Consider the following 55909-nt stretch of genomic DNA (forward strand, 5'->3'; position numbering starts at 1 on the left):
CCGCCAAAGATGTAAAACCGTATTTGGATCAATTCTTGATGGATGAACGGGTCATTGACGTTCCTCCCCTTTTACGGAATTTGTTGGTTCGGGGTATCATTTTACAGACCCGACCTAAAAAATCGGCCAAGGCCTATCAAAAAATCTGGTGGGATGAAGGCTCTCCCTTGATCGTCATATCCAAACGCTTCACGAAAAAACTCCGTGAGCTTACCGAGCTGCCCGTGGCCCTGGGCATGCGTTACGGTTCGATGAGTATCAAGGAAGGCTTGCAAGAATTACAAGACCAAAATGTCGATGAGGTATTATTGGTTCCTTTGTATCCACATTACGCCATGTCGTCTTACGAAACCGTGGTCGTTAAGGCCCTCGAAGTACAACAGGCCCTTTTTCCTGAAATGAAGGTGACCACCATGCCCGCTTTTTATAAAAACAAGGATTACGTCAAGGTCCTTTCAGACAGTATCTCCGAAAGCCTTCGTGATTTCGAATACGACCACATCCTCTTTTCGTATCACGGCATTCCGGAGCGGCACATTAGAAAATCGGACCCAACCAAATTCCACTGTAAAATCGACGGCCAATGTTGTTCGACGAACTCAGTGGCACACCATAGCTGTTATCGCCATCAGTGTTATGACACCACTGAATTGGTCACCCAACAGCTTGGGCTCGATAAGGCTAAGGTGAGCACCTCTTTCCAATCCCGACTGGCTGGAGATCCGTGGTTGAAACCCTATACCGATTTTGAATTCGAGCGTTTGGCGAAAGAAGGTAAAAGCCGTTTGGCCGTCATAACCCCTGCTTTTGTGAGTGATTGCCTCGAGACCTTGGAAGAAATCGCCATGGAGGGCAAGGAACAATTCGAGGAGGCCGGCGGAACTGACTACATCCACATTCCTTGTTTGAACGATCGTCAAGAATGGGTCGAATTGATGGCCCAATGGATCGGTTCTTGGGAAAAAGAGGCCCAACTTCCGGTTTAAGCACAGCTAGGACCAACGGCAAAAAAAGGACGGTTCGGAGCAGCTATCCCATCGGGTTAAAACAGCAATCGAAATGGCCAAAACCACATCGGATCAACTTGGGGTAGAACCCATCGGAAAGCTACTGGTCAAACAGGCCGTGCCTGCATCGATCGGTATTTTGGTCATGTCGTTGAACGTGTTGGTCGATACCATCTTCGTTGGCAATTGGATCGGCTCTATGGCCATCGCTGCCATCAACGTGGTCTTGCCCGTTTCGTTTTTTATCGCCGCATTGGGTATGGCCATCGGTATCGGGGGTTCAAGCATCATTTCACGGGCCTTGGGGGCAGCGAACAAAAGCAAGGCCCTGCAAACCTTCGGCAACCAAATCAGTCTTACTTTGGTATTGACCATCGCTTTGGTGGCTTTGGGTCTGGCCTATGCCGATGATTTGATCCCTGCATTCGGGGGTAAAGGCCGAATCTTCGAACCTGCCAAGATCTATTATGTTATCGTGCTGTACGGGGTTCCTTTTCTGGCCCTTTGTATGATGGGGAATACGGTGATCCGGGCCGAAGGAAAACCGAAGTTCGCGATGACGGCCATGATCATTCCTTCAGTGGGCAACCTTTTTTTGGATTACCTCTTCATCTATGTTTTCGATTGGGGCATGCATGGGGCGGCCTGGGCCACCACCGCTGGCTATTTGTTGTGCTTTGCCTACATCCTGTATTTTTTTCTATCGAAAAATTCGGAGTTGAAAATCGGATGGTCCCATTTTCGGTTCCGCCTACCCCTTTTAAAGGAAATCGGTTCATTGGGCTTCGTTACCCTATCACGCCAAGCCGTAACCAGTGTGACCTATTTATTGCTGAACAATATCCTTTTCAATCTCGGAGGGGAATCGATGATCGCCGTCTACGCCATCATCGGCCGCATGTTGATGTTCGCCCTTTTTCCCGTTTTTGGGGTCACCCAAGGTTTCTTGCCCATCGCCGGTTACAATTATGGCGCACAACATTACGAACGGGTCAAGAAATCGATCTATACCGCGATCAAATACGCCGCCTTGGTAGCCAGTTTGGTCTTTGCGCTGCTCATGCTCTTCCCTGCCGAAATCGCCTCACTGTTTTTGAGCAGTCGTTCCGACCTGCCCATGGCCGAACTAGAGACGAACGCCTTTGTGCTATCGCATGCCCCATTGGCCATGCGTTTGGTATTCGCCGCTACACCGATCATCGCGCTTCAGCTGATCGGGGCCGCATATTTTCAAGCCATTGGAAAGGCGATTCCCGCCTTGCTCTTGACCTTGACCCGACAAGGGTTCTTCTTTATCCCGCTGATCCTCATCTTACCCGGTTTCTGGGGAGAGTTGGGGGTGTGGCTTTCTTTTCCTATTGCCGACGTATTGGCGACCCTGGTTACCGGGGCCTATTTGCGAAAAGAAATCAAAACCAACCTCATGGGCGTTTCCAAAACCTAATCGACGCGCTGGGTAGCCGCCTTGCTGATGATCTTCCACTCTCCGGCGAGTTTCTTCAACAAAAAGATATCGATGAAATAGAGCTTTCGTGACGGAATCTTGATTTCCGCCTTTGCCATGGCGATATCGTTGGCATAATCGATAGAAAGGACGGTGCCCTCACGACCGTTGAATTCGCCCTTGGCCCTATTGGCGAAAAGATCCGAATAGCTTTTCGGGTTAAGGATGTATAGCTCTTGTCCTTCTTTGGAAAGAAAAAGGTCGGCTTCGGCATAAAATGCGGATTGTATCAATTCACCATCGTTGTAGGCAGAGCCATTGATATAGGCCATTAGGGTTTTTTGTATGGCCTCGACCTCCGTTTGGGCACTACAAAGCACTGTGAACAAGAAGCAAAAAAGGGACATTGTTTTTTTCATGACTGTTTTATTTGATTGTTGTTGTTCGTTGTTTGGGTCGAATCCGAATGATCTGACCGTTCTCATTATCGGTCAGGAGATATAATTTTCCATCGGGACTCTGCACCACTTTTCGCGACCGTACCCGGCTGTCAAGAAACAGTTCCTCGGCACTTTTCAATGTGTCACCCTCCATTTGGAAACGCCACAGACTTCCCCGTGATAGACCGGGCACAAAAAGATCCCCTTTCCAATTCGGGAATTCGTCACCCGTGTAGAAACAGAGTCCGGTCGGGGCTACCGTATGCAGCCAAAACCAATGAGGGTCGGTAAAGGTGGCCCCTTCGATCGAAGGTGGTTTATAATCGGCGCTCCGCAATTTACCCGAGGTCACGTTTGGCCACCCATAGTTCGCTTTGGGGTACAGTATATTGAGCTCATCCCCTTGTATGGTGCCGTGTTCTGTAAACCAGAGCTGACCGGTTTCTGGATGCAAGGCAATTCCTTGGGTATTTCGAATGCCCACCGCATATAAGCTGGGTACGGCTTCGCTTCCAAAATCGGGGTTGTCATCCGGGATACTTCCGTCCAAATTGAAACGATGGATTTTACCCCGAGGGTCGGTTATATCTTGGGCAATGGGTATTTCCGGTTCATCATGCTCCCAAAAAAGCCGCTCGCCAACAGTTAGGTACAAGGCGTTATCGGCCCCGATCGCCATACCACCGCCATAGTGGTAGTTGCCGTCCGTATAAGGTGTGGCGATCAAGATCGTTCGTATATCGGTCAGTCGATCCCCTTGCAAGCGGGCACTGATATATTTTGTGGTCTTTCCGACCCCTGGTTTTTTGGCAGCATACGAAAGGAAAATACGTTGGTTCTCTTTGAAATCGGGATGCTTGAGCACTTCATACATTCCAGAGTTGTCACCAATATGAACCGTACCGATACTATCGGTCAAATCGGTGGGAAACCCCTCAATGACGGTTTTCGTTCCGCTTGATAGGTTTACACGAACCAAGTCACCGTTCTTTTCGGTGACCAAGGCCTCTTCTTCAGAAAGGAAGGCCATACTCCAAGGACGATTCAGGCCCTCGAAGACCAGCTGTTTTTCTGCACGTACAGCCTGCAACCCATTGCGTTGGGTGTCGTTTGGCGCACATGAATAAAGATGGAGGGACGCTAGGACTAAAACAAGACTTCGCATGATTTGGTTTTAGCACAAAAGAGCGGTGAAAAACCGGTATCGCCTTTAAGAATCACGATTCTTAAAACGATTTTATGTCATCAACCGAATTTTTGACGATAGGCCGATGGGGTCATTTTCGTATGCTCCTTAAAAGCTGTATTAAACGAAGTGACATTGTTAAAGCCCGAGTCATAAGCGATCGATGCGATCTTATCATTGCGATATGCGGGATCGACCAAACGATTCTTGGCGGTTTCGATCCGATACGTATTCAGGAAGTCTGAAAAATTCTGGCCCGTCCGTTCGTTGATAACCCGAGACAAGGTCTTGGGTGCCGTATCGATCGATCGGGCAACTTCGGCCAAGGATACCTTCTGGTTCAGATAAACAGCATCCGTTTTAAAAAGCGCATCCAATTTTCGGAGCAAGGCATCAGCGATCGAACGGTCCATTTTCCGGCCTTGGTATTTTTCCAATTGGAAACTGTGCTTCCGCAAAAGCAGAAATGAAAATACATAGACCAAAAAGGTATAGCAAATAGCCCCCCCGATATAGAATGGGATGAACCCGGAAACATTACCGATATAAAATCCCCAAATCACGGCGACACCGAGAATCAGATTACGGTACCAATTCGAAACGGTCGTTTGGGCAGTAGGTTTCGTACGATGCCAAAGACGGATCGAACCAATCAAGTAAACCAATAAATGGGCGAAAACCGCGTAGTACACAAGCATGGATACCAGGTCGAAGCGGTTCGGAATAAGGGCCGACAACAAACTGAACAGTAGGTAGGGTAAAAAATGGTAGAAGGGTCGCCAACTGGTATTATCGGTGACATGAAAGACCGCCTTGCCGTACTGCCACAATGCCGGGCCGACCATCAAGATTCCGGCGATGCCCAAGTTGCGCTCCCAAGCTTCGAGGTCAATATAGGTGTTCAGTATCGATTTGCCGATACGAACGGTCAATCCCAAAATGAGCAGCCCTAAGAACCAATGGGCCTTGCGGTTTCCTTTCTTGAGGGTGAAGAGGTAGGCGCACAAAAAGAGGGCTTGGGCGATACCCAAGCAACTCAACACCAAAATGACCGACGAAGCATCCACGATTTAAAGATAAAAATAGTAGGGATGCCCGACATCATGTATTTTTGGATAAACAAACCGTTCGCCATGAAACGACCTTTATCCCTCTTGCTCCTCCTTCTCTTGATGACCGCCTGCGGTGAAAAAACAACGACCCCTATGGAAACCCTATATATTGGAACTTACACCGATGGCACGAGCGAAGGCATCTATTCGTTGCAATTCGATCCAGAAACCGGGAGTTTGGACTCCCTAGAGCTGAAAGCCATTCTACCCAACCCTTCGTTTTTAGCGATTTCCGATGATCGAAGCATGCTATATGCCGTTCAAGAAACGGCCGATTTCGATTCACTGGGTGGCGGTGTCACTGCGTTCAGTTTGAAGGAAGGGGTCTTGAAAGAACTGAACAGTATGGGAAGCGGAGGTGCCCACCCTTGTCATGTGGCCTTAGCGAGCGACGGGCAGTTGGCCGTTTCGAACTATACCGGTGGCAATCTTTCCATTTTCGATCTCGCTGAAGATGGCCGTTTGGGTAAACGTCAACTCATCGACCATAACGTCTTGGACACGACTAAAACCGCCCATGTACATAAAGCCGAATTCAATGAAGACGGATTGTTGGTTTCGGATTTGGGCTTGGATCGACTACAACGGTATTCTTTTAACGAAGGGGAATGGCAAGCCGCAAAACAGGCTTCAATAGCGCTACCTGATGGGGCAGGACCTAGGCATTTCACTTTTAATACCGATAGGTCTATTTTATATGTGATTAACGAATTGAATGCGACCATTACCGTGTTCAAAAAGAATGACAAACAAGAATACCATTCGGTACAAACCATAGCGACTTTGGCTGAGGGCTTTGACGGCCCCAAGGCGTGCGCCGACATCCACCTTTCACCTGATGGTCGTTTTCTTTACGGCACCAATCGTGGTGAGAATACCTTGGTCATCTATTCGGTTGCCGGTGATTCGGGACTTTTGGAGTTGATCGGTAGGACCTCGGTAGAGGGGGATTGGCCAAGAAATTTCTGCATGGATCCTTCTGGAAAGTTCCTTCTGGTAGCGAATCAATTCAGTGATGCGATTACCGTCTTCCAGCGAAATCAAGAGGATGGTGGCTTGACTTTCCTACACGAATTCGTATTGTCAAAGCCGGTATGTTTGGTCTTTGCCGATTAAAGACGACCTAAGCGTTCATCAAAGCTTCGATTTCCTCAGCTTCGATCGGAATGTTCCGCATTAAATTGAAGGGTTCACCCTGTTCTTGAATAACGACATCGTCTTCTAAGCGAATGCCCATTTTTTCATCGGGTATATAAATTCCGGGTTCGACCGTAAAGACCATATTGGCCTTCATGGGGGTTTTTAGTTCACCGTAATCGTGGGTGTCCAGCCCGATATGATGGCTGGTACCGTGCATAAAGTACTTCTTATAGGCGGGCCAGTCCGGGTTTTCATTTTGTACATCCGCCTTGGTCAAAAGTCCGAGCCCAAGTAATTCCGAAGTCATGATCTTCCCTACCTCTTTGTGGTATTCGGCCCAAATCGTTCCGGGCACCAACAATTTCGTCGCTTCATTCTTCACACGTAAAACCGCATCATAAACCTGTCGTTGCCTTTCGGTGAACCGACCGTTGACCGGTATCGTCCGTGTCATATCGCTGGAGTAATTCGCGTACTCGGCCCCAACATCCATTAAGATCAAATCGCCGCTTTGGCATTGTTGGTTGTTTTCGATATAGTGGAGTACGTTCGCATTATCCCCTGATGCGATGATCGGGGTATACGCAAACCCCTTACTTCGGTTTCGGATGAATTCATGCAAATACTCCGCCTCAAGTTCATACTCCCAGACCCCAGGTCTCGTATAGGCCAAAATACGTCGAAACCCTTTATCGGTAATCGAACAGGCCTGTTGCATCAAATCGAGTTCTTGGGTTTCCTTGACCCCTCGGATGCGTTGTAAGATAGGATTGCTCTTGGCCATTTGATGGGCCGGAAATTCCTTTTTGCAATGCGCGATGAACCGATCTTCACGGGTTTCGGTCTCTACCGCCTGCCGGTAGTGTTCGTTCGTATTGAAATAAATGATTTCGGCTTCGGTCATCAAATCGAAGAACACTTTTTTGAAATCGGTCAACCAATAAATCGTAGGAATGCCGGATACTTGGGTAGCAGCTTCTTTGGTCAATTTCGCCCCTTCCCAGACAGCGATATGTTCGTTGGTCTCGCGAACGAAGAGCACCTCACGATGCTTGGGATCCATAGCTTCAGGAAACAACAACAAGATCGTTTCCTCTTGATCGGCCCCACTTAAATAAAAGATGTCGCTATGTTGCTCGAAAGGCATGGTGCTATCGGCACTGATCGGATAGATATCGTTTGAATTGAATACCGCGATGCTTTTTGGGCGCATTTGCGCCATGAACTTTTGTCGGTTCTTGATGAAAAGTGCATTATCGATCGGGTCGTATTTCATGTCGGACTATTTGTTCAAATGTAGCGAATTGAGCAACGGTCGCAAAACAAAAAAAGGCCCCGAAGGGCCTCTGAAAAAAGTTCGGTCCGTGATTATTTGGACATCGCTCCTTTGATCGCTCCGATCACGGCCATAATGACGCCGCCACCGACACCACCACCGGCGATGCTTCCCAAGATTCCGGAAACATCCATGCCGCCGTCAGTGCCAAGACCGAGCATGCCGAGCAAGTAGCCTCCAAGTCCCCCGCCTAAAATTCCCGAAATGGAATTACCAAGGGTGCCCAAGTTCAATTTCGGTAACAGTTTTCCTGCCAGATTGCCTCCGACAGCTCCTGAAACTAGTTGAATAATCAACGGCAAATACTCTTCCATGTTTATAGTTTTTATGGTTACTTGACAATAAATTAAACCTATTTTTATCAATTTCGCAAAATAGAGGGTCTATAATTAGCATTTCTTCATTTTTTTGTAGTAATTTTTCTATACTTCCACGTTTGTTCCTACACGGTGGAATTCATACCTTCCACATTCAATTCAACACCATATTTCCATGAGATCACTCCTTGTTTTCAGCCTATTGCTTTCCGCCCAAATCACATGGGCCCAGCAGGCCACCGATGCCCAATCCGTTCAAAAGGCCCTCGAGGCCAAATCGGAAATGGCGCAAAGCTCGTTGGTAAAGAACATTCCCTTGACCAACGTCGGTCCGGCCATTATGAGCGGACGGGTGGTCGATCTGGAGGTCAACCCCCAAGACCCCAACGAATTCTATGTGGCTTACGCTTCGGGTGGACTTTGGCATACCCAAAGCAATGGGATTTCATTCGAACCGGTGATGGACAATGCCGTGACCCAAAATTTAGGGGATATCGCAGTTGACTGGAAAAACGGTATTCTTTGGGCAGGAACAGGAGAAAACAATGCCTCGCGTTCCTCCTATGCGGGCATCGGATTGCTCAAGTCGACCGATAACGGCAAAACCTGGGAACATGTCGGCCTATCGGACTCCCATCATATCGGTAGGATTTTGATCAACCCCAATGATGCCAATGAAGTCGTTGTGGGCGTCACAGGGCATTTGTACTCCCCCAATTCCGAACGCGGTATTTACAAAACCACCGATGGTGGGGCAAGCTGGACCAAAACCCTTTTCGTCAACGATGCTACGGGTATCATCGACCTGGCCTGTTCGCCCGACAACTTCGACATCCAATATGCGGCTGCTTGGCAAAAAGACCGAAAAGCTTGGGATTTTATCGGTAATGGTGCGGGCTCGGGCATTTATAAAAGTACGGATGGTGGTGCGAGCTGGACTTTGGTCAGCACGGCCGATAGCGGTTTTCCGACGGGCGACGGTGTTGGCCGCATCGGCTTGGCGGTGTTCGATGACAACACCGTGTATGCCGTTCATGACAGCCAGTTCAGACGGGATAAAAAAGAAACGGAAACGAAAAAGTCGGATGCCCTGACCAAAGACGATTTTAAAACCATGGACCAAGCGACCTTCTTGGCCCTCGATGACAAAAAACTGAATACCTATTTAAAGACGAACGGGTTTCAAGAAAAATACCGCGCTGAAAATGTCAAGAACATGGTGCGTGATGGGGCGGTGAAACCGCTTGACTTGGCCAAATACCTCGAAAATGCGAACTCGGCCCTCTTCGATACCCCGGTCATCGGGGCCGAAGTCTATCGCAGCGACGATGCGGGAACAAGCTGGACCAAACAAAACGAAAATTACATCGATGACCTTTTCTATAGTTACGGATACTATTTCGCCCAAATCAGGGTCGACCCCAGTGATAAAGAGAAAATCTACTTGGCGGGGGTGCCCTTGATCATGTCAACGGATGGTGGCAACACCTATACTTCGATCAGTAAAGAAAACGTGCACTCCGACCACCATGCCCTTTGGGTCAATCCGAATCGGTCGGGCCATCTGATCAATGGAAACGACGGAGGGGTCAACATAAGCTATGATCATGGCGGTCATTGGATGAAAAACAATTCCCCGTCGGTCGGGCAGTTTTATGCGATCAACGTCGATAACCAAGAACCCTACCATATCTATGGGGGGCTTCAAGACAATGGGGTGTGGAAAGGTGCGCACACCTCCAAAGAAGACAACCGTTGGCAATCAACCGGTAAAAACCCGTGGCAGAGCATTATGGGTGGCGACGGCATGCAGGTACAGATCGACGACCGAAACCCCGATATCGTTTATACCGGATTCCAATTCGGAAACTATTACCGTTTGGATCTGGCACAAGAGAAATTCGACCCCATCCAACCCAAGCATGAACTGGGTGAGGCCCCTTATCGATTCAACTGGCAAACCCCGATTTTATTGAGTGGCCATAACCAAGATATTCTGTATCTGGGCGGGAATAAGTTACACCGATCCCTCAACCAAGGTGAAGACTGGGAGGCGATTTCAGGAGACCTGACCCAAGGACCCAAAAAAGGGAATGTCGCCTACGGCACCTTGACCACGATTTCGGAATCCCCCTTCAAATTCGGATGGCTTTATGTCGGAAGTGATGACGGACTGGTTCATGTCAGCACCAATGGTGGGGGCAACTGGACACGGATTTCGGATAGTTTCCCGAAAGACCTTTGGGTGAGCGAAGTCGCCGCATCGAAACATAAAAAAGAACGGGTCTATGTTACCTTGAACGGCTACCGCTGGGATGACTTTACCCCCTATGTTTATGTCAGTGATGATATGGGAAAAAGTTGGAAGAATATCACCAACAACATTCCTGCTTCACCGGTCAATGCCCTGGTCGAAGACCCTTCAAATGAAAACTTGTTGTTCGTAGGCACCGACAACGGATTGTACGCTTCTATGGATCGTGGGGCAAGTTGGGAGTTGATGCAAAACGGCATGCCCAATGTCGCCGTTCACGATTTGGTCATCCAACCTACGGCCAAACATTTGGTGGTCGGCACCCATGGCCGCAGTATTTACAGGGCCGATATCGCGAATTTACAAGAATTGACCGCTGGGGTCATGGGCAAGGCATTGCATCTATTCGCCCTGGAGAACATCAAACATTCAGCTCGCTGGGGAACTAGTTGGAGCAGTTGGGGCAACCCGAATACCCCTGGGGTCGACCTCAGCTTCTTCGCCGCCAAGGGCGGTACCTACACAGCCTCCGTGCAGACCGCGAATGGAGTTGAAGTCAGTGCGGTAAGCCTTGATGCCCATCGCGGAATGAACGTGCTATCGTACGATGTGGCTTTTACCAAAGCGGGCAAGAAGAACTTTTTGAAAAAGAACAAAATGCGATTGACCGAAGCCAAAAACGGCAAGACCTATTTGCCAAAAGGGGCCTATTCCATTACCATCAGTGGTAATGGGGTTTCTGAAAAAACGAACTTTGAAATCGAATAGATCATCTTATTGAGACCCTATCCTAAACCGTAGTCCCATGGTATTGAGTTTAAGCATACCGGCCTTACTGTTTCCTGCAATATCCTTGACGATGTTGGCCTATAACGCCAGGTATCTTGCCATCGCGGCTTTGATCCGACAATTGTACGCCCAGTTCGAAGAAAGTCAGGATACGCCTTTGAAGCGGCAAATCGAATCGTTACGCAAACGGCTCAATATTATCAAGAACATGCAGGCCACGGCGATCATCAGTTTTTTACTGGCTGCGGTCACCATGTTCTTGATTTATGTGGAACATGAGGTCTGGGCGAACGTTTGTTTCGGTATCAGTTTGGTGTTCTTAATGATCTCGTTGGTCTTATCGTTGATCGAAGTGCAATTGTCGACCAAGGCTTTGGGCATCCAGCTGAACAATATGGATAGCTAGCGATCTTGCAGGAATATCAGAATTTAGTAGTGGTTAGGCGTGGTATTTTCCTGCAACTTTTTTCCCATGGAATTAGTATATTTAAGGTCCAACTAAACTAAAATTCCCTACCATGAAAAGGGTGGCCGATATTCCCTTTTTTAAGAACATCCGAGAAATTCGGGAGTACGAATTTGGAAAATTCTACTTTTTCCGGGGTCTGGTGATTTCTGAAATCAAAGGTGGGATCGTTTTCGATTACGATATGGCTACCCGCGCCATCAATGCGGCCCATGAGATATTTGGGGAAGATATGCCCATTGCCTACATCTCGAACCGGGTCAATGAATATGATGTCGCTGCCAAAGACTGGGTCCGTTTCTTTTCAAACCGTAACCAACTTGACTTTTACTCGGTCGTTGGTACTACCAAGGCGAGCTTCGCCAGTTTGGTCTTGGAACGCATGTTCTTCAAAAATTCGATCAAGCAGTTCACCGACCTTGAAGAAGCCATAGCGTGGAGTGTCGATAAGATCCAGAAACGCGATAGCTCGATCAGTTACGTCTAACCTTTTTGGCCCATATGGAATAGGGCGTCGCCTTGGTTCACCACCGCTTGGTTGTTGATGCAGTAGACCCAACCATCGAAAGGGGCCTTTATTTTTTTCGTCTTTTTGGCAAAGGTATCGCTGACCATTCCTAGGCAATCCCCCTTTTTCACTTCGGCCCCATTGGCGATTTCCGGAACGAACATGCCCGCCCGTGGTGCCCGAATCCATCGGGTCGCCCCTAAACGGATGCTCGATACTGATTTGCCCTTTTTGGGTGGGGTCACCATACCAAAACCACCCAACACCTTCTTGATGCCCGAAATGGCCATTTCAATCGCCGTTTCATCAAACCGCATGCTTTCTCCGGCCTCATAGACCACAATGGGTTTCCCCATGCGAAAGGCCGCTTTACGAAACGAACCTGCGATCAATCGCGACGCAAAATAAAACGGGGCGCCGAACCGCTCGGCCAAGGCCTCGCTTTGTGTATCACCTTCGGTAAATCGGATTTGGGGGTAATTATGACGTTGCCCGCCACCTGTATGCAAATCGATCCCGAAATCGATCTGCGGCAAGATCTCTTGGGTATAATGGTAGGCGATCCGACTCGCCAATGACCCGTTCTTACGACCGGGAAAACTACGGTTGACATCTTTGCCGTCGGGCACATCTCTTGAAAAGTGGATGAACCCGAAAATGTTCAGGATGGGTACCACGATCACCGCCCCTTTCTTGATTTGGAAATCATCATTTTCCAGCATCCGCCTTAAGGTCTCTACCCCATTGATCTCATCGCCGTGCAAGCCCGCTTGCAACAACACCGTCGGGCCTTTCTTTTTGGCGTTGAACACGTGTACGGGAATATCGATCAGCGTTCCGGTAGGCAAGCGTGCGATATTGATCTTGACCAACTTCCGTTGCCCTGGCAAGACCGATTCGCCATTGATGGATATCGTTTTATTTTCTTCTTCGAAAGGCATTGCGTTCTACGAATTGAATGATATGTTTGGCCACGTTGACCCCACTGGCCGCTTCGATACCCTTGAGTCCGGGCGAAGCGTTCACCTCGATCAATACAGGGCCCTTTTTGGAGCGCATCAAGTCGACCCCGGCCACTCCCAACCCCAAATATCGGGTCGCCTTTAGGGCGATTTCCTTTTCTTTAGAGGTCGGTTCTATCGCTACCGTATCGGCCCCTCGATGCACATTGGATCGAAAATCGTCAAGATCGCTTTTGCGCTTCATACTGGCCACAACGCGATTGCCGACTACGATAATTCGGATGTCTTCACCATTGGCTTCTTCGATATACCGTTGTAGTAAAATGCTGGTATCCATCTTATAAAAGGTATCGATGATCGATTTGGCCGATTTTTTGGTCTCGGCCAAGATCACGCCCAGACCTTGGGTACCTTCTTGCAATTTGATGATGACCGGTGCCCCGCCCAGCAATTTGATCTGGGCCTCGATGTTGTTCGGATTGATCGAAAACAAGGTCTCCGGAATGGGAATGCCTTTTCGGGCCATGATCTGTAGGGTGCGTACCTTGTTTCGAGCGCGGGTGATGCCCAGCGAACGGGCCGTACTGAACACCTCGTTCATTTCGAATTGCTTGACGATGGCCGAACCATGTTTGGTGACCTTGGCGCCGATGCGCGGAATGATGGCATCGAACTCGTTGGTTACGTCTTCTTCACCTAAAAAAATTCGAGGCCTTCCTTCACCTAATTTAACCGAGCATTTCGTGTGGTCGATGAGCTCGACATAATGGCCCAATGCTTGGGCCTCCTCCACGATACGACGTGTCGAATGCACAGTAAGGCTGACGGAAAGTATGGCGATATCCATAGGATAGCAGCAAGTCGATTACGACTCAATATCGCTCAAAATAACCGAAAAGCAGGCGTATCAAGATGAAATTGCCGTTAATAATCGCTTTTTGTTGAGGGTTTCATACCGAAAATAGCGCTTAAGCCCGGTAAATTTGAAACAGTTCGCAGCTTGGTTATAACGTTTCTAAATAAGAGCGGCCAAATCAGCAAGATTTGTTAAAAACTCAGTCGTGACGTACCTTTGTTAAAATTCAAATCACATGGGTGGATTGATAAAATCTTCGCTTGCCCGAAAATATGTCATGGCGCTTTCGGGTCTTTTTTTGGTCACTTTTTTAGTCTTACACGTAACCATTAACCTCGCCTCGGTATTTTCACCGGATTTCTTTAACGAAGCGTCCCATTTTATGGGGTACAACCCGATCGTCCAATTCATCATGCAGCCGATCCTCATTGTGGGGGTCATCGTGCATTTCGTGATGGGTTTCATATTGGAAATCAAAAACAAAAAAGCGCGAACCGTGTCTTATGCGAAATTCAAAGGCAGTGCCAACGCCCCTTGGGTCTCGCGCAACATGATCTACAGCGGTTTGGTGGTCTTGGCTTTTTTAGGGTTGCATTTCTACGATTTCTGGATCCATGAAATGACCTATAAATACGTCGCTGCCAACCCCGAAGATCCCACGCGTTATTACGCCGAAACGGTAGAGAAATTCGCGCCTTTTTGGAGAACCGTGATTTATGTGGTTTCCTTTTTGCTTTTGAGTTTGCACCTATGGCACGGCTTTGCATCGTCGTTCCAGTCCATGGGTCTGAACAATAAATACACGCCGGCGATCAAGCGATTCGCCAAAGCGTTCGCCGTGGTGGTTCCGTTAGCTTTCGCCTTCATTGCACTTTACCACCACCTTAACCCGATAACACATTAATTATGGGAGTATTGGAATCCAAAGCCCCACAAGGACCCTTGGCCCAAAAATGGACCAAGCATAAGAACGAAATCAATTTGGTCAACCCGGCCAATAAGCGGAACATCGACATCATCGTGGTAGGTACGGGCCTTGCCGGTGGATCGGCCGCGGCCACACTGGCCGAGCTCGGTTATAACGTCAAGACCTTCTGCTATCAAGATTCCCCAAGAAGGGCGCACTCGATCGCGGCCCAAGGTGGGGTCAACGCCGCTAAAAACTATCAGGGTGACGGTGATAGCGTCTACCGCCTTTTTTACGATACCATCAAAGGGGGCGACTACCGTTCACGTGAAGCCAACGTACACCGATTGGCTGAAGTTTCGACCAATATCATCGACCAATGCGTCGCCCAAGGAGTGCCCTTTGCCCGTGAGTACGGGGGCTTATTGGACAACCGTTCATTCGGAGGGGTATTGGTTTCGCGTACCTTCTACGCCAAAGGACAGACCGGACAACAATTGTTGCTCGGGGCCTATGCCGCCATGAACCGGCAGATCCAAAGGGGAAAGATCAAGAGCCATACCCGTCATGAAATGCTCGACCTGGTTTTGGTCGATGGCAAGGCGCGTGGAATCATCGCCCGAAATTTGGTGACCGGTGAAATCGAACGCCACAGTGCCCATGCCGTGGTCTTGGCCACCGGCGGATACGGTAACCTGTTCTTCTTGTCGACCTATTGTATGGGGGCCAACGTAATGGCCGCCTGGAAAGCACATAAGCGTGGGGCGTATTTCGCAAATCCATGTTTTACGCAAATCCACCCAACCTGCATTCCGGTCTCTGGCGATCACCAATCGAAATTGACCTTGATGTCCGAATCGCTTCGGAACGACGGTCGAATCTGGGTGCCCAAGAAAAAAGAAGATGCCATCGCGATACGCGAAGGGCGTTTAAAGCCGACCGAGTTGGCCGAAGAAGATCGTGACTACTATTTGGAACGTCGTTATCCGGCCTTCGGAAACCTAGTACCACGAGATGTAGCGTCGCGGGCCGCGAAAGAACGTTGCGATGCAGGTTTTGGGGTGAACAAAACCGGAGAGGCCGTATACCTCGACTTTAGTTCGGCCATCATGCGGTATGGTCGTGAAAAGGCCTTGACCTCGGGTATGAAGAACCCTGATGATGCCACCGTACGGCAATTGGGTGAAGAAGTGGTCGAAGCCAAATATGGGAACCTCTTCCAGATGTATGAAAAAATCGTGGATGAAAATCCATACAAGACCCCGATGAAAATCTACCCGGCCGTACACTATACCATGGGCGGACTTTGGGTCGATTACAACCTACAAACCACGATTCCCGGTTGTTATGCCGCCGGTGAAGCGAACTTCAGCGACCACGGGGCAAACCGCCTTGGGGCCTCGGCCCTGATGCAAGGGTTGGCCGATGGGTATTTCGTTTTGCCATACACCATTGGCGATTACCTTTCACACGATATCCGTACCGGGGCCATCCCGACGGATTCAGCCGAGTTCGAAGCCGCCGAAAAGAACGTTCGCGAACGCATCGATAAATTAATGTCCGGTGCCGGCATCAACTCCGTAGACCATTACCACAAAAAGTTGGGCAAGATCATGTGGAATAAATGTGGCATGTCGCGTAACGAAAAGGACTTGAAGTCGGCCATTAAGGAAATCGCCGAATTACGTGCTGATTTTTGGGCCAATGTGAAGGTGCCCGGAAGTGCCGATGGAAAAAACCAGGAGTTGGAAAAAGCGGGTAGGGTAGCCGACTTTTTGGAATTGGGTGAGCTCTTCGCCAAAGATGCCCTTGAACGCAATGAATCTTGCGGCGGCCATTTTAGGGAAGAATACCAAACCCCTGAAGGTGAAGCCTTGCGTGATGACGAAAACTTCAAGTTCGTCTCTGCCTGGGAATACCAAGGGGATCCGAGCAAGGCCAAGTTGCACAAAGAAGACCTGGTCTATGAAAACATCGAACTCAAAACACGAAGCTATAAATAAGCCTATGAAGACCATAACCCTTACCCTTAAGAAAATCGATGCCTTGAAATGGGGCATGATCGCCGGTGCGCTTTACGCCTTATTATCGTTGATCATTATCGTTCCCATGTTTTTGTTCATTTCTTTGATCGGGGCGGCTGCCGATTTCGAAAATGCCGGTTTAGGTATTTTGGGTACTGGGGTCTTTATGCTTTTTATGCCGATCCTGTACGGTGTGATCGGGTTCATCATCGGATGGATCGGAGCCATGCTGTTCAATTTTATATTAGGAAGGACCAGTGGCCTTGACATGGTCTTTGACAAAAAAGAAGAAATATAGCTATGAAATTGTATTTGAAAATATGGCGACAGGCCAATGCCGGAGCCAAAGGAAAAATGGTCGATTATACCCTTGACGGGGTCGAGAGCGATATGTCGTTCTTGGAAATGCTCGACATTTTGAACGAAGAATTGATTTCAAAAGGGGAAGAACCCGTAGAATTCGACCACGATTGTCGTGAAGGGATATGTGGTACCTGTTCGTTGATGATCAACGGAAGGCCCCACGGACCGGATTCGCGCATCACCGTGTGCCAATTGCACATGAGAAGCTTTAACGATGGTGACGAGATCGTGATTGAACCATGGCGGGCCACGGCTTTTCCAGTCATCAAGGACCTTATCGTCGATCGTAGTTCTTTCGATCGGATCCAACAAGCCGGAGGGTACATTTCGGTGAACACCTCAGGAAGACCGGTCGATGCCAACGCCATACCGATTGAAAAGGAAATGGCCGACAAGTCTTTCAACGCTGCGACCTGCATCGGGTGCGGTGCGTGTGTGGCCGCGTGTAAAAATGCCAGTGCCATGTTGTTCACCTCAGCCAAGGTCTCACAATTCGCCCTGTTGCCACAAGGTCAGGTCGAGGCCGCCGAAAGGGTACAGAACATGGTGCGCCAAATGGACTTGGAAGGTTTCGGAAACTGCACCAATACCGGGGCTTGCGAAGTTGAATGCCCGAAAGGCATCTCCTTGGAGAACATCGCGCGTATGAACCGCGAGTTCCTATCCGCCTCCTTCAAAGGATAACCGCTTAGCGATTTAAAGTATACCAACCCGCCCATTGGCGGGTTTTTTCATTTGGGGCCATATCGAAAATTTGAACTAATTTTAAGGAAACTCCCCCACGCTATGAACTATTGGCATACCTTTTTGTGCTGTATACTTACTTCGTATTTGGCAGCCCAGATCGATTCAGGTTCCGTTATGGGACTTCCGACCGGTACCTTGGCAGAAATCACGGCCATTACCGGGGCAGCTGAGGGCGACTTGGCCTATGCGACCGACACCAATAGGATCTATGTCTTTGACGGGACGACGTGGACCGAGCAATACAACCAATCCTCTTCGGCATATTTCGGGCAATTCATCATCACCGGTACCGGTACCATCACGATTTCCGGAATTCCGTTTCAACCGTCGCAGATCAGTTTTGTGGGTCATGCCAATGTGGAGGTCTTGAACTTGAATTCTGACAATGCCGTCGGCAACAACAATTCCGGTTTGGCGAATTCTTTTGGTACGGCCAACGGTTTTGCACGCGACGATGCCGGCAGCATCGTGCAACAGACCATTTATCTTGGGGGGTCGGGAAACTCCATCAACGATATCTCACGCTATGCCTCGAGTAGTCATTGCCTGGGTATTCGCTATGGCAACCAGAACGGCAACCTGCTCGGTTTGACCACCATGGTCTTGACCTCCTTTACGGTTGACGGCTTTACCCTGAACGTCGACAACCATGCCGACGATGTGGTCGTGCTCTTCCATGCCTATGACTAAGGACCCTTTCGTTTTGATTTTCTGAACTAGGCGGGGTATCTTGTGGTTTATGGGAACGTCTTACGAACAAGAACGGATCAAAGTACCCCGCTTCAACGAAGCCGCGGGTTTTTACACCACGCCCGAACGTTCGAAGATCATGGGCAAGATCCGCGGTAAGAACACCCAGCCCGAATTGGAATTTCGCAAAGCACTATGGCAAGCCGGGTATCGCTATCGCATCGACTATAAAAAACTGATCGGACGCCCCGATATCGCCTTGAACCGCTACAAGACCGTGATCTTTATCGATGGGGAATTCTGGCACGGCCACGATTGGGAACGGCGCAAGGCCAAATTGAAACGCAATCGGGAGTTTTGGATCGCTAAGATCGAACGCAATATGCAACGCGACCGTGAGGTCAACCAAGCCTTGCAAGAACTGGGGTATACCGTTTTCCGGTTCTGGGACAAGGAAATCAAAAAAGAACTCGACCGCTGCCTACGGCAGGTACTCGACCATTTAGATACACTACAACAACATGCCGATTGAATCGAAACTGCCCCAAGTGGGTACGACCATCTTTACCGTTATGGGCCAAATGGCCCATGAACATGGGGCCGTCAATCTCTCGCAGGGGTTCCCGAATTTCGAGGTGGCCCCACAGCTGCTGCAACTGGTCGACCAGGCTCAAAAAGAAGGCTACAACCAATACGCCCCCATGCAGGGCATCTATTCGCTGCGCGAATGCATTGCCGAAAAAATGGAAGTACTATATGGAGCCGATTATGATCCCGCAACCGAGGTCACGGTGACCGCCGGAGCGACCCAAGCACTCTTTACGGCCATCTCAGCCTTCGTGCACCCGGGTGATGAGGTGATCGTCTTCAAACCGGCCTATGACAGTTACGAGCCGGCCATCGAACTCTATGGTGGGATCTGTGTATCCTTACAATTGGTCGGAAAGGAGTACCGCATCGATTGGGATGCGTTTAAGCAAGTACTCGGGCCCAAAACCCGGATGGTCATCATCAATACCCCGCACAACCCCTCAGGAAGCATCTTGACCTCCAGCGATCTGGAGACCCTGCAACGCCTTTTACGTGACACCGATGTCTTGGTGTTGAGCGATGAAGTCTATGAGCATATCGTCTTTGACGGGCAGTCGCATGAAAGTGTGGCCAAATACGACGACCTGCGGGCCCGAAGCCTGATCTGTGCCTCGTTCGGCAAGACCTTTCATGTGACCGGTTGGAAAATGGGCTACTGCCTCGCCCCCAAAGCCCTGATGCAAGAGTTTCAAAAGGTGCACCAATACAATGTGTTCTGTGTCAACCACCCGGTGCAGCGGGCGTTGGCAACCTATCTTAAGACCCCGGAACACTATTTGGGGCTGTCTGCCTTTTACCAAGAGAAACGCGATTACTTTTTACAGGCCATCGAAGGCTCCCGCTTTGGATACACCCCGGCCCAAGGCACCTATTTTCAGTTGTTGGAGTATTCGGAGGTCACCGACGAGGGCGATGTCGCCTTTGCCGAACGCCTGGTGAAAGAAAACGGGTTGGCCAGCATCCCCGTTTCGGTCTTTAATGTCGATGGGTTGGATCTTAAGCAACTCCGCTTTTGTTTTGCCAAGACCCAAGCGACCTTGGATCGGGCGGCTGAAATTTTAAATGGGATATCCTCTTAGGGCAATTCCCCATTCACATTTGAACGATTAACCTTTCGTTTAATTTAAGGCGTTTGAAAAAACGCAAAAGTGCTTCAAAATCGAAGCCGTTACCAATAAATCCAATTTCGTGATCTGTGGTGGTCAAAGTTAAGGTCGCTTCCTCTATTGCATATTGTCGTTTACTCAAACCAAAATAACGGGCACGTAAGAGCGGCACCCCAAATTTCAAAAGCAACCACATGGGGTAGAACCGAATCGGATTCACACTCTCAGTTCCACGAATTAGTTCAACTTTGGTAATAAGAATAAATGGAATTACCAGCTGCTTGGTGTTATTCGAATAATTGGCATGCACAATGATACCCTTGGGCCGATACTCAAAATTACATCTAGAATCGATTGGAAAGGATGGCGATGAATCAGATCTGCCCTGCCATTTTTTTAGAAATACTGATGGACTCCCTGTACGTTCAGGTTTATACCATACCTGTTTAATTGGCGGCCCAACAAGCTGATCAACTTCTCGTTTACTTAGGTTACCTACTTTAAAGGACATTTGTTTCAGGTGGTTTCAATGGTAAATGCCGATTGAGTATCACAGTTGCTTACGAACAAGAACGAATACTTCATTGATCTGTTCAAAAGGAATCGAAAAATCCTGATACTCGGGAGCCCTATTCAAATTGCGACACTGCACCACTTGCTTTTCCATATCGATTTGCATTAGCGCCCTGCAAATGATTCGTTCTTGTAGCACAAGAATCAAGGGCTCGGCTTGGTGATCGGCCCCGAATTGTACCCATTCCTCAAAGGAGACTTTTCTTCCCAAAACCAAGCTGCCATTGGGGATGGCGTTTTTGGTCTTATCGTCCATAGCGTCCCCTCCGATTTCAAAAGCAAGGTGCAATCCATCCCCCACAAAATCCAAAAGAAAGCCGTTTTGAAATAGCTCTTGTATGAAGGCCGTTTTGTCTATGGCCTGCAGATACCGTTGTTGCTCTTCCAACAATAATACAGGGGCCATGACCATGACCTTTCCGTTGGCAATAGGATAACCAATGGTCCCATTCTTGGCAAAGACTTTCTTACTCAAATAAGGACTCGCTTCCTCATTGACCTCATGGATATAGAGTTCAGCGATACTCATTCCAAAATAGTCGGCGATCTTCGTTAGGTTCTTGTTCGGGATATTCGCATCCTTCTTTTCATACAATTGGATGGTACGTAAACTAACTTCGATAGCCTCGGCCAAATCCGTTTGGCTGATTTGCTTTTTTTGTCGCAGTCGCTTAATAATATACACGAATATTGTATTATTATGCAAATATTTTACATATATGTACTATACCTGTTGTAATAATTAGCATATCTGTAATTCAGTTACAAGCAAATATAGAAAAAGCTACTCCCATCGAAATACTGTTGAACCACTAATTCTCAAAATCCAATGAAATCAGCAAAGAAGTATGGACTCGTCTTACAGCACGACGCCTTGTTTCAAAACGAGGCCTATGGCAAACCGATCAGTGAACGGCTTTCGAACCTGTTGCGACGCAATACCAGTAAAAATGATTTTGCCAATGTCGCCTTGCGCAGCAATGTGAGTTTCTCGACCATACGCGATGTCGTCTACCGCACCAACAGCCTGACCAAGGGCAATGCCAAGGCCATCGCCCTTTTGCTGCATGCCGCTTTCGAAAACTCGATCGCCGCACGCCTTCAGGCCGAGGCCGATGCGCTTTTTCTCGAAGATATGATGGGCCTGTAAGCGGCTTACCGTAGGGCCTGGGTCACCAGCCCCATGAATTCACCGATTTTATTGGGTTCTAACCAACGGGTGACCACCACCAACCCATTGTTGGGGTCGACCACGATGAAATTGCCCCCGAAACCGGCAGCGTAGAATAAGTTCTCGGCAAGACCGTCCCAATGGCGGGATCCCTTTTGGTTCAACCACCACATATACCCGTAATTGGCATTGGGGGTCGATGGTGTCAAAGCCTTTTCGATCCAGGCTTCGCTGAGTAGGCGTTCGCCCTTCCACACGCCCTTGTTCAAAAAAAGCAGTCCGAATCGGGCCATGTCTTCAGCACTGATAAAGATCCCTGCTCCAGAATGGCCACCGCCGGTCACCGACTTCATTTGAAGGCCGTCGATCTCGGTCCAGGCGTGGTCGTATCCGAACCAACGCCAGGTCGTCGAAGCGCCTATGGGATCCATGAGGTGTTTTTTCAAGACTTGGGGCAAAGGCTGACGCCAAAGATGTGTCAATGAATAGGCCAATACATTGACGCGTACGTCATTATACTCCATCACCGTACCTGGTTCTTTGAGCTCACGAAACTTCCAATCGTCGAGGCTGCCCTCTCGCGGTGGCCGGTCGGCCCAGTCTTTGATACCCCACAACGACCCCGACCAATCGGAATTCTGTTGGAGCAAATGCGCCCAGCTGATCTTTTCATTATGCGGCCCGCGAAAGGTACCGTCCCAAATCGTTTGGACGACCTTGGCCTCGGGGTCGGGTAACAATCGGCGATCGAAGGCCAACCCGGCCACGGTCGATAAAAAGCTCTTGGTCACACTAAAGGTCATATCGACCCGCTTGGTATCGCCCCAGCTTGCGACCACATAGCCGTTCTTCAAGATCATACCCGCCGGGCCACCCCGCTTTTTGGTGGGGCCCAATAGTTCATGAAAGGGTTCGCGTTCGAACCCCTTGATGATGGCAAGCCGCAGATCGCGACTGCCTGAATACTCATTCTCTTTTGCGAATTGTACGGCTTTCAGCAACCGATCGGCATTAAAGGCCGCTTCTTGACCGTTCGGCCAGTCGGCTCCACGTTCAGGAAAGTGCATGTCTTGGGCTTGGAGTCCGCTGGCCATTAGCAAGAGCATCCAAATGGAGGCAAGTATTCTTTTCATCTTATAGTGTTTTGCGCATGAGCCAATCGGTCTGTTCGTCAGCACCGATCAGGTAAGGGTGGGTGCCGAATTTCTCAAAGCCATGGCGCTCATAAAAACGGATCGCTTTAAGATTGCGTTCCCACACCCCTAACCAAAGATATCGCTTTGATCGGGCTTTGGCAATGTCCAACGCCTGTTGTAACAGGTACTGCCCGATCTTTCGGTTTTGGAATTCGGGCAAGACGTAAATCCGTTCGAGTTCCATGCCCTCCGGTTCCCGCAGTTCCGACTGCGCATCGAAAGCGTTCAACTTCATATACCCTACCAAGCCATCGGCCCCATGGCAGAAATAAAAATCGGTATGGGTTTGGGTGAGTTCGTCGGCCAGGGTTTCTTTTGAAAAGGCCGTGGTCAAATAGGCAGCAAAGTCATCGGCGTCATTTTGCGCTTCAAATGCCGCCTTGAAGGTGGCACGCGATACCTTGACCAAGAGGTCAACATCATTGAGGGTGCAGGCTTCGAGTCTTAAGGACATGCCTAAAAATAGCGCAAAAAAAAACGGGACCGCATTGGCAATCCCGTTTAATCTTGTTGAGTAGTTGTTGGTCTGTCTTATAACATAAAGAGCTTTTTGACCAATCTGGTGAAACCGCTGAAAAAATCAGAGCGGTAGACCTGTATTTCTTCTTCTACAGGTGCTTGGTTAAATTCGGTGACCATGGTACAAAAATTAGTAGGTTAATTTCACGAAAAATTTACACTTATCAAAACTATCAAACGATAATCTTACCGCAAAAATTGTGTTGTCAAACCCACTGATGTTGTGGCAAGTAGAACACTTGGTCTATTTTTTAACAAAATCGGGGCCCTATATCACCATTTCAGGGGTGTTCGCGCCCACTACCAAATCGCCTTCGGTGGCCGCTTCGATTTCGGCAACGGTGATCCCGGGAGCACGTTCCAAAAGGTGGAATTTTCCATCTTTGACCTCAAGAACGGCCATGTTGGTCACGATCTTTTTTACACAACCGACCCCGGTCAGCGGCAAACTACACTGCTTTAATAACTTTGACTGCCCGGCCTTGTTGGTGTGCATCATGGCTACGATGATGTTTTCGGCAGAGGCGACCAGGTCCATGGCCCCCCCCATGCCCTTGACCATTTTACCGGGTATTTTCCAATTGGCGATATCGCCGTTCTCGGCGACTTCCATCGCCCCCAATATGGTCAGGTCGACATGTCGCCCCCTGATCATCGAAAAGCTCAGGGCCGAGTCGAAAAATGAGGCCCCGGGCAAGGTAGTGATGGTCTGCTTGCCGGCATTGATGATGTCGGCATCTTCTTCACCTTCAAATGGAAAAGGCCCCATGCCGAGCACCCCGTTCTCACTTTGAAATTCGACACTGATATCATCACGGACGAAATTGGCCACCAAGGTGGGGATCCCGATACCGAGGTTGACATAATACCCGTCTTGTACTTCTTGGGCGATGCGCTTCGCGATTCCGTTTTTATCAAGCATTACTTTCTTTTTATGGTAAACGAGTTAAACTTATGGGCGCTGTCATTTTCATACCGCCAAACAAAAATCGGAATGGACAGTATCGCGGCGGCCAGCCAACCGAAAATAAAGACCATGATGGCACTGATCAACACCCCTCCTATGAAACCGGCCAACAAGATCCGATTATCGGCGACCGCTGTGATACGGTTGATGTGTTTTTTATCCATCTTGCCACAGTGATCGCAATTCACACGAACCTCATCGCTGTTCAAACGCATTTGGAGGGCCGGTCGGGTTTGCTCACGGATCTTAAGATAGTTCTGCTTCTTACAGGCCGTACAGGTATAGGTCAATCTCATTCTCTAGCGCTGCCTAACCGTTCGTTGTTCAATACGTTTTTCATAGGCCGATCCCTGGAAAATACGTTGCACGAAGATTCCGGGAATATGGATTTCATTGGGGTCCAAACTACCCGCTGGCAACAACTCCTCGACCTCAGCGACCGTGATGGTGGCAGCACCGCACATACAGGGGTTGAAATTGCGGGCCGTGCCTTTGAACATCAGGTTGCCCGCCTCATCGCCCTTCCAGGCTTTTACAAAGGAAAAATCGGCCTTGAACGCGGGTTCCAAAACATGCATTTTGCCATCGAATTCACGGGTCTCCTTGCCTTCGGCGACTTCGGTACCATAACCCGCAGGGGTATAAAATGCAGGGAAACCGGCTTGGGCGGCCCGGCACTTTTCAGCTAAGGTGCCTTGAGGGGTCAATTCGACCTCCAATTCACCGCTGAGCATCTGACGTTCGAACTCATCGTTCTCGCCTACATAAGACGAGATCATTTTTTTGATTTGACGTTGTTGTAACAACAACCCCAAGCCGAAATCGTCGACCCCCGCATTGTTCGAGATACAAGTCAGGTTGGAGACGCCCAAACGCACCAGTTCGGCAATGGCATTTTCAGGGATACCGCACAGACCGAAGCCCCCGAGCATGAGGGTCATGTTGTCTTTGACCCCATGTACGGCCGCACCGACATCGGCTACTTTTTTATTGATCATAGGTTTCTAGTGATGATGACAATCCCACTAAAGATATAACAATTCGAAAGGGCGGACAACCGCTTTAGAAGTCGAGATCATCGAGGTCGTCCTCGGTGTCGACTTCCTCTTTCTTTTCTTCCAAGATCTTGGTACAGTCGACATTGATGGAAAGTTCTTCCGGTTCTTCAAAGGCTTCTTTGGAAACCCCCAGTTCGTCGTTCGCATAGTTGGCCTTCATGTACAAGGCCCAAATCGGTAGGGCCATCGAAGCTCCCTGACCATATTTCAACGATTTGAAATGCGTCGATCGTTCTTCACCACCGACCCAAACACCGGTCACCAAATTGGGTACCATGCCCATAAACCACCCGTCACTTTGGTTTTGTGTGGTACCGGTCTTACCGGCAATGGGGTTGGTCAACTCATACGGATAGCCCGTGATGATTTCTTTATAGACGGTTTGGTCTTTGGCGAAGCTATGCCGCAAACGCCCACCCGAACCGAATTGGGTCACCCCTTCCATAAGGTTGACCATGGTATAGGCCACGTCTTTACTCAAGACATCTTTGGTCTCCGGTACGTATTCGTACAAGACGGTCCCGTTCTTATCTTCGATACGGGTGACCATGACAGGTTTGACATACACCCCTTGATTCGCGAAAGTCCCGAAAGCTCCGACCATTTCATAAACATTGAAATCATATGTCCCCAAGGCGATCGATGGTACCGGCAGCATTTCACGGTTCAATCCCATTCCGTTGGCGATATTGACTACCGCACCCGGCCCTACTTGATCGATCAATCGTGCAGTGACCGAATTCACCGAATTCGCCAAGGCTTGCTTTAAGGTCAAAAGGTCGCCCGAATACTTGCCGTCAGAGTTCTTTGGGCACCAGGCTTCCATGTTGCCGTGCTTCAGGGGTTCGATACAATATTGGGTATCTGGGAGCGAATCGCAAGGCGAATACCGCAATTGATCGATCGCCGCGGCATAGACCAACGGCTTGAACGTCGACCCGGCCTGCCGGGCACCTTGTTTGACATTGTCGTATTGAAAGTGCTTGTAATCGACGCCACCGACCCAAGCCTTGACGTGACCTGTTTGGGGTTCCATCGACATCATGGCGGCCCTTAGAAAGGTCTTATAATAGCGGATTGAATCCAACGGGGTGAAAATGGTATCCTTTTCATAGGAATCGCTCTTCCAATCGAACACCGTCATTTCGGTAGGTTCATTGAAGGAAGCCCGAATCTCTTTTTCCGATTTCCCTTGACGACTCATGGCACGCCAACGTGCTGAACTTTTCATGGCACGCTCCATAATGCCATTGATCTGCTCGCGTTCCAAATCCAAAAAGGGTGCGGTCGGGTTCCGCTCCGGCGTGTTTTGAACGAAAAACTCGGCCTGCAATCGTTGCATATGGGCTTCGACCGCATCTTCAGCATTCTTTTGCATGCGCGAGTCGATGGTGGTATAGATCTTCAATCCATCCAAATAGATATTGTACGTGTCCCCATCGGGTTTGGGGTTCGCTTTTACCCATTGGTTCATCCAACGCTGCATATACATCCGAAAATAGGTCGCCAAACCCTCGCGATGGGATTCCGGACTAAAATTAATGTCCATTTCCAAGGCCTGAAGGGAGTCTTTTTCGGTTTCGGTCAGGTAGCCATACTTGGCCATTTGTGCCAAGACCGTATTTCTACGATCGAACACCAAGGCTTCTCGACGCAACGGATTATAGTAGGAAGAATTCTTCAACATCCCCACCAACATGGCCGATTCTTCGGTGCGCAAATCGATGGGCTCTTTACCAAAATAAATACGGGCTGCAGAACGAATGCCATCGGCCGCATATCCGAAATCGTAGATATTCAGATACATGGCAATGATTTCTTCTTTGGTGTATTGGCGTTCCAGTCGGGTGGCCAAAACCCATTCCTTGGCTTTTTGCAAAATGGTATTGGCCGTGTTGGATTTGTCTCTCCTTCCGATGAACAATTGACGGGCCAACTGCTGCGAAATCGTACTCGCCCCACCCCGTTTGCCCAAAAAGGCAACGGCACGCAAGGTACCCCTGGCATCGATCCCCGCGTGATCATAATAACGGGCATCTTCAGTGGCGACCAACGCTTGCACTAAATTATCAGGAAGTTGGCGAAAGGAAACCGGGGTGCGGTTGTCATCAAGGTACAACTTGCCCAAGGTGACCCCGTCTGAAGAAATGAATTCGGTAGCCAAATTCGTTTTCGGGTTCTCTAAGTGTTCGTAGGGGGGCATTTCACCAAAGGCCCCCCAAGAGGCCAATAAAAACAACATGACGAATGCGATCAATCCGCTGCCGAAAAGGATCCAAAACCATTTGATGAACCCGAAAAAACGGGGTTTCTGTTTTTTCTTTGAAGTAGCCATGGGGGTTATTTGCTTTTTTCGATTGCGATTCCAATGTCGGTGATCCCTTCTAGATTTTCAATGCCTTCGACCTCACCGTTCTTCCGCATTGCATGGGATACCTTTAAGGTATATACGCCCGAATCGGCAAAAACGATCTTTTCTTTCAACCACAATTTGCTTTCTTTCACACTACCCATGCCTTTACCCAACCAACTGCCATCGGGTAAGGCCATTTCATATTCGAGGGTGTCGATCAAGGTTTCGCCGTTTGGAAAATCGAATTCGGTAATCAAAAACAAATTGCTGAACGCATAGCGATCGTCATTTCGAACATTGAGAAAAAGGTCGTGAGTGACCGTGGAATCTAGGCTGGGCAATTCAAACCGAACGGTATCTTTTTCGCGCCACACTCCGTTCGATAAGGCCACGTACTCCGAATGTACCACGTTTTCATTGCAAGAAGCCAAAGCAACAAGCAGCGCGATGACAAAGATTTTCTTAAGCATTCTTCGAAGTCTGTTTGTTTCGGTTCGGGCGTCTTTTTTTCTTCTTTCGACGGTTGTTTCGTTTCTTGGGTTTATCAAAACGGGTCAAACTATCTTGCCCGACCACATTTTCGAAGACGAGCTCGTCTCGAGGTTCGACATCCAACACAAAGGCTTCAAGGCTGGCGATCTTTTTGCCTTTTTTGTTGCTTTCAATAATCTCTTGGACTTGCTCTTTACCCAAGGCATGCCAACTCGCCGGGTCGTTTTTGTAGGAAAACCAGAGGGTCTCTTTGAAAATATCGGCCTTTTGGCAAAAGGCTACCCCCTTTTCGGTCTGTAATTTGGTGTCTGGGGATGGAAAGTCCTTCAAGGCCTCCAAATACATATCGAGCTCATAGTTGAGACAGCATTTCAATTTTCCGCATTGCCCCGCCAATTTCTGTGGGTTCAATGCCAGTTGTTGGTACCGGGCAGATGCCGTACTCACCGACCTAAAATCGGTCAGCCAGGTCGAACAGCAAAGTTCACGGCCACAAGAACCGATGCCTCCTAGGCGTTGGGCTTCTTGGCGGTATCCGATCTGCCGCATTTCGATCCGAATGCCGAAAGCCTTGGCCATGTCTTTGATCAATTGTCTAAAATCGACGCGTTCTTCGGCAGTATAATAAAACGTGGCCTTGGATCCATCGCCTTGAAACTCGACATCGCTCAATTTCATTTCGAGACGGAGTGAAATCGCGATCTCACGGGAGCGTTTTTTGATTTCTTCCTCCTTATCACGGCATTTTTGCCAAATATCGATATCGCGTTGGGAGGCTTTTCGGTACACCTTGGGCAAAGCCGGGTCATCACTGGCGACCTTCTTGCGTTTCATTTGCACCTTGACCAGTTCGCCCGTCAGGGTTACAATACCCACATCATGGCCTGATTTGGCCTGGGTAGCTACCACATCACCGATCGACAACGGGAGTTTTTCGGTATTTCTGAAGAATTCTTTTCGACTGTTCTTGAAGCGGACCTCGACACAGTCGAAGGCGTGTTGGCCGTTGGGGAGCGCCATATTGGAAAGCCAATCGAAAACAGTAAGTTTATTACAACCATCGGTGCCGCAAGTCCCATTGTTCTTGCACCCACGCGGTTGTCCACCAGAGCTGGTCGAACAACTGCTACATCCCATATCGTATATCTTGAATCAAGAAAAGGTCGCTTTTCTCGATAAGGGTTCATATCTTAACTTCAAGTAAAGATAGCACAATTTACCCAGTGGGCGTCGTTCCCTTTTTAAACTTTAGGACTTCGGAACGGCCTTTCTTGAATATTTTATTGCTGACCGTTTTCCCCTTACGCAAGCGTTTTTGTTCTTCATAAGGCAGGGCCACGATCTCCTTGCATTCGTTCGAACAACAGTGGTTCATTTTGGCCGCGCATTCCTCACATTGGATGAACAACAAATGGCAGGCCTCATTGGCACAATTGACATGGGTATCACAGGGTTTGCCGCATTGGTGGCAATTCGCGATGACGTCATCCGATATGCGTTCGCCCCTTCGATGGTCGAAGACGAAGTTCTTGCCCAAGAACTTGTTCTCGAGTTGGTTCGCCTTTACTTGCCGGGTATATTCGATGATGCCCCCTTCCAATTGATACACGTTCTTGAACCCTTTGTGCTTGTAATAGGCGCTGGCTTTTTCACATCGGATCCCCCCGGTACAGTACATGACCAGTTTCTTGTCTTCCTTGTGGTCGGCCAATTGTTCTTCGATCAGGTCCAACGAATCGCGAAACGTATCGACATCAGGGGTGATCGCGTTTTTGAAATGACCGATCTCACTCTCATAATGGTTGCGCATGTCGACCAAAACGGTATCAGGATCTTCAATGAGGTCGTTGAAGGTTTCGGCCCCGACATGAATGCCCTTGTTCGTGACATCGAAGGTGTCGTCATCCAAACCGTCGGCCACGATTTTCTTACGCACCTTGACCTTGAGTTTCAAAAAGGACTTGTTGTCTTGTTCGATGGCGATGTTCAGGCGCACCCCTTCAAGAAATACAATGCTATCGAGATGGTTCTTGAACGCTTCGAAATTCTCTGCGGGTACCGAAAGCTGGGCGTTGATCCCCTCGTGGGCCACATAGATCCGGCCCAAGACATCGAGCTCGTTCCAAGCAATGAATAAATGGTTCCTGAAGATTTTCGGATTGCCGATACGTGCGTATTGATAGAAAGAGATGGTCAGCCGGTCTTTACCGGCTTCCTCGATCAGTTTTTCCCTTTCTTTCGCACTTAGTGTATTGTACAGTTGCATGCTATACCGCTACTTAAGTTAGAAGAAAATTGTCGTAAAGCGCAAAAATAGGGAAACAAAAGAAAAGGCACCCTTTCGGATGCCTTCTGACCACGTTTTTCTTTTTCATAGATAAAAATCGTCGGTGGTCACAACTTGACTAAACTTATAATTATTTGAATTAGCTGTCTTTGAGATGGCAGTTGATTAAAAAGGTTGCGTACCCCTTTTTTTGTGGATAAGAAGTGGTATTTTAGTTGCCTAATTTTTGATTATGGGCAATGATAACGCGGCGAAATTAAAAGCCTTACAGCTGACACTTGACAAATTGGACAAAACCTACGGCAAAGGCGCCGTAATGAAAATGGGTGACAGCGTCATCGAAGAGGTGGAGGTTATCCCCACAGGTTCGTTGGGTCTCGATATCGCTTTAGGGGTGGGTGGTTACCCACGCGGTAGGGTAGTGGAAATCTACGGCCCTGAATCGTCAGGTAAGACCACCCTGACCTTGCATGCCATAGCCGAAGCCCAAAAAAGCGGCGGGATCGCGGCATTTATCGACGCGGAACATGCCTTTGATCGTTTTTACGCCCAAAAACTAGGGGTGGATATCGATAATCTGATCATTTCGCAACCCGACCATGGGGAACAAGCCTTGGAAATCGCCGATAACCTGATCCGTTCGGGGGCCATTGATATCGTCATTATCGATTCTGTAGCGGCCTTGACCCCGAAAAGTGAGATCGAAGGGGAAATGGGGGATTCCAAAATGGGGCTCCACGCCCGATTGATGTCACAGGCCCTTCGAAAATTGACTTCTACCATCAGCAAGACCAATTGTACGGTTATTTTCATCAACCAATTGCGGGAAAAAATCGGTGTCATGTTCGGAAATCCGGAAACGACCACCGGGGGTAACGCCTTGAAATTCTATGCCTCGGTACGGTTGGATATCCGCCGATCGACCCAAATCAAAGATACGGATGGGTCGGTCCAAGGGAACAAGACCCGGGTCAAAGTCGTCAAGAACAAAGTAGCCCCTCCATTTAAAACCGCCGAATTCGATATCATGTACGGCGAGGGCGTTTCTAAGGTCGGCGAGGTCTTAGACCTTGGTGTGGCTTACGAAATCGTCAAGAAAAGCGGTTCTTGGTTCAGTTATGGTGACACCAAATTGGGTCAAGGAAGGGATGCCGTGAAATCCTTGTTGGAAGACAATCCGGAACTGTCGGAAGAGCTTGAAGCCAAAATCAAAGAGGCGATCAACGCGATCAAAGCATAATTTCGAAGGCTTTCTAAGGGCGAAATGCCCTAAATACGCAACCTTCGCGTTGGTATATCATCTATTCGGTACTAATTTTCGCTATGAAAAGGAGATGGATATGGTCGATCATCGGTGTTTTTGCATTTACGTTCAGTGGATGTGACATCGAATCTGAGGAAAATTTCAATTTCATCACATTGGAAATCGTGGATGTCGAATTGCCCGAAACCTTCGATTTCAATGCCACCTACGATATCAAAGTTTACTATCGCAGGCCTGATGATTGCCACTTTTTTCAAGGATTCGACGTGTTTACCGCCGATGAGAGCACCCGAAATATCGTAGCCATAGGCAGGGAACTGTCAGGAGAGACCTGTACCACGACCAATGACGAAATCGAGGCTACCTTCACGTTTAGGGTATTGTTTTCGAATACCTATACCCTACGCTTCTTTTCAGGCGAAGATCAGAACGGAGATCCCATCTATCTGGAATATCAAGTTCCGGTCGTTTTGGGAAATTGATTTATAAACTGACCAACAATTTTGAGTTTAGATGAGCTCATAAACAACTGCAAAAAAGGCAGTCGCAAGGCACAGGAAGAGCTATACCGGAAATATTCCGGTATTCTTTTCGGTATGTGCCTCAAGTACTCGCGCAATAAAACCGAGGCCGAAGACAACCTGCATGACAGTTTCATGACCATCTATGACAAAATAGGCCAGTTCAACAACAAAGGTTCTTTTGAAGGTTGGATGAAGCGGATCACGGTGAACACCGTATTGCAGAAATACCGTAAGGAGCGGTATTTGGATGTGGTTACGGAAAACACCCCCGAGGTCATCGACTTTGAAACGGAAGATCAAACGGTCAGTCTTTCGACACTCTTGAAATACATCCAAGAGTTGCCGAACAAGTACAGGCTCACTTTCAACCTTTATGTGATGGACGGTTACACCCACAATGAGATCAGTGAAATGCTGGGCACCTCGCCCGGTACTTCAAAATCGAATTTGGCCAGGGCCCGAATGATATTGAAACAAAAAATTGAAGAAAAGAACATCAACATTGCTTAATTCTATTAAGAATGGAAAAGAACAATTTCGATAAACTGTTCAAGAAGAAATTCGAGAATTTCGCCCCTGAACCCGACGATCGGGTTTGGAGGGCCATCGAGAATTCGTTGGACAAGAAACAAAAACGCAGGGTCGTTCCTATTTGGTGGCGATTGGGAGGAGTCGCCGCCCTGCTCGCCTTACTGTTATACGTGATCAATCCGTTCGACGCCGAGCCCCAGCTTGAGGGCCCTTCGGTCAGCGATACGGAATTGCAAAACAAGACCGATGACCCCAATTCGGACCCCGCATCACCCTCCACCGATGCGACACCCGAAGTTTTGGACGGCAAGGCCCAAGACCCTGAAGCGAGCCAAGTGGCCGATGTCGAATCCACCATAGAGGCACAGAACGGAATTGAATCCGTAAATGCCCGGCAGACCGAAGACAAAGGGGAGTCCACTAAGCGTTTGATCCAATCCAATCGAATCGATACGGCCGTGGCACAACAAACCGAAGCAAACCAGCAAGAAGCAAGGCCGGCATCGCAGGATGCGGAATCGGTCTTGACCGAGTCTATCCAAGAAACCAATCCGGTAGCAGCGAACCGACAAGACCAGGGGCAACCCGCCATCAATGCAACCGATTCGGCTTCAAAGAACCCTCCTATTGCCCAAGGGGAGGAAGAAACAACGGAAACTGCGGTGGCCGAAACAACGATCATCGACAAACAATCGATTTATGATGCCATCGAAGCCCAAGAAGAAGATGCGGTAGCCGAAGAAAGCGATCCAACAAAACGGTGGAGTGTAGGGCCATCGATCGCCCCGGTCTATTTTGATGCCCTCGGGGAAGGGTCGCCCATCCATTCGAATTTCCAGACCAATTCGAAATCCGGGAAAATCAACTTAAGCTATGGTTTGACGGTCGCTTACAATCTGACTAAAAAGCTAAGTGTGCGTTCGGGTATCCATAAGGTAGATTACGGTTATGATACCAACGAAGTCGTCTTTTCATCTTCCTTACAGGCGTCAACGAACCAATTGATCGATAATATCAATTATTCACGGAGTTCTAGGAACCTCGTGGTACAAAGCGTCTCGAAAGGAGAGGTAGCGGCCGACGCCCAGAACCCGGAGTTCAGCGCAGCCAGTGCCTCATTGGATGGGCGAATGGTTCAGCAACTGGGCTATATCGAAGTACCGATGGAATTCAATTATGCCATTCTTGATAAAAAGTTAGGCGTCAACCTCATCGGTGGGGTGAGTTCGCTCTTTTTAGTCGACAATATGGTTTCGCTGGAGTCTGGCGGCCTGGTCACCGATATCGGGCAGGCCAATAATGTGAACGATGTTAATTTCAGTACCAATGTCGGCATCGGGATCAACTACGAATTCAGTCAAAACCTACAGCTGAATGTCGAACCGATGTTCAAATACCAGCTGAACACCTTTACGGAAACCGCTGGTGATTTCAGACCGTATGCCATTGGGGTGTACAGTGGGGTGCGCTATCGCTTCTGATCGTCTTGTAGCTGTTGCAGCAGCAGTTCACGGGTCTCTTCACGCAAGGTGGCGGTATCATCGGATGACAATATACCGGTTGGAATAAATTCATTGACCCGTACCCGTAATGCCCCGGGGCCACCGCTGAAGAACGTCCATGAAAATCGTTTCTTACAATCGAAAAAGGTCATAGGCACCACTTTGATATTATGGCCAATGGCCATTCGAAAGGCCCCGTCTTTAAATCTATCCAAAACCACATCTTCTTCAGGCACCCCGCCTTCGGGAAAAATACAGATACTCAAGCCCTGATTCAGGCGGTGTTGTACCCTCCGGTAGACCGCGGTCCTGCTTTTCGCGTCGTTGCGATCGACCAAAATACAGACCCTTTTATAAAAGAAGCCGAACACCGGGATTTTCACCAACTCTTGCTTGCCAACGAAAACAAAGGGGTTTTTGCTTACATAAAGCATCAGCATGATATCGACCATACTGGTGTGGTTGGCCACCAACATATAACTTTCAGTTCGGAGCATTCGCTCTTGCCACTGGACTTTGGGCCATAACCCCATACCGAATAAAATCGTCTTCGCCCATAGATTACGGGCCAACCAGAAAAAATACCGATAAGTTTTTTCGGAAAGCGTGGCTAAAAGCAGCAGCGGGAAAAACAAAAATATGGGCAAGGCCACCAGAAAGTAGAACCAGATCCTGTAGAGCAAGTGGCCCCCGTTTTTTAACAGCTTCAACACGGGTCTAAAATAGCCATTTGTATTGGTTTATGCCGAATTCTTTTACCTTTGCCCTTTGTTTTTCAATCAGCTATGGCACGCATACTTACAGGCATACAGAGTACGGGGGTACCCCATTTAGGCAATATCTTAGGGGCGATCATGCCCGCTATCGAAATGGCCCAGGACCCTAATAATGAATCGTTTTTGTTCATTGCCGATATGCATTCCTTGACCCAGATTAAAAACGGAGCGGAATTGCGAAACAACACCTATGCCACCGCAGCCACCTGGCTTGCTTTCGGGCTCGATGTCGATGCAACCGTCTTTTACCGGCAAAGCGATGTGCCACAAGTCACGGAATTGGCTTGGTATTTGGGTTGTTTTTTCCCATATCAGCGGTTGACCCTAGCCCATTCTTTTAAAGACAAGGCCGATCGTTTGGACGATGTCAATGCCGGTATTTTCACCTATCCGATGTTAATGGCCGCCGACATCCTCTTGTATGATGCCGATATCGTACCTGTGGGCAAAGACCAATCACAGCATTTGGAAATGACCCGCGACGTGGCTTCCCGATTCCATCATTTGTTCGGGGATACCTTCGTGCTTCCGGAAACGAAATTAAAGGAAGCGACCATGTACGTACCGGGTACCGATGGGGGCAAAATGAGCAAAAGCCGTGGAAACACCATCAACCTGTTCCAGCCCGATAAAAAATTACGCAAGCAGCTCATGGGCATCGTCACCGACAGCACCCCAATGGAGGACCCTAAAGACCCTGCCGATGATAACGTCTTCGCGCTCTACAAGCTGTTGGCATCACCAGAGCAAATCGAGGAGATGAGCGCCAACTATCTAGCTGGAAATTATGGTTATGGCCATGCGAAACAAGCCTTGTACGAATTGATCCTTCAAAAATTCGAGGAACCCCGTGAACGGTTCGAATACTACATGAATCACCTCGATGAAGTTGACGAAGCGTTGGCCATCGGGGCCGAAAAAGCGAAAAAAGTAGCCGATTCGGTCTTGGAACGTGTTCGTTCTAAGATCGGATACTAAATCCTTTACCATTGGTCGAACAAGGGCTACGTAGCCTTATCGGCGAAGAAAGGCCTTCATTTTCAAGCAAATACCAAATATTATGGCCTTAATTCCGTTGAACGGTTAAAAAGGCCCTGATAAAATGCGGTTATAAATAGACCGCCTTTTCTGTCTCATTTTGCTCGATAAACGGTGTTGCCGCTATGAGACGATTTCAAATAACTTACCGGGCAACGGACGAACCATACCTTTCATCTCAAGGTCCAACAAGGTTGCCGCAACTTCAAATATGGGCAGACTGCATCCGAAAGCCACGTTATCCAGTAATTGTTTGCCGTTGAACTGCAGGTAAGAGTAGATTGACTGTTCTGTTTCAGTCAGCTCCGGAAACAAAGTCCTTTGCGAGCTAATAGTCTTATTATCAACAAGTTTCCATCCTAAAATGTAGACTAAATCTGCAGCTGACGTCAATAGATGGGCTTTCTGTTGCTTGAGCAAGTTGTTGCAGCCCACACTAAAAGTGTCGGTCGAACGACCCGGTACCGCAAATACATCGCGGTGGTACCCATGGGCCAGATTGGCTGTGACCAGACTGCCGCCTTTTTCAGCGGATTCTACCACCACAGTGGCCTCGCTAATGCCCGCGATGATTCGGTTACGCTTCAGAAAATGCTCCCTTTCGGGCAAATCACTACTCCAAAATTCGGTCAACAACCCTCCATGTCGGCACATCCTTCGTGCATACCCACTGTGCTGCTTCGGATAAATGCGGTTTAGTCCGTGGGCAAAACAGCTTAAAGTCTGTAAGCCTTGCGCCATAGCGGCCCGTTGTATGGCAATGTCAACCCCAAAAGCCAAACCACTTACGATTACGGGTTCTAAGGGGGCGACTTCTTCGATAAAAGCCTCACAGAACGACCGGCCATAGGCCGTAATGTTCCGGGTGCCGACCACGCTGATGATACGCCTGCCCTCCAGATCGATGTTGCCTTTTCGGAAAAGCAGGATCGGCCCGTCGGCACAGTGTTTCAAACCCTTCGGATAGCAGTCGTCTTGAAACCCCAAGCATTCGATCTCGGCCTTCTTGATGAATTCCAATTCTTTATATGCCTTTTGTAACCAAAGTTTCTCATAAAGACCGGCCAAGGTTCGCGTACCGATCCCCTCGATACCTAACAATGCTGCCGGGCGTTCTTTGAAGACCTTGGCCGCACTACCACAGTGTTGGATGAGCTTTTTGGCCTTAACGTCTCCAATATTCGGAATCTTCTGTAGTCTAAGTAAGGCAATCAGTTCATTTTCAGACATGGATTTGCGGGTTGCCGTTGTTCACAGATCGGCAGCTTTAGAATGTTAATAAAAAGTTATCTCGGCTATTTTGCGCTTACCCAATTTTTGTAATATTTGCTGGAATGCGCATCGAACACTATATCTCAGAACTCCTATACCGCTACAACTGTGTGGTCGTTCCTGAGTTCGGTGCATTCTTGGCGAATACCACCTCTGCGAAGATCGATGTCGCGAACCATACGCTTTTTCCTCCGTCGAAATCCATCTCATTCAACCAACAATTGTCGAAGAACGACGGTCTTTTGGTTTCCCATATCGCCAAATCAAAGCATTTGGCCTATGATGACATTTTGGATAGTGTTCTAGAACATTCCAAAACCTGGAAAGAACGCCTGATTAATGGAGATCGTCTCGATTTGGACGATATCGGCTCGTTAACCAGTGATTCAGAGGGTCGGATCCAATTCAAGCCCACTGAAAAGGTCAACTATTTGGTTTCGTCCTTTGGGCTTTCCACTTTTTCGGCAACTCCCATCGTTCGTGAAACCCTCAAACAGGAAGTCGTCGAAATCGAGGAAAAAATCCCCTTTATCATCACTCCCGAACAACGCGAAACCACATCATTTCGGCCGTTATTGAAATATGCGGCCCTGGTTTTACTCACGTTTTCTTTAGGTGCTAGCGGCTATCAATTTTACCGGCAAAACCAAAACAGACAGGCCCTAGTGCAACAAGAAAGTGAGGTTCAGGTTGAAAAGTACATCCAAAGGGCCACTTTTTTTGACAGTGCCCCCTTGGAGCTACCGCCGATAACCATCACCTTATCGCAAAAGAAAGAGGAAACAGGCCCTCGACACCATATCATCGCCGGGGCATTTCGTGTCAAAGCGAACGCCGAGTCGAAAGTCTCCCAATTGAGCCGTCAAGGCTATGACGCAAGCTACATCGGGCAAAACCGCTATGGCTTGCATCAAGTCGCATATGCCTCGTTCACCGATTCGAAAGAAGGCCTGGTCTTTTTGCGAAAAATCAAACGCGAGGTATCGGCCGACGCCTGGATGCTTTCAGAGAAATAAAAAGCCGCGCTTCGTACTTCCCTAAAAAGTCTTGAATATCTTTGCTGCAAATTTTTCGAAATGCGCACCAAAACGCCTAAAGATTCCAGAACGGTCATGACCGATATGGTCTTGCCTAGTGAAACCAATCCGTTGAACAACCTTTTCGGAGGCGAATTATTGGCCCGTATGGACCGCGCTGCCAGTATCGCGGCCCGCCGTCATAGCCGAAGGATCACGGTCACCGCATCGGTCAATCACGTGGCTTTTAACCGCTCGGTACCCTTAGGGAGTGTGGTAACCGTAGAAGCCGCCATTTCGAGGGCTTTCAAAACTTCTATGGAAGTCTATATCGATGTTTGGATGGAAGATCGATTCAGTGGGGAGCGCACCAAGGCCAATGAGGCCATTTATACCTTCGTCGCGGTCGATGAAACAGGGAACCCTACCGAAGTGCCCGGTATCGAACCGGAAAGTGAATTGGAAAAAGAACGCTTTGAAGGGGCGCTGCGTAGAAAGCAACTCAGCTTGGTCTTAGCCGGCAAAATGAAACCGGATCAGGCCAGCGAGCTTCGTGCCTTGTTCATGGGGTCATAAAATAAAGACCCGAATGCCCAGTGAAGGTGAGAAGAATTGTGACGAATTGAAGAGGTCGTCGATTTCAGGCGCGGCTTCAATATCAAGAAACCCCCAATTCGCCTGGGCCCTTGCATAAAGTCCGAACCACTTGTTCAGCCGATACGAAACTTGGGCGTTGACCATGACCGAAAAACCCGTGTCGTGGAAACGCTGCACTCCTTTTTCATTTCGGATATCGATGAACCCTAGACCCATACCTACTTCAAAAAGCAGATCTTTCTTTCGGTCAAAGGGATTATAGCTGCCCACGGCATAGCCATGGATCACACGACTGGCATCGATTGCCCCAACCAAAGTGGGATCGATGACCCGGCCCTTAAAGGCTTCGACCTGAACCCCCAGGGCGACCTGTTCGTTCACATAGGCCTTGGCGTCAAAATGAAAGCCATTCCAGAAATCGTAGCCATCCAAATAACTTTCGCCAAAGGTAGATGGGGTTAGGAAACCTAGTTGGGCGGTTCCCAAGACATCGTAATAATAATCGGGTTTTGGTGTGGTCTCTTCTTGTCCTGTAACCCATAGGCTACAAAAAAAGACCGCCAAAACGGTGAGTCGCCTAGAATTCATATACAAAGTTTGGGGTTGTCGCGTCGATGATGATCTCGATTTGGCCCTGTCCGGTTTCGACCACGTTGCGTAAGCTGTAATCCAAAAAGACGGTGTCGCCCACTTGCACGGTCAAAGGTTCGATGGCGGAGTCGGCCGCTGGGGTCAACTGTCCGCCTGCGAATTGGTCAGGAAAATTCGAACCGAATTCCTCAGGCCCGAAATTGATTTCCTTGATAGTGGATCGATAGGTCAAGGAATAGGTCAGTGTATCGGTCAGGTTCACCGTTCGTTGCAATTCGACATTGAACGGGCGCAAGGTTTCCAATTGGACTTGCTGAAGATCGAAGGTGTTCGATTCCGAAGGTAATTGCCTCAAAAAGTTCAACACCAAGGGCGTCAATGATGGGTCAAAAGGGTCGAGTGATTCAAAATTGATCAGCGTATAGACGACCGATGCATTGACCGGACTAAGTGCAGTAACCCTGAAATCACCGTTGGTGTCGGTCTCCGCAGCACCAAGTACCACATCGTTATCAAAGCCGAAAAAGGACCCATCGAAACCGGTGAACTGCGTCGATGCATAGACGGCCACGGGATAGCCACTGAGTGGGCGACCTTCGCCGTCGACTAGCCTGCCTTTGACCAATAGCCGGGTATTTTCTTCGAAATCGATTTGTGGGTCGCACTCAAAGGCGAACAGGATCGGAAGTATCCAAAAGAGGTAGTGTTTTTTCATTGCCCTAAAGATGGCGCCTATCCAAAAAGGTTGTCATCCACAATATTAACTTTGGGTTAAGGATGTCAGAAATCGAAATTATCGGGATCAGGCCCGAATCGCTTTCCTTGGTCGAGACCGTCGAGCAATGCCATGTCTTCAGCGGCTAACTCAAAGTCGAATATAGCGGCATTCGCGATGATCCGTTCTTTTTTCGTTGATTTCGGAATGGTCACCACCCCTTTCTGGAGGTCCCATCGCAAGGCGATTTGCGCAATGGTCTTTTGGTATTTCGAGGCGAGTGCCCCAAACTCAGGCAACGTAAAGATGTGACCCTGCATCAAGGGTGACCACGCTTCATATTGGATCTTGTTTTTGGAACAAAAGTCAAGCAGTCCCTGTTGTACCAAATACGGGTGGAATTCCATTTGGTTTACCATGGGTATGATGGAGGACCCTTGCATCAAATCAACCAACTGGTGTTCCAAAAAATTACTGACCCCGATGGCCCTGACCCGTTTTTCAGCATACAAACGTTCGAGGGCTTTCCAAGTATCTTTGTATTTACCTGCCACGGGCCAATGGATCAGATACAAGTCCAAATACTCCATATCCAATCGATCCAAGCTTTTATCAAAGGCCCTTAGCGTGTTATCATAGCCCTGATCGGCATTCCAGACCTTACTGACCGTGAAGATCGATTCGCGTTCGACATCGCTTTCCTTGATGCCCCTACCGACCCCTGCTTCATTTTTATAAATGGCAGCGGTATCGATATGTCGATACCCGGCCTCCAAGGCCCATTTGACCGCGTTCACGACTTCATCACCCTCTTCCGAAAGGTATACCCCCAAACCGAAGTAAGGCATTTGTACGCCGTTATGCAATGCAAAGGACCCTTGTAAATCAGTGATGTGTGCCATAATTCAAAGTTGGTATATCCAGTGTTCGGGATTCAATCGCTTGGTATCTTCATAAAGATAAAACTTCAATTTCGTCGACCCATTGATCCTGTTGGTGTGAATTTCACCCAAGGCTTCCTTTGCGGCGACCTTATCCCCTTTTTTCACGTAAACTTTCGAAAGGTTGTAGTACATGCTGATGTAGTTGCCATGCCGTACGAAAATCCCCTTTTGGCCCATGCGATAGGTTTCGACCGACATGACCTCCCCATCGAAAATGGCCCGGGCCTCAGCTCCTGAATCGGTCGCTATGGTCACTCCATTGTTGCGATGTTGTATGCCAGGATACACCTTGTCCTTATACACCCCGAACCCTTGGCTTTTTATCCCTTTCTCAACCGGCCAGACCAGCTTGCCTTTGTTGGCGGTGAAACTGTTGGCAATCAGCTTTGCCTCAGGGGTCAATTCAAAACGCTCTCGGTTACTGCTTCCCGATTTCTTGTTCGAGCTGGCAATAGCCGACCGAATCAGACTTTTGATTTCACGATCGATCCTACGGGTTTCCTTTTTCCTATCGTCGATTGCCGCTGCATACCGACTTTCATTTTGACGTATACTACGCAATAGTTCTTTCTGACCATTGATTTCTTTCGAAAGCCCGTTTTTGACCCGGGTATTCTCCGCGATCAATTGCGCCTTTACCTTGCGTTGCTCGATCAAGCCTGAATTCAAGGCAGATAGTTCCTGGGCCGTGGCCATGATATCATCCCCTTGCTGTTTGCGATGTTGGGCATACTGTTTGAGATATTGCGCCCTTTTGAACGCTTGGAAAAAGTTGCTGGAAGAGAGCAAAAACAACAAGCGGTTCTGCTCAGAGCGATTTTGATACGATCTTACGATCAACTGGGCATAGTCCTTTTTCAATAGCTCGAGATCTTCCCTCAATTTTGAGATTTTGCGAACATTGGCATTAATCTGTCGGTTGAGCAAATTCGCCTGTTGGTTCGTTAGCCGGATCAATTGTTGGCTCATGTTGATTTTTCGATCCAGCGCTTCGACCTGTTCCAACACGCTTCCTTTTTGCTGTTGTTCCTCAGACAATAATCGATCGTATTCCTTGATTTCCTTTTGTAGTCTTGCCCGTTTCGCCTCGAGCGCCTTTTGTTCTGAACTTTGCGCTTGAAGACCCCATGACCACATGCAAAGCAGCAAGATCGATAACAAGCGGTATGTATGGGTAAAGCGCATTTATTTTAAGACGATCTCCTTGTATCCTTTAGGTATCCGGTACGGAAAATTCAGTTTTCTATTGAATTCGATGTTCCTGAAATCCAGGTCGATGGTATTGGTAGTGCCCTCGGTGATCGCCTCAATGGCCACGGTGTTGGGCAAAACTTTCCGTTCGACTTCTTGATAGCTATAGGCCATTTTCAAAAACCGATCTTCCCAGGGTTGCGAGATCTGCTGACTCGAAATCCTGAAGTTCTGGGGTTCCAAAAAGAAAAGGATCTTGAACAAATCGTTTTCTTTTTTAGGTTTCAACCCATAGGTATCGGCGGTATTGGCAGCGATGTATTTACGGTCTCTGAGGTCCAAAACCGCATTTCCCAAAAGGAGGTCCTGCACTTGTCCGAAATCGAGCTCGGTGCCCAACAGTTGACTGAGGTAACTGAAATCACCGTCGAAGAATTCTTTTTCGAGTTTGTTGTAAAAGGACACTTTTTCCGGGGTGATCTTGGCTTTGAGTATCCCTAATGGCGCGCTGATCCAAATGACCTCGTCCTTTTTCATGCGCAAGCTCACGGTCGTACCACCGTCAGCCCTACCATCAGAGTAATCGATTTTGACCCGCCCGCTGATCGTCTCGAAATCAATGGCGTTGTCGTAATGCTTCTCAATGGCCTTTTTAGCCGAAACCGAGGTGTCGAGTTCCCCGTTGGCTATTGCCTTCTTTGAGGAACAGGAAAATAGCATAGCGCCACTAAACGTCAAAACCAGAAAGGGTCGGGTTATACTCATCATTGGCCTCATCATAATCCTGATTTCACTTTACTAAGGTATTCATTTGCTTTCGAAGTATTGCCCAAGGCCGTATGCGCCGCGGCCATTTCTTGGTAAATCTTGTTCATGGTCGTGCTAGGTTCAAAAAGATAGTCCAATCCTGTCTGAAGCACTTCCAACGCCTCATTGGGCTTCCCGTTCTTGTTCAAGGCAGCTCCATAGAAATAATAGAATTCGGGTTGTAAGGGGAAGGTCTCTACGGCATCATCGGCCGCGGCCTCAAGGGCTTTGAAATCTTCAGCTTCCAAGAGCTCCATCATTCTATCACGAACAGCATCGGTAGGATTCTTTCCATCCGATGTCGGAGGTTTGGTGGTTGCCGATGTATTGACGGTGATGGCTGATCTCTTCGATCGAAGGGTATCGTTGATCTTTAGGGTAAGCTCGCGCGCCAAATCGCTTTTTTGGTGCTCCAAGACCTTCAATGCGGCTTCGTACTGGGCGTTCTTGAAATAAATAAGGGCCAGATTGGCCTGCAACTTTTCATCGGTGTAGGGCAAGGTGTCGGACAAAGATTGGATCTGCGTGTCTTGTTTATCCAAAACCTTGATCAAGGTGTCGAGAAACCAATAATTCGATGCCTCGGCGACCACACACTCGATAGCATAGCGTTGCGCCGTAAAATACCGGCCGTCTAGAAAATAGGTCTTGGCGAGTTCATGGTCGACGGCTATCACCGTGGGATCCATCTGCTTGCATGACAACAAGAGGTTGATCGCCCGGTCGTAGTTTTGGATGCCTTTTTGTTTCAGGGCTTCAAAAAAGGTTTCTTGAAAATCATCGGTGTATTCTTCCAGAAAGACCTCGGCACTCTCTTCTTCGGGCAACACTTTGGGTGATTCTTGGGCACAGAGCGTCCCAAGCGTTGTCAACGCCACCAGCACTAAAAGCGAATATGTTTTTAAACCATTCATCTTCTTTTGCTTTAAGTCGGCCCTCAATTCCGATTACTCCAATACTGAAAAATCACCGATGCTCAGTGTCTCGAAATTCCCATTATACCGCACATGGTTGCCTATCATGGCATTATCCAAATTAGCGTTTTTGATGCTGCTATTGCTTTGGATTAAGCTATTTTTAACGGTTGACGATTCGATTTCGGTATGATCCCCGATCGACACATAAGGCCCAACGGTCGTATTTTTCAATACCACGCCTTTTCCGATATAACAAGGCGGTACGATATTGGCGTTCTCGGTCCGCACCGAGGCGTCTATCAAGGGTTCTCCGTCGTTCTCTAAAAATCCCAGCATGCGTTGGTTGGTTTCAACGGTCACGTTTTTGTTCCCACAGTCCATCCATTCATCCACTTTCCCACTTACGAAAACCTTGCCATCGGCCATCATGCGTTTGATCCCATCATTGATCTGGTATTCACCGCCATTGATGATCTCATTATCCAAGACGAATTGCAACTCCTTTCGTAACACCGCGATGTCTTTAAAATAATAGATGCCGATGACCGCTTGATCACTGACAAAGGTCTGGGGCTTTTCGACCAGTTCGACGATATGTCCTTTTTCGTTGAGATTCACGACACCGAAGGCTTCAGGGTTGGCTACTTTCTTTGTCCAAATCACACTGTCGGCCTCTTTGTCCAAATCAAAGTCGGCCCGAATCAAGGTATCGGCATAGGCGACCACGGCAGGCCCCGATAAAGAAGGTTCGGCACACATAATGGCATGACCGGTGCCCTTGGGGTCCAATTGTCTGTAAATACTGGCTTTTGCACCCAATTCGTTCGCCAAGCGTTCGAGACTCGCTACGACGCTGTCATCGAAAAATGCAGGGTCGCCCAAAATAAAGGCCACTTCTTCTATGGGTTCGCCTAAAACCTTGGCAATATCGCCCACCAAACGATGCACGATGGGTTTTCCGGCGACGGGAATCAACGGTTTCGGAACCGTAAGGGTATGGGGGCGCAATCGAGATCCTCGACCGGCCATGGGCACAATAATTTTCATAGGGTATAGCTTAGTTGCAATCTTTATTATTTCGTTCCGGTACTTCCGAACCCCCCTTCACCCCTTTCGGTGGTCGACAAGGAAGCTACTTCGGTCCAATCGGCCCTTTCGTGTTTTGCAATGACGAGCTGGGCAACGCGTTCCCCATCTTCGACCACGAAATCTTCATTTGAAAGGTTGACCAAAATGACCCCGATCTCACCTCGGTAATCGGCATCTATAGTGCCTGGGGCATTCAAAACGGTAATCCCTTTTTTAGCCGACAAGCCACTTCGAGGACGGACTTGGGCTTCGAAACCGACAGGCAATTCGATAAACAAACCGGTTTTGATGATCGCCCGCTGCAAGGGTTTCAATCGAATGCTTTCGGTAAGGTCGGCACGTAGGTCCATTCCAGCGGAAGCCTCGGTCTCATAATGGGGTAACGGATGTTTGGATTTGTTTATTATGGGGATGGTCATGGATCTGATCCTTTCGGTGGTAAAATGACTTTGCGATTTCTATTTGGGAGGGAGCGGCTTATTCATGAACACGCTTTTCAATCGCGCTCCTTCCATCTTGTAAATCAATCCCAAAAATAACAAAAGTAGGAGGCTTCCTAAGATTAAATTGCGATCAAATACATAAAAGGACAAGGCGGAAAACAAGATGGAGAGCCCCCCATAAAAAAGGATCTTACGCATGTTATATGGGATGGGATAGTACCTTCTTCCGAAGAAAAACGACAAGAGCATCATGCTGCCGTAGGCCGCTAAAGTGGCCCATGCCGAGGCCATATAGCCGATTTTATCGATCAAGGCCAAATTGATGATCAGGGTCAACAAGGCACCGATCGAAGAAATATAGGCGCCGAATTTGGTGCGATCGGTGATTTTGTACCAAACCGACAGGTTGTGGTAAATACCGAGGCAAAAACTGGCCAAAACTACGATGGGTACGATTTCCATGGCATCCCAATAGGCTTCGTCCCTAACGAACAACACTTTCAGGACATCAGCGAATACCACTACACCCAATAAGATCACACTGCCCAAGATGACGAAGTAGTTGGTGATTTGGGCATAGGTCTTTTGGGGGTTCTCACTTTTGGCATGGCTGAAGAAAAAGGGTTCGATCCCCATTCGAAAGGCGGTTCCGAACAGCGTCATGAATAGGGCCAACTTCAAACAGGCCGCATATTTGCCGACCTCGCTCCGCGCGGTATCCTGTGGCAACAGCTCGTCAAGTAATATTCGATTGGCCACTTCATTGACCGTAAAGGCAATGCCTGCGATCAATACCGGGGCGGCATAGGCCATCATGCGCCTCCACAAGCGGGAGTCGAAACGGTAATCGCTTTGAAAATACAATCGCAGCATCAAAAGTAGGGTTACCCCACTGGCTACGAGCATGGCGATAAAAATGTAGGCGATTTCGAAATCGGGCTCATAGATGCGCGCCATAAAGCCTTCTGGGTCGGCTTCGGCCATACCCGGTAAAATGAGTAAAAAGAAGATATTCAATCCAAGATTAATGGCCACATTGGTGATCTTAACCACCGCATAGCGCATCGGTTTTTCGTTGGCCCTCAGCCAAGCGAAAGGTATGATCACCAGGGCGTCCAAAGCCAAGATGAATATGGCGAAGCGGATGTATCGCGCTTCGATCCCTACACTTGAGGCGATGGCTTCCAACCCGAACAGTCCGATCAACACGAACAATGCGGTAGATAGCAATAGGGACCAAAGGGATGTAGACACGACGAGCCTAGGGTCATCGTCGCCATTGTAGAACCTGAAAAACGCGGTTTCCATCCCGTACGCCAAAACCACATTGAAAATGGCGAACCACGCAAAGATTACCGAAACCTCGCCATACCCTGCCGTTGCCAAAACCCCGGTATAAAGCGGGAGCAATAAAAATGAGAGCATTCGTGGCAAGACCGTCGCCAACCCGTAGATAAAGGTCTGCTTGAAAAGTTTTTTAAGTGGGTTCACTACCTAACCGCTATTAACTACGGACCCCGAAGTTTAGCTTCGGGGCCGCATCGTATAAAAGTAACCAATAAGGCAGTTCGCACAAAATGCGGTATCGTACTTATTGGTAAATCAAGGGTTTCTTTTCTTTGATCCCATCGATTTTGACATAGACCAGTTTTCCACCATCCAAATAGCTGACCACGCATTCGGTGGGTTCCAATTCGAAGGGGAATTTCCCTTTTAACTTGGGCGGCTGGTTGCCGACTTCCTTGTTGCCATCGGAGTGCATGACCATGTCGGCCTTTTCCTCGCTTACGTCCATGAAGTTGGCTTTGGCCATCCAGGCCCCATCCTTCGAAGCGAAAGTGACCGGTGCGACCTTACCACGAAAATAGGCTTCCTGCATTTTGAGATTATCGAGGTTATCACCCATGACCGGAATCTCGAGCAACATTCCCGAACCTGTTTCGGCACGGCCTCCCTTCCAAGACTGGCAGCTGGCTTCACCCAACTCGAACGGAGGATTGTCGACCAGTTTTTTTTGGGAAGAACAACTGGATAGTGAAAAAGCGATAACGATCATGGCAAACGTAAAGAGTTTCATAGATTCCAATTTAAGTGTCATAAAGATATGAAACCAAATTTAGTGCCACGATTATCGAAGGGACTTTAATTCAAACAGTTCGCGCTGTGTCTGCCTGTAGATGATGACCGCCAATACAATCAGCGATAGTGCCCCTGAACAGACCAAATACAGGAAAAAACCGGTCGAAAATACCGCTTTGAAGGTCGGTAGCAATAACACGAATCCCACACAATACAATAGGTATAGGATCGGGGTAATGATCGTATGTAACCTTTTGCGACGTTCATAGTACCCCAATAAAGCCGACGCAAACGTTTGTGCGTTGACAGTGGGGTCCAATGTCGCTAGGCGTCTTTTATCCATGACCTCGATGATGATCCTGATGACCAGAACGGAGGCCATCAATATGAGGCCAAAGTTCAATAGGGTCTTCCCGAACCGTAGCGCATACATGAGATACCCCAAAAGCACCAGAACAGTGATGGTCATGACCCAATTTCCTATTTTTTGGCCCCGTTTGATTTGCGATAGCTTTTGTTGGATTTGTACGATATCGTTCGCCGTGTTCGTAGGCGCACCGGATTCCTTTCTCCAGCTTGCCTTTATTTCTTCATAATTTTCCATGGTGTACACAATGGGTTAAGGTTTTCTTTATTCTATGGATGCGTACCCTGACGGCCTCATGGGTCGTTCCCATAATGGCCGCGATTTCCTTTTGGGGTACGTCTTCGAGATCCAATAATATCATGGTTTTCTCGTCTTTCTTCAGTCGATCGATACAACGATGGAGTTTTTTATAGCGGTCTTCTTGCCGTTGTGGATCTGAAGGTGTTTCCACATCTTCCAACAGCTGTTCGGGCAAGGAGACGTATTTCGATTTTCGCAATTCCATCAAACAGGTATTGACCGCTATACGATACAACCAGGTCGTGATCTTCGCTTCGTTCCTAAATCCATCAAGATGGGTCAGTACCTTTAGAAACACTTCTTGGGTCAAGTCTTCTGCCAGAGCCGCGTTGCCTTTGACATAACCGAGACAGACCCGATAAATGGCCTCGCGGTGTTCCCCATAGATGGTTTCGAAGTTGGTCTTCATCGGTATTATTCCAAAAAGCCGTTGATCTGTTCGAGCATCCAATCGGGAGCGTCGTACATGATGAAATGGGCCGATCCTTCTGCAATCCTGAGATCGTAGGCTACAGCTTGTTCAAATTGTTTCGTATATGTGGCCGTGGCCATTTCCTTCCCATAAGGATGGGCCGCCCCCAAGACTAGGATTTCAGCCCCGATATTGGCAAGATCGCCCCTCAAATCGACCTTGAGCAGATCGGTATACCCGTATACATATGTTTTCCGATCTGCTTTCTCGATCCATTCTTGGATTTTGGGTCGTTGTGCTTCATTTAAGGTCATGCCCGTAGCGAATTGTTTGGCCATTGCCGAAAAATCGGCATCGGAAAGCTGTAGCAGCTGTTGGTTGTACGGATTGTCATAGACCATATGCTCGCTGTTGTAGTTGGGAATTATCAAGGCCCCAGTAGCAGGCAGGCCGTCAACAATAATCAGTTTTTTAAGATTCCCATGACCTTCACTGGCCAACCATAGCGCCAAGGTGCCCCCTAAGCTGTGCCCAATGGCCGTAGCACCGTTCAAACCGTTGTCTTCGATATAGCGTGCCACGCCTTCCTTGATTTGCGGAAACCATGGGGTTTCGATAGCCGGTACATTGCCGAAGCCTGCAAAGGTAAAGGTATGGCATTCGTGATTCTTCGAGAGTTCGGCTACCGTAGTGGCCCAGACTTCTTCGGTACAGGTGAACCCCGGAAATAACAGGATCGGATTTCCTTCTCCGGTTACGGATACTTCAAATGGATACTCTTGTGCGCTTAACGATAGTAAAGATAAAGCGGCGAATAGGATCGTTGTCGTTCTTTTTAGCTGTTTCATTTTTATTTGTTTTTCCCTTTTGATGCACGCTTTCGAAAATGTTACATCCTTTTCCCCAAAGAAAGGGTGAAAAACAAAAAAGCCCCTGAAAACAGGGGCTTTAAGCTATTTGGCTCGAACCTATTTTAGTTGTTCAGCGCCTCGGCCCCTCCAACGATTTCAAGGATTTCGTTGGTGATCGCCGCCTGACGTGCCTTGTTATAGGTCAAGGTCAACTGATCTTTCAGTTCTGAAGCGTTATCGGTCGCTTTGTGCATCGCGGTCATACGCGCCCCGTGCTCACTGGCAAACGAATCGCGGATCCCTTTGAACAATTGGGTCTTTAAAGACTTTGGGATCAATTGCTCGACGATTTCAGGCTTTGAAGGTTCGAAGATATAATCGGCCGCTCCGGAAGCATCCCCTTCAACCGGAACGATCGGCAAGAATTGCTCGGTCATCACGATTTGGGTGGCCGCATTTTTGAATTTGTTGTATACCAATTCGATCCTATCATATTCCCCTTCGGTGAACCGTTGCATCAAATCTTCGGCGATGACGGCCACGTTATCAAAGGTCAGCTCATCGAACACCCCACTGTGGTTTGCCAACACATGGTGCTGTTTGATCAATTGGTCGTTCCCTTTTTTACCAATGGCAACGAAATCGACCTGTTTTCCTTCATAGGTATCGACCAAGGTGGCACATTGCTTCAAGATATTCGAATTGAAAGCACCGCACAACCCCCTGTTAGAGGTAATCGCCACTACGAGCACTTTGTTGACCTCCCGATTATCAGCATACTTGCTTCCTGCATCACCGTCTAAACTAGCGCTCAGGTTCTGCAAAAGTTCAGTCAATTTATCGGCATAGGGGCGCATGGCGGTAATGGCGTCTTGGGCCTTTTTCAGCTTGGCCGCCGATACCATTTTCATGGCGCTGGTGATCTGCATGGTCGATTTGACCGATGAAATCCTATTCCGTATTTCCTTTAAGTTAGCCATACTACTATTTCTTCTGCCGACCGGGGTCGGTACTACTGCCTACTGTTATGGTCGCACAGGGAACCGCTATCAGCCCCTAATGAAACGGTTTACGCTTGGTACTTCCCTGCTAGATCCTTGCAGACCGAAGTTAAGGTATCGGTTACCTCGTCGGTCAATTTACCGGCTTTCAAAGTGTCCAAAACATCACGGTGTTTGGCGTTCAAAAACTCGATGAAATCGCGCTCGAACTCCTTAACTTTGTTCACCGGTACGTCACGTAATAGGTTTTTCGACCCCGCGAAAATGATCGCTACCTGATCTTCAACGGTAAACGGATCGTTCTGGGCTTGTTTAAGGATCTCTACATTGCGTCGTCCTTTCTCGATAACGTTCAAGGTAGCAGCATCAAGATCGGAACCGAACTTTGCAAAGGCTTCCAGTTCACGGAACTGGGCTTGATCCAGTTTCAAGGTACCTGCTACTTTCTTCATCGATTTGATCTGGGCCGACCCCCCGACTCGGGAAACCGAAATACCCACGTTGATCGCAGGTCGTACCCCTTGGTTGAACAAGTCTTGCTCCAAGAAAATCTGACCATCGGTAATCGAGATCACGTTAGTTGGAATATAGGCCGAAACGTCACCTGCTTGGGTTTCGATAATCGGCAATGCAGTCAAAGAACCGCCTCCTTTTACTTTATCTTTCAAGCTATCGGGAAGGTCGTTCATTTCTTTTGCTACGGCATCATCGGCGATGACCTTGGCCGCACGCTCCAAAAGGCGTGAGTGCAAATAGAAAACGTCACCAGGATAGGCTTCACGTCCTGGTGGCCTTCTTAGTAGCAAGGATACTTCACGATAGGCGACCGCCTGCTTTGAAAGGTCATCATAGATGATCAATGCTGGTCGACCGGTATCCCTAAAATACTCCCCGATCGCCGCTCCGGCGAAGGGTGCGTAAACCTGCATAGGGGCAGGATCCGAGGCATTGGCCGCAACGATAGTGGTATAGGCAAGTGCCCCTTTGTCTTCCAAGGTCTTGGCAATGGCCGCAACGGTCGATGCTTTTTGGCCAACCGCTACATAAATACAGTAAACAGGCTCACCGGCATCATAGAATTCTTTTTGGTTCAAGATGGTATCGATACAAACGGTGGTTTTACCGGTTTGACGGTCACCGATAACCAACTCACGCTGACCACGACCCACAGGAATCATGGCATCGATTGCCTTAACCCCGGTTTGCAAGGGCTCATTTACCGGCTGACGGTAAATTACCCCTGGGGCCTTACGTTCCAATGGCATTTCGTAGGTGTCTCCCGCAATCGGTCCCTTCCCATCAATGGGAGTTCCCAAAGTGTCAACGACACGACCCACGATACCTTCACCTACATTGATCGAGGCGATACGCTGCGTTCGCTTTACGGTAGCGCCTTCTTTGATTTCTTTCGAAGGGCCCAACAATACCACACCGACATTGTCTTCTTCAAGGTTCAATACGATTCCTTGCATTCCGGTTTCGAATTCGACCAACTCCCCGTACTGTGCATTTGAAAGGCCATATATTCTAGCAATACCGTCACCAACCTGTAGAACGGTACCCACTTCATCCAAAGAAGCGGAGGCTTCAAAACCTGATAATTGTTGTTTTAGTATTGCTGATACCTCAGCTGCTTTTACTCCTGCCATGGTTATAGACTATTTGTAAATTCTCGTTTTAATCCGTTTAATTTGTTTGCCACACTGGCATCGTATTGTAAATCACCCACACGAAGGACGAAACCGCCGATGATGCTTTCATCGACCTTGTTCTCAATGGTGACCTTGTTGCCGGTCAGTTTAGTGACCTGGGCCAAAATTTTCTTTTCAAGAGCTGGCGTCAAGGGAACGGCCGAAGTGACAAAAGCCACTTCTTCCCCTTTCATTTTTTCGTACTGGATAATGTACTTCAAGGCGACCTCGTGCAACAACTCGATACGTTTGTTATCTGTCAAAGTGCCGATCAAACCTTGGGTAATATCGTGACTGCCCTTGAAGACCTCCAAAAGGGTTGCTTTTTTTACCGACCCTTTAACGACCGGACTTGCCAATACCTGGCTGAGTTCGGTATGTTCTTTCAAAACGGCAGCGATGTCGCGCATGTCTTTTTCGACCTTGTCGGCAGCTTTCTTGGAAACTGCGAAATCCAATGTCGCTTTGGCGTATCGTATGGCGGCCCTACTCTCGTTCATCGTTTAGTTCAATTTGATGTCGCCCAACATTCCTTCGACCAACTTCAGTTGCTTCTTTTTATCGGACAATTCTTCTTTGATCACTTTTTCAGCGATATCTACCGACAGGTTCGCGACCTGCGCTTTGATATCGGCAACGGCCGCTTTCTTTTCGCTTTCGATAGCAGCTTGGGCTTGTTTCAACATTTTATCGCCTTCGACCTGAGCTTGCTCTTTGGCGTCTGAAATCATCTTCTCTTTGATTTCACGGGCTTCCTTCATCATGCTTTCACGCTCGGCACGGGCTTCTTTCAACAAACGCTCGCTGTCGGCGGTAACGTTCTGCATTTCCTTTTTGGCATCTTCGGCCGCATCCAAGGCGTTCTTGATCCCTTCTTCACGGTCGTTTACCGCTTTCAAAATCGGTTTCCATGCGAATTTCCAAAGCAAGAAAAGCAACAGCCCGAACAATAAGGTCTGCCAAAAAAACAATCCTAGTGAAAACTCATCCAACAACTTTTCCATAATCTAAAATTTTGTGTAATCCCTTTTTAAACAAGGCAAGGGCTGCAACCAACCGTTGCAGCCTTTTGCCTTAGATGGAATGATTATACCGCGAACAACGCAGCAAAACCAATACCTTCAATCAACGCCGCTGCAATCAACATCGCTGTTTGAATCTTTCCGTAAGCTTCTGGCTGACGGGCAATGGCCTCCATGGCAGAACCACCGATCCTACCGATACCAAGTCCAACCCCGATGACAACCAAACCTGCACCTACCATAATTGGAATTTCCATATCTATCTAGTTTAAAAATTAAATATTCAACGTTTACTTTTCCTAATGTGCCGCTTCCACCTCATGATCATGTTCATGCTCTTCAGACGCGAAGCCGAAATACAAGGCGCTCAACATGGTGAAAATATAGGCCTGCAACAAAGCCACCAATACTTCGATCAATGAAATGGCGAATGCCAGACCGAAAGACAAGGGGCTTCCCAGCCAACTCTTAAATATGAACATCAATCCGATCAGGCTCATCAATACGATATGCCCGGCCTGCATGTTCGCATACAGACGGATCAAGAGCGAAAACGGTTTGATGATCAAGCCCAACAACTCGATGGGGACCAAAATGATGTATAAAAATATCTTTCCGTACCAAGGCAACGAATTGCCAAGCGGGTCGAATTGGTGCATCCAATAGTCTTTGGTTCCGGTGACATTGGTGATCACGAAAGTCATCAAGGCCAAAGAAACCGTAATGGCGATGTTACCCGTGACATTGATGCCCAGCGGGGTCAGCCCGAAGATGTTCAAGAACCAAATGAAAAAGAAAATGGTCAGCAAGAAGGGCATGTATTTGCCGTAACGCTTCTCGCCGATATTGGGTCTAGCGATGTCATCACGGATGTACAGTACGATCGGCTCAAAGAACCTGCCAGCACCGGTCGGAATACCATTGTTCTTGGCATATGATCTGGCCAAGCTCGTAAACAACCACAACATCAACAAGCCGGTGACGATGATCATGACCACGTTCTTGGTAATCGAAAAATCCAACGGTTTGACGTTGGTCGCGTGGTGGTCTTCGTCGTAGGTGATCGTGCCTTGGGCATCGGTCTTATAAATCTTGCTGTGGTACAGCTTGTAGTGGTTGCCATCAACCTCGGCCAAGGTCTCGCCGTGGTGGAATTTAGAGGAGGAGAACACTTTCAATCCATCGTCCCACAAAATTACCGGTAACGGAAAGCCGACGTAATGATGTTCGCCATTGTCCTTGGTGTAGGAAAACAATGAAAAATCATGTGAATCTTGAAGGTGGTGGGCAATGTACTCCTTGATTTCGGTCTTGAGGTCTTTGCCGTCTCCTTCGGCTTCCCCACTCTTTTCCGATGCAAAGGTGAATTGTCCTAAAATTAGTACAAGTCCTAGGAGAATTCCCTTCAATTTCGCTTTTTGCATTATGCTCAAAATAACGGTCTCTAAAAATCGGTGCAAATGTAACTCTTTCTTGCAAAAAGAAAAAAGCTTTAGCCGTTTATTTTCAGCGGTTTTTGAGCTGATACTCAGTCTTCCGAATTCTCCAAATCCTGGAGCATTTTGGATGTAAAATAAGTCTCTAGAACGAGGCTCACCGCATAGGGGATGAAAAAGGCCGCGAACTCGCTCCGTTGCATCACTCCATCGGCTTTGTAAACAGGATAGAATATCAAAAAGAAGAGGGCGAATTTCAAGAAACTGCCGGCCATGAACAAAAAGCCGATCTGGTTTTTGAGCTTGAGGCGAAACCGATACAACACCGCATAGATGACCACAGCGAGCATAAAGTTGACCCCATACGACCGAACGATCAGATGATCGAACATCGGATGCCCCAAACTACGAAGTACGAACACATGGATCGCAAAGACCGCCCCAAGGGCAATGGCCAGGAGCATAAGAAAACGGAACGGGCTATGACGAATGGGCTTCAATATTTGATGCGTTTCAGCTGTTGTAAAACGACCCAAATGGAAATAGCCACACCGAGAAGTGTGGCCACAACGGTAAAAATCCGTTTTTCGGTTTGATAATGGGTATCCAACCAGTTGCCCCCTTTCACGGCCAAAAAGATGATCGCCCCCATTTCAAAGGCGATACCCGACA

Annotated in this window: 62 protein-coding genes (2 of these 62 running past the window's edge); 21 read left to right on the forward strand and 41 right to left on the reverse strand. The window is 48.3% G+C overall.

What is annotated here, in order from left to right; translation table 11 throughout:
* Together hemH and ABV409_RS03790 are read left to right on the forward strand one after the other, a co-directional pair.
* Window positions 1-986, forward strand: partial view of a ferrochelatase gene (hemH, locus tag ABV409_RS03785; protein ID WP_353876214.1) — the 3' portion only. 49 nt of this gene lie to the left of the window's left edge; the window shows 986 of its 1035 coding nt (coding positions 50-1035); the start codon falls outside the window, past its left edge; its stop codon occupies window positions 984-986.
* Window positions 987-1059: 73 nt separating this feature from the next.
* Entirely contained in the window at window positions 1060-2451 is a 1392-nt protein-coding gene (locus ABV409_RS03790) for an MATE family efflux transporter (RefSeq protein ID WP_353876215.1), read from the forward strand.
* On the opposite strand, the gene ABV409_RS03795 is transcribed toward ABV409_RS03790, so the two are convergent.
* The 3 genes from ABV409_RS03795 to ABV409_RS03805 form a co-directional block, all read right to left on the reverse strand.
* The gene (locus ABV409_RS03795; protein WP_353876216.1) at window positions 2448-2870 is read right to left on the reverse strand and encodes a nuclear transport factor 2 family protein; all 423 of its coding nucleotides are present in this window, start codon (window positions 2868-2870) and stop codon (window positions 2448-2450) included. The genes ABV409_RS03790 and ABV409_RS03795 overlap by 4 nt on opposite strands.
* Before the next feature lie 7 nt (window positions 2871-2877).
* Window positions 2878-4056, reverse strand: a complete 1179-nt coding sequence (locus ABV409_RS03800; protein WP_353876217.1) for a PQQ-dependent sugar dehydrogenase — start codon at window positions 4054-4056, stop codon at window positions 2878-2880.
* A gap of 80 nt (window positions 4057-4136) precedes the next feature.
* Window positions 4137-5144 carry a helix-turn-helix domain-containing protein gene (locus ABV409_RS03805; RefSeq protein WP_353876218.1) on the reverse strand — a complete coding sequence of 336 codons (1008 nt, stop codon included), beginning with the start codon at window positions 5142-5144 and terminating at the stop codon, window positions 4137-4139.
* 66 nt (window positions 5145-5210) lie between these two features.
* On the opposite strand from ABV409_RS03805, the gene ABV409_RS03810 reads away from it, so the two are divergent.
* Window positions 5211-6305 (forward strand): lactonase family protein, encoded by a 1095-nt coding sequence (locus ABV409_RS03810; RefSeq protein WP_353876219.1) that lies wholly within the window; start codon window positions 5211-5213, stop codon window positions 6303-6305.
* Between the two features lie 7 nt (window positions 6306-6312).
* Here the strand turns inward: ABV409_RS03810 and ABV409_RS03815 are convergent, their stop codons facing one another.
* Together ABV409_RS03815 and ABV409_RS03820 are read right to left on the reverse strand one after the other, a co-directional pair.
* Window positions 6313-7605, reverse strand: coding sequence for an aminopeptidase P N-terminal domain-containing protein (locus tag ABV409_RS03815; protein ID WP_353876220.1), 1293 nt, complete (start codon window positions 7603-7605; stop codon window positions 6313-6315).
* 92 nt (window positions 7606-7697) lie between these two features.
* Entirely contained in the window at window positions 7698-7979 is a 282-nt protein-coding gene (locus ABV409_RS03820) for a hypothetical protein (protein ID WP_353876221.1), read from the reverse strand.
* A 178-nt stretch (window positions 7980-8157) separates the two neighbouring features.
* On the opposite strand from ABV409_RS03820, the gene ABV409_RS03825 reads away from it, so the two are divergent.
* The 3 genes from ABV409_RS03825 to ABV409_RS03835 all read left to right on the forward strand — a co-directional run bounded on the left by ABV409_RS03825 (window position 8158) and on the right by ABV409_RS03835 (window position 11978).
* Complete coding sequence (locus ABV409_RS03825) at window positions 8158-11004, forward strand: VPS10 domain-containing protein (protein WP_353876222.1); 2847 nt, start codon at window positions 8158-8160, stop codon at window positions 11002-11004.
* A 37-nt stretch (window positions 11005-11041) separates the two neighbouring features.
* The gene (locus ABV409_RS03830) at window positions 11042-11431 is read left to right on the forward strand and encodes a DUF2721 domain-containing protein (protein WP_353876223.1); all 390 of its coding nucleotides are present in this window, start codon (window positions 11042-11044) and stop codon (window positions 11429-11431) included.
* Window positions 11432-11543: 112 nt separating this feature from the next.
* Complete coding sequence (locus ABV409_RS03835) at window positions 11544-11978, forward strand: hypothetical protein (protein ID WP_353876224.1); 435 nt, start codon at window positions 11544-11546, stop codon at window positions 11976-11978.
* Here ABV409_RS03835 and ABV409_RS03840 read toward each other — a convergent pair.
* Window positions 11975-12940, reverse strand: coding sequence for a succinylglutamate desuccinylase/aspartoacylase family protein (locus ABV409_RS03840; RefSeq protein WP_353876225.1), 966 nt, complete (start codon window positions 12938-12940; stop codon window positions 11975-11977). The genes ABV409_RS03835 and ABV409_RS03840 overlap by 4 nt on opposite strands.
* Entirely contained in the window at window positions 12918-13808 is an 891-nt protein-coding gene (locus ABV409_RS03845; protein ID WP_353876226.1) for a RimK family alpha-L-glutamate ligase, read from the reverse strand. Before ABV409_RS03845 ends, ABV409_RS03840 begins: the two co-directional genes overlap by 23 nt.
* A gap of 244 nt (window positions 13809-14052) precedes the next feature.
* Here ABV409_RS03845 and ABV409_RS03850 point away from each other — a divergent pair, with 244 nt between their 5' ends.
* The 7 genes from ABV409_RS03850 (at window position 14053) to ABV409_RS03880 (ending at window position 20218) form a co-directional block, all read left to right on the forward strand.
* The gene (locus tag ABV409_RS03850) at window positions 14053-14721 is read left to right on the forward strand and encodes a succinate dehydrogenase cytochrome b subunit (protein ID WP_353876227.1); all 669 of its coding nucleotides are present in this window, start codon (window positions 14053-14055) and stop codon (window positions 14719-14721) included.
* A gap of 2 nt (window positions 14722-14723) precedes the next feature.
* Window positions 14724-16727, forward strand: a complete 2004-nt coding sequence (locus ABV409_RS03855; protein ID WP_353876229.1) for a fumarate reductase/succinate dehydrogenase flavoprotein subunit — start codon at window positions 14724-14726, stop codon at window positions 16725-16727.
* 4 nt (window positions 16728-16731) lie between these two features.
* Entirely contained in the window at window positions 16732-17046 is a 315-nt protein-coding gene (locus tag ABV409_RS03860; protein ID WP_353876230.1) for a hypothetical protein, read from the forward strand.
* Between the two features lie 2 nt (window positions 17047-17048).
* Window positions 17049-17795 (forward strand): succinate dehydrogenase/fumarate reductase iron-sulfur subunit, encoded by a 747-nt coding sequence (locus ABV409_RS03865; protein ID WP_353876231.1) that lies wholly within the window; start codon window positions 17049-17051, stop codon window positions 17793-17795.
* A 102-nt stretch (window positions 17796-17897) separates the two neighbouring features.
* Window positions 17898-18548 (forward strand): hypothetical protein, encoded by a 651-nt coding sequence (locus tag ABV409_RS03870; protein WP_353876232.1) that lies wholly within the window; start codon window positions 17898-17900, stop codon window positions 18546-18548.
* Between the two features lie 49 nt (window positions 18549-18597).
* Complete coding sequence (locus ABV409_RS03875) at window positions 18598-19080, forward strand: very short patch repair endonuclease (protein WP_353876233.1); 483 nt, start codon at window positions 18598-18600, stop codon at window positions 19078-19080.
* A complete protein-coding gene (locus tag ABV409_RS03880) occupies window positions 19070-20218 on the forward strand; it encodes a methionine aminotransferase (protein ID WP_353876234.1) in 1149 nt (382 codons plus the stop codon). The genes ABV409_RS03875 and ABV409_RS03880 overlap by 11 nt, the downstream gene beginning before the upstream one ends.
* A 13-nt stretch (window positions 20219-20231) precedes the next feature.
* Here ABV409_RS03880 and ABV409_RS03885 read toward each other — a convergent pair whose 3' ends face one another.
* Together ABV409_RS03885 and ABV409_RS03890 are read right to left on the reverse strand one after the other, a co-directional pair.
* Window positions 20232-20756 (reverse strand): hypothetical protein, encoded by a 525-nt coding sequence (locus ABV409_RS03885; protein ID WP_353876235.1) that lies wholly within the window; start codon window positions 20754-20756, stop codon window positions 20232-20234.
* A gap of 39 nt (window positions 20757-20795) precedes the next feature.
* Window positions 20796-21503 (reverse strand): helix-turn-helix domain-containing protein, encoded by a 708-nt coding sequence (locus ABV409_RS03890; protein ID WP_353876236.1) that lies wholly within the window; start codon window positions 21501-21503, stop codon window positions 20796-20798.
* Between the two features lie 144 nt (window positions 21504-21647).
* Here ABV409_RS03890 and ABV409_RS03895 point away from each other — a divergent pair, with 144 nt between their 5' ends.
* Entirely contained in the window at window positions 21648-21968 is a 321-nt protein-coding gene (locus ABV409_RS03895; RefSeq protein ID WP_353876237.1) for a hypothetical protein, read from the forward strand.
* Window positions 21969-21973: 5 nt separating this feature from the next.
* On the opposite strand, the gene ABV409_RS03900 is transcribed toward ABV409_RS03895, so the two are convergent.
* From ABV409_RS03900 to trhO, 9 genes are all read right to left on the reverse strand, one after another.
* Entirely contained in the window at window positions 21974-23122 is a 1149-nt protein-coding gene (locus ABV409_RS03900) for a serine hydrolase domain-containing protein (RefSeq protein ID WP_353876238.1), read from the reverse strand.
* A gap of 1 nt (window position 23123) precedes the next feature.
* The gene (locus ABV409_RS03905) at window positions 23124-23639 is read right to left on the reverse strand and encodes a GNAT family N-acetyltransferase (protein ID WP_353876239.1); all 516 of its coding nucleotides are present in this window, start codon (window positions 23637-23639) and stop codon (window positions 23124-23126) included.
* A 333-nt stretch (window positions 23640-23972) separates the two neighbouring features.
* Window positions 23973-24626 (reverse strand): 3-oxoacid CoA-transferase subunit B, encoded by a 654-nt coding sequence (locus ABV409_RS03910; protein WP_353876240.1) that lies wholly within the window; start codon window positions 24624-24626, stop codon window positions 23973-23975.
* Complete coding sequence (locus ABV409_RS03915; protein ID WP_353876241.1) at window positions 24626-24967, reverse strand: hypothetical protein; 342 nt, start codon at window positions 24965-24967, stop codon at window positions 24626-24628. Before ABV409_RS03915 ends, ABV409_RS03910 begins: the two co-directional genes overlap by 1 nt.
* A gap of 3 nt (window positions 24968-24970) precedes the next feature.
* Entirely contained in the window at window positions 24971-25669 is a 699-nt protein-coding gene (locus ABV409_RS03920) for a CoA transferase subunit A (RefSeq protein WP_353876242.1), read from the reverse strand.
* 64 nt (window positions 25670-25733) lie between these two features.
* Window positions 25734-28064 (reverse strand): transglycosylase domain-containing protein, encoded by a 2331-nt coding sequence (locus ABV409_RS03925; RefSeq protein WP_353876243.1) that lies wholly within the window; start codon window positions 28062-28064, stop codon window positions 25734-25736.
* 5 nt (window positions 28065-28069) lie between these two features.
* Window positions 28070-28552, reverse strand: coding sequence for a gliding motility lipoprotein GldH (locus ABV409_RS03930; protein ID WP_353876244.1), 483 nt, complete (start codon window positions 28550-28552; stop codon window positions 28070-28072).
* The gene (locus tag ABV409_RS03935; RefSeq protein ID WP_353876245.1) at window positions 28545-29711 is read right to left on the reverse strand and encodes a PSP1 domain-containing protein; all 1167 of its coding nucleotides are present in this window, start codon (window positions 29709-29711) and stop codon (window positions 28545-28547) included. The genes ABV409_RS03930 and ABV409_RS03935 overlap by 8 nt, the downstream gene beginning before the upstream one ends.
* Before the next feature lie 79 nt (window positions 29712-29790).
* Entirely contained in the window at window positions 29791-30840 is a 1050-nt protein-coding gene (gene trhO, locus ABV409_RS03940) for an oxygen-dependent tRNA uridine(34) hydroxylase TrhO (RefSeq protein ID WP_353876246.1), read from the reverse strand.
* A gap of 253 nt (window positions 30841-31093) precedes the next feature.
* Here trhO and recA point away from each other — a divergent pair, with 253 nt between their 5' ends.
* The 4 genes from recA (at window position 31094) to ABV409_RS03960 (ending at window position 34661) form a co-directional block, all read left to right on the forward strand.
* Window positions 31094-32101, forward strand: coding sequence for a recombinase RecA (gene recA, locus ABV409_RS03945; protein ID WP_353876247.1), 1008 nt, complete (start codon window positions 31094-31096; stop codon window positions 32099-32101).
* 83 nt (window positions 32102-32184) lie between these two features.
* Window positions 32185-32607: a hypothetical protein gene (locus ABV409_RS03950; RefSeq protein WP_353876248.1), complete on the forward strand. Its 423-nt coding sequence runs from the start codon at window positions 32185-32187 to the stop codon at window positions 32605-32607.
* Between the two features lie 21 nt (window positions 32608-32628).
* Entirely contained in the window at window positions 32629-33159 is a 531-nt protein-coding gene (locus tag ABV409_RS03955; RefSeq protein ID WP_353876249.1) for an RNA polymerase sigma factor, read from the forward strand.
* 11 nt (window positions 33160-33170) lie between these two features.
* Window positions 33171-34661: an outer membrane beta-barrel protein gene (locus ABV409_RS03960; RefSeq protein WP_353876250.1), complete on the forward strand. Its 1491-nt coding sequence runs from the start codon at window positions 33171-33173 to the stop codon at window positions 34659-34661.
* On the opposite strand, the gene ABV409_RS03965 is transcribed toward ABV409_RS03960, so the two are convergent.
* Entirely contained in the window at window positions 34649-35395 is a 747-nt protein-coding gene (locus tag ABV409_RS03965; RefSeq protein ID WP_353876251.1) for a lysophospholipid acyltransferase family protein, read from the reverse strand. The genes ABV409_RS03960 and ABV409_RS03965 overlap by 13 nt on opposite strands.
* Before the next feature lie 72 nt (window positions 35396-35467).
* On the opposite strand from ABV409_RS03965, the gene trpS reads away from it, so the two are divergent.
* Entirely contained in the window at window positions 35468-36436 is a 969-nt protein-coding gene (trpS, locus tag ABV409_RS03970) for a tryptophan--tRNA ligase (protein WP_353876252.1), read from the forward strand.
* A gap of 183 nt (window positions 36437-36619) precedes the next feature.
* Here trpS and dprA read toward each other — a convergent pair whose 3' ends face one another.
* Window positions 36620-37726, reverse strand: a complete 1107-nt coding sequence (gene dprA / locus ABV409_RS03975; RefSeq protein WP_353876253.1) for a DNA-processing protein DprA — start codon at window positions 37724-37726, stop codon at window positions 36620-36622.
* A 104-nt stretch (window positions 37727-37830) separates the two neighbouring features.
* Between dprA and ABV409_RS03980 the strand changes: the two genes are divergently transcribed.
* Together ABV409_RS03980 and ABV409_RS03985 are read left to right on the forward strand one after the other, a co-directional pair.
* Window positions 37831-38784, forward strand: a complete 954-nt coding sequence (locus ABV409_RS03980) for an HU domain-containing protein (protein WP_353876254.1) — start codon at window positions 37831-37833, stop codon at window positions 38782-38784.
* 60 nt (window positions 38785-38844) lie between these two features.
* Window positions 38845-39360 carry an acyl-CoA thioesterase gene (locus ABV409_RS03985; RefSeq protein ID WP_353876255.1) on the forward strand — a complete coding sequence of 172 codons (516 nt, stop codon included), beginning with the start codon at window positions 38845-38847 and terminating at the stop codon, window positions 39358-39360.
* Here the strand turns inward: ABV409_RS03985 and ABV409_RS03990 are convergent.
* From ABV409_RS03990 to ABV409_RS04090, 21 genes are all read right to left on the reverse strand, one after another.
* Window positions 39355-39969 carry a hypothetical protein gene (locus ABV409_RS03990; protein ID WP_353876256.1) on the reverse strand — a complete coding sequence of 205 codons (615 nt, stop codon included), beginning with the start codon at window positions 39967-39969 and terminating at the stop codon, window positions 39355-39357. The two genes, ABV409_RS03985 and ABV409_RS03990, sit on opposite strands and share 6 nt — an antisense overlap.
* Window positions 39959-40687 carry a carboxypeptidase-like regulatory domain-containing protein gene (locus ABV409_RS03995; protein ID WP_353876257.1) on the reverse strand — a complete coding sequence of 243 codons (729 nt, stop codon included), beginning with the start codon at window positions 40685-40687 and terminating at the stop codon, window positions 39959-39961. Before ABV409_RS03995 ends, ABV409_RS03990 begins: the two co-directional genes overlap by 11 nt.
* Before the next feature lie 65 nt (window positions 40688-40752).
* The gene (locus tag ABV409_RS04000) at window positions 40753-41589 is read right to left on the reverse strand and encodes an aldo/keto reductase (RefSeq protein WP_353876258.1); all 837 of its coding nucleotides are present in this window, start codon (window positions 41587-41589) and stop codon (window positions 40753-40755) included.
* Window positions 41590-41592: 3 nt separating this feature from the next.
* Window positions 41593-42816 (reverse strand): murein hydrolase activator EnvC family protein, encoded by a 1224-nt coding sequence (locus ABV409_RS04005; protein ID WP_353876259.1) that lies wholly within the window; start codon window positions 42814-42816, stop codon window positions 41593-41595.
* A complete protein-coding gene (gene lolB1 / locus ABV409_RS04010; protein ID WP_353876260.1) occupies window positions 42817-43542 on the reverse strand; it encodes a lipoprotein insertase outer membrane protein LolB1 in 726 nt (241 codons plus the stop codon).
* A gap of 56 nt (window positions 43543-43598) precedes the next feature.
* Window positions 43599-44543 carry a tetratricopeptide repeat protein gene (locus ABV409_RS04015; RefSeq protein WP_353876261.1) on the reverse strand — a complete coding sequence of 315 codons (945 nt, stop codon included), beginning with the start codon at window positions 44541-44543 and terminating at the stop codon, window positions 43599-43601.
* Window positions 44544-44576: 33 nt separating this feature from the next.
* Entirely contained in the window at window positions 44577-45593 is a 1017-nt protein-coding gene (locus ABV409_RS04020; RefSeq protein ID WP_353876262.1) for a sugar nucleotidyltransferase, read from the reverse strand.
* A gap of 26 nt (window positions 45594-45619) precedes the next feature.
* Window positions 45620-46054 carry a dUTP diphosphatase gene (dut, locus tag ABV409_RS04025; protein ID WP_353876263.1) on the reverse strand — a complete coding sequence of 145 codons (435 nt, stop codon included), beginning with the start codon at window positions 46052-46054 and terminating at the stop codon, window positions 45620-45622.
* A gap of 39 nt (window positions 46055-46093) precedes the next feature.
* Window positions 46094-47569, reverse strand: a complete 1476-nt coding sequence (locus ABV409_RS04030) for a lipopolysaccharide biosynthesis protein (protein ID WP_353876264.1) — start codon at window positions 47567-47569, stop codon at window positions 46094-46096.
* A gap of 100 nt (window positions 47570-47669) precedes the next feature.
* Window positions 47670-48155, reverse strand: a complete 486-nt coding sequence (locus ABV409_RS04035; protein ID WP_353876265.1) for a hypothetical protein — start codon at window positions 48153-48155, stop codon at window positions 47670-47672.
* Between the two features lie 51 nt (window positions 48156-48206).
* The gene (locus ABV409_RS04040) at window positions 48207-48761 is read right to left on the reverse strand and encodes a hypothetical protein (protein ID WP_353876266.1); all 555 of its coding nucleotides are present in this window, start codon (window positions 48759-48761) and stop codon (window positions 48207-48209) included.
* The gene (locus tag ABV409_RS04045; protein WP_353876267.1) at window positions 48748-49233 is read right to left on the reverse strand and encodes an RNA polymerase sigma factor; all 486 of its coding nucleotides are present in this window, start codon (window positions 49231-49233) and stop codon (window positions 48748-48750) included. Before ABV409_RS04045 ends, ABV409_RS04040 begins: the two co-directional genes overlap by 14 nt.
* A gap of 5 nt (window positions 49234-49238) precedes the next feature.
* The gene (locus ABV409_RS04050) at window positions 49239-50084 is read right to left on the reverse strand and encodes an alpha/beta fold hydrolase (RefSeq protein ID WP_353876268.1); all 846 of its coding nucleotides are present in this window, start codon (window positions 50082-50084) and stop codon (window positions 49239-49241) included.
* 125 nt (window positions 50085-50209) lie between these two features.
* On the reverse strand, window positions 50210-51067 hold the full coding sequence (gene atpG / locus ABV409_RS04055; RefSeq protein ID WP_353876269.1) for an ATP synthase F1 subunit gamma: 858 nt from the start codon (window positions 51065-51067) through the stop codon (window positions 50210-50212).
* 89 nt (window positions 51068-51156) lie between these two features.
* Window positions 51157-52737 carry a F0F1 ATP synthase subunit alpha gene (gene atpA / locus ABV409_RS04060; RefSeq protein WP_353876270.1) on the reverse strand — a complete coding sequence of 527 codons (1581 nt, stop codon included), beginning with the start codon at window positions 52735-52737 and terminating at the stop codon, window positions 51157-51159.
* A 2-nt stretch (window positions 52738-52739) separates the two neighbouring features.
* The gene (gene atpH, locus ABV409_RS04065; protein WP_353876271.1) at window positions 52740-53279 is read right to left on the reverse strand and encodes an ATP synthase F1 subunit delta; all 540 of its coding nucleotides are present in this window, start codon (window positions 53277-53279) and stop codon (window positions 52740-52742) included.
* 3 nt (window positions 53280-53282) lie between these two features.
* A complete protein-coding gene (locus tag ABV409_RS04070) occupies window positions 53283-53783 on the reverse strand; it encodes a F0F1 ATP synthase subunit B (RefSeq protein WP_353876272.1) in 501 nt (166 codons plus the stop codon).
* An 83-nt stretch (window positions 53784-53866) separates the two neighbouring features.
* Window positions 53867-54058, reverse strand: coding sequence for an ATP synthase F0 subunit C (gene atpE, locus ABV409_RS04075; RefSeq protein WP_299533765.1), 192 nt, complete (start codon window positions 54056-54058; stop codon window positions 53867-53869).
* Window positions 54059-54100: 42 nt separating this feature from the next.
* Entirely contained in the window at window positions 54101-55225 is a 1125-nt protein-coding gene (gene atpB, locus ABV409_RS04080; protein ID WP_353876273.1) for a F0F1 ATP synthase subunit A, read from the reverse strand.
* Between the two features lie 104 nt (window positions 55226-55329).
* Complete coding sequence (locus ABV409_RS04085; RefSeq protein ID WP_353876274.1) at window positions 55330-55701, reverse strand: DUF6168 family protein; 372 nt, start codon at window positions 55699-55701, stop codon at window positions 55330-55332.
* Window positions 55702-55733: 32 nt separating this feature from the next.
* A protein-coding gene (locus tag ABV409_RS04090; RefSeq protein ID WP_353876275.1) for an AtpZ/AtpI family protein crosses the window boundary here: on the reverse strand, window positions 55734-55909 show its 3' portion. It continues 52 nt past the right edge of the window; 176 of the gene's 228 nt are visible here — the last part of the coding sequence; its start codon lies beyond the right edge, outside the window; its stop codon occupies window positions 55734-55736.

It is taken from the genome of Flagellimonas algarum, assembly GCF_040513375.1.
Taxonomy (GTDB): domain Bacteria; phylum Bacteroidota; class Bacteroidia; order Flavobacteriales; family Flavobacteriaceae; genus Flagellimonas_B; species Flagellimonas_B algarum.

What these genes read in the sequence shown, in the direction of transcription:
- ABV409_RS03990 (WP_353876256.1), bottom strand. Translation starts at nt 39,969, where the DNA reads ATGAATTCTAGGCGACTCACCGTTTTGGCGGTCTTTTTTTGTAGCCTA.
- atpE (WP_299533765.1), bottom strand. Translation starts at nt 54,058, where the DNA reads ATGGAAATTCCAATTATGGTAGGTGCAGGTTTGGTTGTCATCGGGGTT.
- ABV409_RS04070 (WP_353876272.1), bottom strand. Translation starts at nt 53,783, where the DNA reads ATGGAAAAGTTGTTGGATGAGTTTTCACTAGGATTGTTTTTTTGGCAG.
- ABV409_RS03935 (WP_353876245.1), bottom strand. Translation starts at nt 29,711, where the DNA reads ATGGGATGTAGCAGTTGTTCGACCAGCTCTGGTGGACAACCGCGTGGG.
- ABV409_RS03795 (WP_353876216.1), bottom strand. Translation starts at nt 2,870, where the DNA reads ATGAAAAAAACAATGTCCCTTTTTTGCTTCTTGTTCACAGTGCTTTGT.
- ABV409_RS04085 (WP_353876274.1), bottom strand. Translation starts at nt 55,701, where the DNA reads ATGCTCCTGGCCATTGCCCTTGGGGCGGTCTTTGCGATCCATGTGTTC.
- ABV409_RS03910 (WP_353876240.1), bottom strand. Translation starts at nt 24,626, where the DNA reads ATGCTTGATAAAAACGGAATCGCGAAGCGCATCGCCCAAGAAGTACAA.
- ABV409_RS03865 (WP_353876231.1), top strand. Translation starts at nt 17,049, where the DNA reads ATGAAATTGTATTTGAAAATATGGCGACAGGCCAATGCCGGAGCCAAA.
- ABV409_RS03920 (WP_353876242.1), bottom strand. Translation starts at nt 25,669, where the DNA reads ATGATCAATAAAAAAGTAGCCGATGTCGGTGCGGCCGTACATGGGGTC.
- atpA (WP_353876270.1), bottom strand. Translation starts at nt 52,737, where the DNA reads ATGGCAGGAGTAAAAGCAGCTGAGGTATCAGCAATACTAAAACAACAA.
- ABV409_RS03980 (WP_353876254.1), top strand. Translation starts at nt 37,831, where the DNA reads ATGCGCATCGAACACTATATCTCAGAACTCCTATACCGCTACAACTGT.
- ABV409_RS04035 (WP_353876265.1), bottom strand. Translation starts at nt 48,155, where the DNA reads ATGAAACTCTTTACGTTTGCCATGATCGTTATCGCTTTTTCACTATCC.
- ABV409_RS03900 (WP_353876238.1), bottom strand. Translation starts at nt 23,122, where the DNA reads ATGAAAAGAATACTTGCCTCCATTTGGATGCTCTTGCTAATGGCCAGC.
- ABV409_RS03870 (WP_353876232.1), top strand. Translation starts at nt 17,898, where the DNA reads ATGAACTATTGGCATACCTTTTTGTGCTGTATACTTACTTCGTATTTG.
- atpH (WP_353876271.1), bottom strand. Translation starts at nt 53,279, where the DNA reads ATGAACGAGAGTAGGGCCGCCATACGATACGCCAAAGCGACATTGGAT.
- ABV409_RS03860 (WP_353876230.1), top strand. Translation starts at nt 16,732, where the DNA reads ATGAAGACCATAACCCTTACCCTTAAGAAAATCGATGCCTTGAAATGG.
- ABV409_RS03915 (WP_353876241.1), bottom strand. Translation starts at nt 24,967, where the DNA reads ATGAGATTGACCTATACCTGTACGGCCTGTAAGAAGCAGAACTATCTT.
- ABV409_RS04015 (WP_353876261.1), bottom strand. Translation starts at nt 44,543, where the DNA reads ATGAATGGTTTAAAAACATATTCGCTTTTAGTGCTGGTGGCGTTGACA.
- recA (WP_353876247.1), top strand. Translation starts at nt 31,094, where the DNA reads ATGGGCAATGATAACGCGGCGAAATTAAAAGCCTTACAGCTGACACTT.
- ABV409_RS04040 (WP_353876266.1), bottom strand. Translation starts at nt 48,761, where the DNA reads ATGGAAAATTATGAAGAAATAAAGGCAAGCTGGAGAAAGGAATCCGGT.
- ABV409_RS03905 (WP_353876239.1), bottom strand. Translation starts at nt 23,639, where the DNA reads ATGTCCTTAAGACTCGAAGCCTGCACCCTCAATGATGTTGACCTCTTG.
- ABV409_RS03790 (WP_353876215.1), top strand. Translation starts at nt 1,060, where the DNA reads ATGGCCAAAACCACATCGGATCAACTTGGGGTAGAACCCATCGGAAAG.
- trhO (WP_353876246.1), bottom strand. Translation starts at nt 30,840, where the DNA reads ATGCAACTGTACAATACACTAAGTGCGAAAGAAAGGGAAAAACTGATC.
- ABV409_RS03820 (WP_353876221.1), bottom strand. Translation starts at nt 7,979, where the DNA reads ATGGAAGAGTATTTGCCGTTGATTATTCAACTAGTTTCAGGAGCTGTC.
- ABV409_RS03925 (WP_353876243.1), bottom strand. Translation starts at nt 28,064, where the DNA reads ATGGCTACTTCAAAGAAAAAACAGAAACCCCGTTTTTTCGGGTTCATC.
- ABV409_RS04020 (WP_353876262.1), bottom strand. Translation starts at nt 45,593, where the DNA reads ATGAAAATTATTGTGCCCATGGCCGGTCGAGGATCTCGATTGCGCCCC.
- ABV409_RS03995 (WP_353876257.1), bottom strand. Translation starts at nt 40,687, where the DNA reads ATGAAAAAACACTACCTCTTTTGGATACTTCCGATCCTGTTCGCCTTT.
- atpB (WP_353876273.1), bottom strand. Translation starts at nt 55,225, where the DNA reads ATGCAAAAAGCGAAATTGAAGGGAATTCTCCTAGGACTTGTACTAATT.
- ABV409_RS03840 (WP_353876225.1), bottom strand. Translation starts at nt 12,940, where the DNA reads ATGCCTTTCGAAGAAGAAAATAAAACGATATCCATCAATGGCGAATCG.
- ABV409_RS03880 (WP_353876234.1), top strand. Translation starts at nt 19,070, where the DNA reads ATGCCGATTGAATCGAAACTGCCCCAAGTGGGTACGACCATCTTTACC.
- ABV409_RS03985 (WP_353876255.1), top strand. Translation starts at nt 38,845, where the DNA reads ATGCGCACCAAAACGCCTAAAGATTCCAGAACGGTCATGACCGATATG.
- ABV409_RS03800 (WP_353876217.1), bottom strand. Translation starts at nt 4,056, where the DNA reads ATGCGAAGTCTTGTTTTAGTCCTAGCGTCCCTCCATCTTTATTCATGT.
- dut (WP_353876263.1), bottom strand. Translation starts at nt 46,054, where the DNA reads ATGACCATCCCCATAATAAACAAATCCAAACATCCGTTACCCCATTAT.
- ABV409_RS03845 (WP_353876226.1), bottom strand. Translation starts at nt 13,808, where the DNA reads ATGGATATCGCCATACTTTCCGTCAGCCTTACTGTGCATTCGACACGT.
- ABV409_RS03930 (WP_353876244.1), bottom strand. Translation starts at nt 28,552, where the DNA reads ATGCTTAAGAAAATCTTTGTCATCGCGCTGCTTGTTGCTTTGGCTTCT.
- ABV409_RS03875 (WP_353876233.1), top strand. Translation starts at nt 18,598, where the DNA reads ATGGGAACGTCTTACGAACAAGAACGGATCAAAGTACCCCGCTTCAAC.
- ABV409_RS04050 (WP_353876268.1), bottom strand. Translation starts at nt 50,084, where the DNA reads ATGAAACAGCTAAAAAGAACGACAACGATCCTATTCGCCGCTTTATCT.
- ABV409_RS03825 (WP_353876222.1), top strand. Translation starts at nt 8,158, where the DNA reads ATGAGATCACTCCTTGTTTTCAGCCTATTGCTTTCCGCCCAAATCACA.
- ABV409_RS03830 (WP_353876223.1), top strand. Translation starts at nt 11,042, where the DNA reads ATGGTATTGAGTTTAAGCATACCGGCCTTACTGTTTCCTGCAATATCC.
- ABV409_RS03885 (WP_353876235.1), bottom strand. Translation starts at nt 20,756, where the DNA reads ATGTCCTTTAAAGTAGGTAACCTAAGTAAACGAGAAGTTGATCAGCTT.
- ABV409_RS04005 (WP_353876259.1), bottom strand. Translation starts at nt 42,816, where the DNA reads ATGCGCTTTACCCATACATACCGCTTGTTATCGATCTTGCTGCTTTGC.
- trpS (WP_353876252.1), top strand. Translation starts at nt 35,468, where the DNA reads ATGGCACGCATACTTACAGGCATACAGAGTACGGGGGTACCCCATTTA.
- atpG (WP_353876269.1), bottom strand. Translation starts at nt 51,067, where the DNA reads ATGGCTAACTTAAAGGAAATACGGAATAGGATTTCATCGGTCAAATCG.
- ABV409_RS04045 (WP_353876267.1), bottom strand. Translation starts at nt 49,233, where the DNA reads ATGAAGACCAACTTCGAAACCATCTATGGGGAACACCGCGAGGCCATT.
- ABV409_RS03835 (WP_353876224.1), top strand. Translation starts at nt 11,544, where the DNA reads ATGAAAAGGGTGGCCGATATTCCCTTTTTTAAGAACATCCGAGAAATT.
- ABV409_RS03850 (WP_353876227.1), top strand. Translation starts at nt 14,053, where the DNA reads ATGGGTGGATTGATAAAATCTTCGCTTGCCCGAAAATATGTCATGGCG.
- lolB1 (WP_353876260.1), bottom strand. Translation starts at nt 43,542, where the DNA reads ATGCTATTTTCCTGTTCCTCAAAGAAGGCAATAGCCAACGGGGAACTC.
- ABV409_RS03815 (WP_353876220.1), bottom strand. Translation starts at nt 7,605, where the DNA reads ATGAAATACGACCCGATCGATAATGCACTTTTCATCAAGAACCGACAA.
- ABV409_RS03950 (WP_353876248.1), top strand. Translation starts at nt 32,185, where the DNA reads ATGAAAAGGAGATGGATATGGTCGATCATCGGTGTTTTTGCATTTACG.
- ABV409_RS03895 (WP_353876237.1), top strand. Translation starts at nt 21,648, where the DNA reads ATGAAATCAGCAAAGAAGTATGGACTCGTCTTACAGCACGACGCCTTG.
- ABV409_RS03855 (WP_353876229.1), top strand. Translation starts at nt 14,724, where the DNA reads ATGGGAGTATTGGAATCCAAAGCCCCACAAGGACCCTTGGCCCAAAAA.
- ABV409_RS04000 (WP_353876258.1), bottom strand. Translation starts at nt 41,589, where the DNA reads ATGGCACACATCACTGATTTACAAGGGTCCTTTGCATTGCATAACGGC.
- dprA (WP_353876253.1), bottom strand. Translation starts at nt 37,726, where the DNA reads ATGTCTGAAAATGAACTGATTGCCTTACTTAGACTACAGAAGATTCCG.
- ABV409_RS03810 (WP_353876219.1), top strand. Translation starts at nt 5,211, where the DNA reads ATGAAACGACCTTTATCCCTCTTGCTCCTCCTTCTCTTGATGACCGCC.
- ABV409_RS03960 (WP_353876250.1), top strand. Translation starts at nt 33,171, where the DNA reads ATGGAAAAGAACAATTTCGATAAACTGTTCAAGAAGAAATTCGAGAAT.